This is a genomic window from Pseudomonas sp. CJQ_9, assembly GCF_043106615.1.
Lineage (GTDB): Bacteria > Pseudomonadota > Gammaproteobacteria > Pseudomonadales > Pseudomonadaceae > Aquipseudomonas > Aquipseudomonas juntendi.
The window spans coordinates 56,587-112,290 of record NZ_JBICMS010000092.1 but is presented as its reverse complement, the minus strand read 5'-3'; the positions used below and the strand labels follow the sequence as shown (position 1 = coordinate 112,290).

57 protein-coding genes (2 of these 57 cut by a window edge) are annotated in these 55,704 nt (G+C 64.2%); 31 read left to right on the top strand and 26 right to left on the bottom strand.

Annotation, left to right across the window (positions count from 1 at the left end):
* A protein-coding gene (locus tag ACF8SD_RS19715) for a sensor histidine kinase (RefSeq protein WP_392484231.1) crosses the window boundary here: on the bottom strand, positions 1-202 show its start. The gene continues 1,787 nt to the left of window position 1, outside the view; 202 of the gene's 1,989 nt are visible here — the first part of the coding sequence; the start codon lies at positions 200-202; the stop codon falls past the left edge of the window.
* 265 nt (positions 203-467) lie between these two features.
* Here ACF8SD_RS19715 and ACF8SD_RS19710 point away from each other — a divergent pair, with 265 nt between their 5' ends.
* The 8 genes from ACF8SD_RS19710 (at position 468) to lnt (ending at position 7,935) form a co-directional block, all read left to right on the top strand.
* Positions 468-1,265 carry a hydroxymethylpyrimidine/phosphomethylpyrimidine kinase gene (locus tag ACF8SD_RS19710; RefSeq protein ID WP_029884760.1) on the top strand — a complete coding sequence of 266 codons (798 nt, stop codon included), beginning with the start codon at positions 468-470 and terminating at the stop codon, positions 1,263-1,265.
* A gap of 13 nt (positions 1,266-1,278) precedes the next feature.
* Positions 1,279-1,902, top strand: a complete 624-nt coding sequence (thiE, locus tag ACF8SD_RS19705) for a thiamine phosphate synthase (RefSeq protein WP_173891196.1) — start codon at positions 1,279-1,281, stop codon at positions 1,900-1,902.
* 14 nt (positions 1,903-1,916) lie between these two features.
* Positions 1,917-3,200, top strand: a complete 1,284-nt coding sequence (hemL, locus tag ACF8SD_RS19700) for a glutamate-1-semialdehyde 2,1-aminomutase (RefSeq protein ID WP_009685400.1) — start codon at positions 1,917-1,919, stop codon at positions 3,198-3,200.
* 196 nt (positions 3,201-3,396) lie between these two features.
* A complete protein-coding gene (locus ACF8SD_RS19695) occupies positions 3,397-3,942 on the top strand; it encodes a tetratricopeptide repeat protein (protein ID WP_173891197.1) in 546 nt (181 codons plus the stop codon).
* A gap of 137 nt (positions 3,943-4,079) precedes the next feature.
* Positions 4,080-5,078: a PhoH family protein gene (locus ACF8SD_RS19690; protein WP_009685398.1), complete on the top strand. Its 999-nt coding sequence runs from the start codon at positions 4,080-4,082 to the stop codon at positions 5,076-5,078.
* Positions 5,071-5,544, top strand: a complete 474-nt coding sequence (gene ybeY, locus ACF8SD_RS19685) for an rRNA maturation RNase YbeY (RefSeq protein WP_392484232.1) — start codon at positions 5,071-5,073, stop codon at positions 5,542-5,544. Before ACF8SD_RS19690 ends, ybeY begins: the two co-directional genes overlap by 8 nt.
* A gap of 25 nt (positions 5,545-5,569) precedes the next feature.
* The gene (locus ACF8SD_RS19680; protein WP_009685396.1) at positions 5,570-6,409 is read left to right on the top strand and encodes an HlyC/CorC family transporter; all 840 of its coding nucleotides are present in this window, start codon (positions 5,570-5,572) and stop codon (positions 6,407-6,409) included.
* Positions 6,410-6,417: 8 nt separating this feature from the next.
* Entirely contained in the window at positions 6,418-7,935 is a 1,518-nt protein-coding gene (gene lnt / locus ACF8SD_RS19675) for an apolipoprotein N-acyltransferase (protein WP_392484233.1), read from the top strand.
* Between the two features lie 152 nt (positions 7,936-8,087).
* Here lnt and ACF8SD_RS19670 read toward each other — a convergent pair whose 3' ends face one another.
* Together ACF8SD_RS19670 and ACF8SD_RS19665 are read right to left on the bottom strand one after the other, a co-directional pair.
* Entirely contained in the window at positions 8,088-8,849 is a 762-nt protein-coding gene (locus tag ACF8SD_RS19670; protein ID WP_173891200.1) for a YdcF family protein, read from the bottom strand.
* 135 nt (positions 8,850-8,984) lie between these two features.
* The gene (locus ACF8SD_RS19665) at positions 8,985-9,299 is read right to left on the bottom strand and encodes a hypothetical protein (RefSeq protein WP_173891201.1); all 315 of its coding nucleotides are present in this window, start codon (positions 9,297-9,299) and stop codon (positions 8,985-8,987) included.
* Positions 9,300-9,526: 227 nt separating this feature from the next.
* Here ACF8SD_RS19665 and leuS point away from each other — a divergent pair, with 227 nt between their 5' ends.
* The 5 genes from leuS to ACF8SD_RS19640 all read left to right on the top strand — a co-directional run bounded on the left by leuS (position 9,527) and on the right by ACF8SD_RS19640 (position 15,590).
* Positions 9,527-12,133 (top strand): leucine--tRNA ligase, encoded by a 2,607-nt coding sequence (gene leuS, locus ACF8SD_RS19660; protein ID WP_392484234.1) that lies wholly within the window; start codon positions 9,527-9,529, stop codon positions 12,131-12,133.
* A 61-nt stretch (positions 12,134-12,194) separates the two neighbouring features.
* Complete coding sequence (gene lptE / locus ACF8SD_RS19655; RefSeq protein ID WP_009685391.1) at positions 12,195-12,800, top strand: LPS assembly lipoprotein LptE; 606 nt, start codon at positions 12,195-12,197, stop codon at positions 12,798-12,800.
* 39 nt (positions 12,801-12,839) lie between these two features.
* Positions 12,840-13,877 carry a DNA polymerase III subunit delta gene (holA, locus tag ACF8SD_RS19650; RefSeq protein WP_392484235.1) on the top strand — a complete coding sequence of 346 codons (1,038 nt, stop codon included), beginning with the start codon at positions 12,840-12,842 and terminating at the stop codon, positions 13,875-13,877.
* Between the two features lie 171 nt (positions 13,878-14,048).
* The gene (arfA, locus tag ACF8SD_RS19645) at positions 14,049-14,213 is read left to right on the top strand and encodes an alternative ribosome rescue factor ArfA (protein WP_009685838.1); all 165 of its coding nucleotides are present in this window, start codon (positions 14,049-14,051) and stop codon (positions 14,211-14,213) included.
* Between the two features lie 60 nt (positions 14,214-14,273).
* Positions 14,274-15,590, top strand: coding sequence for a lytic murein transglycosylase (locus tag ACF8SD_RS19640; RefSeq protein WP_173891204.1), 1,317 nt, complete (start codon positions 14,274-14,276; stop codon positions 15,588-15,590).
* Between the two features lie 91 nt (positions 15,591-15,681).
* On the opposite strand, the gene ACF8SD_RS19635 is transcribed toward ACF8SD_RS19640, so the two are convergent.
* The 13 genes from ACF8SD_RS19635 to ACF8SD_RS19575 form a co-directional block, all read right to left on the bottom strand.
* Entirely contained in the window at positions 15,682-16,620 is a 939-nt protein-coding gene (locus tag ACF8SD_RS19635) for an LD-carboxypeptidase (RefSeq protein ID WP_392484236.1), read from the bottom strand.
* A gap of 108 nt (positions 16,621-16,728) precedes the next feature.
* The gene (gene lipA / locus ACF8SD_RS19630) at positions 16,729-17,745 is read right to left on the bottom strand and encodes a lipoyl synthase (protein ID WP_009685834.1); all 1,017 of its coding nucleotides are present in this window, start codon (positions 17,743-17,745) and stop codon (positions 16,729-16,731) included.
* Positions 17,746-17,747: 2 nt separating this feature from the next.
* Positions 17,748-18,395, bottom strand: a complete 648-nt coding sequence (gene lipB / locus ACF8SD_RS19625; RefSeq protein WP_173891205.1) for a lipoyl(octanoyl) transferase LipB — start codon at positions 18,393-18,395, stop codon at positions 17,748-17,750.
* On the bottom strand, positions 18,395-18,670 hold the full coding sequence (locus ACF8SD_RS19620) for a DUF493 domain-containing protein (protein ID WP_009685832.1): 276 nt from the start codon (positions 18,668-18,670) through the stop codon (positions 18,395-18,397). The genes lipB and ACF8SD_RS19620 overlap by 1 nt, the downstream gene beginning before the upstream one ends.
* A 70-nt stretch (positions 18,671-18,740) precedes the next feature.
* Entirely contained in the window at positions 18,741-19,901 is a 1,161-nt protein-coding gene (locus ACF8SD_RS19615; RefSeq protein ID WP_009685831.1) for a D-alanyl-D-alanine carboxypeptidase family protein, read from the bottom strand.
* Between the two features lie 271 nt (positions 19,902-20,172).
* The gene (locus ACF8SD_RS19610) at positions 20,173-21,174 is read right to left on the bottom strand and encodes a septal ring lytic transglycosylase RlpA family protein (RefSeq protein ID WP_054906037.1); all 1,002 of its coding nucleotides are present in this window, start codon (positions 21,172-21,174) and stop codon (positions 20,173-20,175) included.
* Positions 21,174-22,184 carry a lytic murein transglycosylase B gene (mltB, locus tag ACF8SD_RS19605; protein WP_392484237.1) on the bottom strand — a complete coding sequence of 337 codons (1,011 nt, stop codon included), beginning with the start codon at positions 22,182-22,184 and terminating at the stop codon, positions 21,174-21,176. Before mltB ends, ACF8SD_RS19610 begins: the two co-directional genes overlap by 1 nt.
* A gap of 17 nt (positions 22,185-22,201) precedes the next feature.
* Complete coding sequence (rodA, locus tag ACF8SD_RS19600; protein WP_173891749.1) at positions 22,202-23,305, bottom strand: rod shape-determining protein RodA; 1,104 nt, start codon at positions 23,303-23,305, stop codon at positions 22,202-22,204.
* Between the two features lie 38 nt (positions 23,306-23,343).
* The gene (gene mrdA, locus ACF8SD_RS19595; RefSeq protein WP_173891206.1) at positions 23,344-25,233 is read right to left on the bottom strand and encodes a penicillin-binding protein 2; all 1,890 of its coding nucleotides are present in this window, start codon (positions 25,231-25,233) and stop codon (positions 23,344-23,346) included.
* A 16-nt stretch (positions 25,234-25,249) separates the two neighbouring features.
* Positions 25,250-25,717, bottom strand: coding sequence for a 23S rRNA (pseudouridine(1915)-N(3))-methyltransferase RlmH (rlmH, locus tag ACF8SD_RS19590; RefSeq protein ID WP_173891207.1), 468 nt, complete (start codon positions 25,715-25,717; stop codon positions 25,250-25,252).
* Positions 25,718-25,727: 10 nt separating this feature from the next.
* Positions 25,728-26,147, bottom strand: a complete 420-nt coding sequence (rsfS, locus tag ACF8SD_RS19585; protein WP_009685825.1) for a ribosome silencing factor — start codon at positions 26,145-26,147, stop codon at positions 25,728-25,730.
* Between the two features lie 43 nt (positions 26,148-26,190).
* Positions 26,191-26,883: a nicotinate-nucleotide adenylyltransferase gene (gene nadD / locus ACF8SD_RS19580; RefSeq protein ID WP_173891208.1), complete on the bottom strand. Its 693-nt coding sequence runs from the start codon at positions 26,881-26,883 to the stop codon at positions 26,191-26,193.
* A complete protein-coding gene (locus tag ACF8SD_RS19575) occupies positions 26,852-28,123 on the bottom strand; it encodes a glutamate-5-semialdehyde dehydrogenase (RefSeq protein ID WP_392484238.1) in 1,272 nt (423 codons plus the stop codon). Before ACF8SD_RS19575 ends, nadD begins: the two co-directional genes overlap by 32 nt.
* A gap of 328 nt (positions 28,124-28,451) precedes the next feature.
* Between ACF8SD_RS19575 and ACF8SD_RS19570 the strand changes: the two genes are divergently transcribed.
* Both ACF8SD_RS19570 and ACF8SD_RS19565 read left to right on the top strand, forming a co-directional pair.
* On the top strand, positions 28,452-29,120 hold the full coding sequence (locus tag ACF8SD_RS19570) for a DNA-3-methyladenine glycosylase (RefSeq protein WP_392484239.1): 669 nt from the start codon (positions 28,452-28,454) through the stop codon (positions 29,118-29,120).
* A 2-nt stretch (positions 29,121-29,122) separates the two neighbouring features.
* Complete coding sequence (locus ACF8SD_RS19565; RefSeq protein ID WP_173891211.1) at positions 29,123-30,439, top strand: bifunctional DedA family/phosphatase PAP2 family protein; 1,317 nt, start codon at positions 29,123-29,125, stop codon at positions 30,437-30,439.
* Positions 30,440-30,517: 78 nt separating this feature from the next.
* On the opposite strand, the gene ACF8SD_RS19560 is transcribed toward ACF8SD_RS19565, so the two are convergent.
* From ACF8SD_RS19560 to ACF8SD_RS19550, 3 genes are read right to left on the bottom strand one after another with little or no spacing between them, the layout of a single operon-like run.
* Positions 30,518-31,108 carry an LON peptidase substrate-binding domain-containing protein gene (locus tag ACF8SD_RS19560; protein ID WP_392484240.1) on the bottom strand — a complete coding sequence of 197 codons (591 nt, stop codon included), beginning with the start codon at positions 31,106-31,108 and terminating at the stop codon, positions 30,518-30,520.
* Between the two features lie 9 nt (positions 31,109-31,117).
* Positions 31,118-31,834 (bottom strand): LrgB family protein, encoded by a 717-nt coding sequence (locus ACF8SD_RS19555; protein WP_173891213.1) that lies wholly within the window; start codon positions 31,832-31,834, stop codon positions 31,118-31,120.
* Entirely contained in the window at positions 31,831-32,193 is a 363-nt protein-coding gene (locus tag ACF8SD_RS19550) for a CidA/LrgA family protein (RefSeq protein ID WP_029885805.1), read from the bottom strand. Before ACF8SD_RS19550 ends, ACF8SD_RS19555 begins: the two co-directional genes overlap by 4 nt.
* Before the next feature lie 142 nt (positions 32,194-32,335).
* On the opposite strand from ACF8SD_RS19550, the gene ACF8SD_RS19545 reads away from it, so the two are divergent.
* From ACF8SD_RS19545 to ACF8SD_RS19505, 9 genes are all read left to right on the top strand, one after another.
* Entirely contained in the window at positions 32,336-32,791 is a 456-nt protein-coding gene (locus tag ACF8SD_RS19545) for a MaoC family dehydratase (protein WP_392484241.1), read from the top strand.
* A 327-nt stretch (positions 32,792-33,118) separates the two neighbouring features.
* The gene (gene prmA, locus ACF8SD_RS19540) at positions 33,119-33,997 is read left to right on the top strand and encodes a 50S ribosomal protein L11 methyltransferase (RefSeq protein WP_392484242.1); all 879 of its coding nucleotides are present in this window, start codon (positions 33,119-33,121) and stop codon (positions 33,995-33,997) included.
* A 42-nt stretch (positions 33,998-34,039) separates the two neighbouring features.
* Positions 34,040-35,410, top strand: a complete 1,371-nt coding sequence (locus tag ACF8SD_RS19535; protein ID WP_392484243.1) for a DUF3426 domain-containing protein — start codon at positions 34,040-34,042, stop codon at positions 35,408-35,410.
* A gap of 300 nt (positions 35,411-35,710) precedes the next feature.
* Complete coding sequence (dusB, locus tag ACF8SD_RS19530) at positions 35,711-36,724, top strand: tRNA dihydrouridine synthase DusB (protein ID WP_173891216.1); 1,014 nt, start codon at positions 35,711-35,713, stop codon at positions 36,722-36,724.
* The gene (gene fis, locus ACF8SD_RS19525; protein WP_003249693.1) at positions 36,721-37,041 is read left to right on the top strand and encodes a DNA-binding transcriptional regulator Fis; all 321 of its coding nucleotides are present in this window, start codon (positions 36,721-36,723) and stop codon (positions 37,039-37,041) included. Before dusB ends, fis begins: the two co-directional genes overlap by 4 nt.
* Positions 37,042-37,122: 81 nt before the next feature.
* Positions 37,123-38,730, top strand: a complete 1,608-nt coding sequence (gene purH, locus ACF8SD_RS19520) for a bifunctional phosphoribosylaminoimidazolecarboxamide formyltransferase/IMP cyclohydrolase (RefSeq protein ID WP_392484244.1) — start codon at positions 37,123-37,125, stop codon at positions 38,728-38,730.
* Positions 38,731-38,874: 144 nt separating this feature from the next.
* Positions 38,875-40,170: a phosphoribosylamine--glycine ligase gene (purD, locus tag ACF8SD_RS19515; RefSeq protein ID WP_392484245.1), complete on the top strand. Its 1,296-nt coding sequence runs from the start codon at positions 38,875-38,877 to the stop codon at positions 40,168-40,170.
* A 135-nt stretch (positions 40,171-40,305) separates the two neighbouring features.
* Entirely contained in the window at positions 40,306-43,077 is a 2,772-nt protein-coding gene (locus ACF8SD_RS19510) for a response regulator (protein WP_392484246.1), read from the top strand.
* A 65-nt stretch (positions 43,078-43,142) separates the two neighbouring features.
* The gene (locus ACF8SD_RS19505; RefSeq protein ID WP_009683262.1) at positions 43,143-43,739 is read left to right on the top strand and encodes a MarC family protein; all 597 of its coding nucleotides are present in this window, start codon (positions 43,143-43,145) and stop codon (positions 43,737-43,739) included.
* Here ACF8SD_RS19505 and ACF8SD_RS19500 read toward each other — a convergent pair.
* The 7 genes from ACF8SD_RS19500 to cobG form a co-directional block, all read right to left on the bottom strand.
* A complete protein-coding gene (locus tag ACF8SD_RS19500; protein ID WP_173891219.1) occupies positions 43,736-44,359 on the bottom strand; it encodes a hypothetical protein in 624 nt (207 codons plus the stop codon). The genes ACF8SD_RS19505 and ACF8SD_RS19500 overlap by 4 nt on opposite strands.
* Complete coding sequence (locus tag ACF8SD_RS19495; RefSeq protein WP_173891220.1) at positions 44,356-45,045, bottom strand: hypothetical protein; 690 nt, start codon at positions 45,043-45,045, stop codon at positions 44,356-44,358. Before ACF8SD_RS19495 ends, ACF8SD_RS19500 begins: the two co-directional genes overlap by 4 nt.
* 61 nt (positions 45,046-45,106) lie before the next feature.
* Positions 45,107-45,784: a hypothetical protein gene (locus tag ACF8SD_RS19490; RefSeq protein WP_173891221.1), complete on the bottom strand. Its 678-nt coding sequence runs from the start codon at positions 45,782-45,784 to the stop codon at positions 45,107-45,109.
* A 92-nt stretch (positions 45,785-45,876) separates the two neighbouring features.
* Positions 45,877-47,574: a precorrin-3B C(17)-methyltransferase gene (cobJ, locus tag ACF8SD_RS19485; protein WP_392484247.1), complete on the bottom strand. Its 1,698-nt coding sequence runs from the start codon at positions 47,572-47,574 to the stop codon at positions 45,877-45,879.
* Positions 47,562-48,296 (bottom strand): precorrin-2 C(20)-methyltransferase, encoded by a 735-nt coding sequence (locus tag ACF8SD_RS19480; RefSeq protein WP_392484248.1) that lies wholly within the window; start codon positions 48,294-48,296, stop codon positions 47,562-47,564. Before ACF8SD_RS19480 ends, cobJ begins: the two co-directional genes overlap by 13 nt.
* Positions 48,293-48,919: a precorrin-8X methylmutase gene (locus ACF8SD_RS19475; RefSeq protein WP_009683269.1), complete on the bottom strand. Its 627-nt coding sequence runs from the start codon at positions 48,917-48,919 to the stop codon at positions 48,293-48,295. Before ACF8SD_RS19475 ends, ACF8SD_RS19480 begins: the two co-directional genes overlap by 4 nt.
* Positions 48,912-50,243, bottom strand: coding sequence for a precorrin-3B synthase (cobG, locus tag ACF8SD_RS19470; protein WP_392484249.1), 1,332 nt, complete (start codon positions 50,241-50,243; stop codon positions 48,912-48,914). Before cobG ends, ACF8SD_RS19475 begins: the two co-directional genes overlap by 8 nt.
* Before the next feature lie 143 nt (positions 50,244-50,386).
* Here cobG and cbiE point away from each other — a divergent pair, with 143 nt between their 5' ends.
* The 7 genes from cbiE to ACF8SD_RS19435 all read left to right on the top strand — a co-directional run.
* Complete coding sequence (gene cbiE / locus ACF8SD_RS19465; protein ID WP_392484250.1) at positions 50,387-51,598, top strand: precorrin-6y C5,15-methyltransferase (decarboxylating) subunit CbiE; 1,212 nt, start codon at positions 50,387-50,389, stop codon at positions 51,596-51,598.
* Positions 51,591-52,685 carry a cobalt-precorrin-5B (C(1))-methyltransferase gene (locus tag ACF8SD_RS19460; protein WP_392484251.1) on the top strand — a complete coding sequence of 365 codons (1,095 nt, stop codon included), beginning with the start codon at positions 51,591-51,593 and terminating at the stop codon, positions 52,683-52,685. Before cbiE ends, ACF8SD_RS19460 begins: the two co-directional genes overlap by 8 nt.
* Positions 52,682-53,404 (top strand): cobalt-precorrin-6A reductase, encoded by a 723-nt coding sequence (locus ACF8SD_RS19455; protein WP_392484252.1) that lies wholly within the window; start codon positions 52,682-52,684, stop codon positions 53,402-53,404. Before ACF8SD_RS19460 ends, ACF8SD_RS19455 begins: the two co-directional genes overlap by 4 nt.
* A 94-nt stretch (positions 53,405-53,498) precedes the next feature.
* Positions 53,499-53,936: an NfeD family protein gene (locus ACF8SD_RS19450; protein WP_173891228.1), complete on the top strand. Its 438-nt coding sequence runs from the start codon at positions 53,499-53,501 to the stop codon at positions 53,934-53,936.
* 26 nt (positions 53,937-53,962) lie between these two features.
* Positions 53,963-54,817 (top strand): SPFH domain-containing protein, encoded by an 855-nt coding sequence (locus tag ACF8SD_RS19445; protein ID WP_009683275.1) that lies wholly within the window; start codon positions 53,963-53,965, stop codon positions 54,815-54,817.
* 93 nt (positions 54,818-54,910) lie between these two features.
* Positions 54,911-55,300 carry a DUF2946 domain-containing protein gene (locus ACF8SD_RS19440; protein WP_054904938.1) on the top strand — a complete coding sequence of 130 codons (390 nt, stop codon included), beginning with the start codon at positions 54,911-54,913 and terminating at the stop codon, positions 55,298-55,300.
* Positions 55,301-55,346: 46 nt separating this feature from the next.
* Positions 55,347-55,704, top strand: the 5' portion of a protein-coding gene (locus tag ACF8SD_RS19435; RefSeq protein ID WP_392484253.1) for a copper chaperone PCu(A)C. The gene runs 128 nt beyond the window's last position; 358 of the gene's 486 nt are visible here — the first part of the coding sequence; its start codon is at positions 55,347-55,349; the stop codon falls past the right edge of the window.

Genomic DNA, 55,704 nt, shown 5'->3' with positions numbered 1-55,704 from the left:
CGTTCAGCACCTCGTCTGGGTGTGGCCGGAAGTATCTGGCAAAGTCAGGGGCGCTGACTTGGGCGATGCTGCTACTGCCATCAGGGTCTTCATAAACCTGCATGACCTTGCCCAGCGGTAGGTGCCGGGTAGCCCCGTCGAAATCGACTGCGCCGGCCAGCACGGGCAGCACCCCCAGAAGCACAATCAGCAAATAGCGCATACAGCCCCAGCCTGGTCTGTGCAGTCGCGTCGGGGTTGCCTCCCATCCGTTTGAGACGACGTGATCCAGCAGAGTCCGTTTATCGAGTTATCCAAGCACTCTAGCATAGCTGTAAGCGCTGGCAATCGGCCATACCAAAACGCGAACAAAGGCCTCTAAATCAATAGTTTGAGGGGATATCCAAGCCATAAGCTGACCATTCGATCAGTAAATCTGGTTTGTCGGACGATTCTCCCAAACAGGTTTGGTGGTAAGCTCGCCGACCATGAATACCTACAGCTCCCGCCCCGTTGTCCTCTGTCTCTCCGGCCACGACCCAAGTGGCGGCGCCGGCCTGCAGGCAGATATCGAAGCCCTGCTCGCCCAAGGCTGTCACGCTGCACCCGCCGTGACTGCCCTGACCGTGCAGGATACCGTCAATGTTTCCGACTTCCGGGTACTCGACCGCGAGTGGGTGCTGGCCCAGGCTAACGCCGTACTGGCCGACTCCACGGTTGCCGCGGTCAAGCTCGGCATGCTTGGCTCGATCGACATGGTCGACACCGTCGCCGAGCTGCTGGCCGCACACCCGCACCTGCCGCTGGTCTGCGACCCGGTGCTGCGCGCCGGCGGCGGCGGCCGCCTGGGCAAGGATGAAGTAGGCTATGCCCTGCGCGAACGCCTGCTGCCGCTGGCGACCATCGCCACGCCGAACCTGCCTGAGGCGCGCATTCTCGCCGAACTGCCCGAGGGCAGCGCCGATGCGTGTGCCGAGAAACTCTTGCCGTTCTGCAAGCACCTGCTGATTACCGGCGGGCACGGCGACGAAGACGAAATCCACAACCGCCTGTACACCCAGAACGGCCAGCAATACACGTGGACCTGCCAGCGCCTGCCAGGCAGCTACCACGGCTCTGGGTGCACCCTGGCCAGCGCCCTGGCCGGCCGCCTGGCCCTGGGCGAGCAGCTGGAAAGCGCCGTACGCAGCGCCCTTGACTACACCTGGCGCACCCTGCGTGACGCCGAGCAGCTGGGCAAAGGCCAGTACGTGCCGCGCCGCCTGCCCCTGGACTTCTGCGCTTGAAGCGAGGCTTTCAATGAAGCTACGTGGTCTGTATGCCATTACCGACAGTCAACTGCTTGCCGGCCGTTTCCTGTCTTATGTCGAAGCGGCGCTGGAAGGCGGCGTGTGCCTGCTGCAGTACCGCGACAAAAGCGACGACGCAGCGCGCCGGCTGCGTGAAGCCGAAGCGCTGATGAAGCTGTGCGAGCGCTATGGCACCCAGCTGCTGATCAACGACGACGCCGAACTGGCCGCGCGCCTGGGCGTCGGCGTGCACCTTGGCCAGACCGACGGCCCGCTGACCCCGGCCCGGGCCCTGCTCGGCCGCCAGGCGATCATCGGTTCCACCTGCCACGCCAGCCTCGCGCTGGCCGCCCAGGCCGCCAAGGAAGGTGCCAGCTACGTGGCCTTCGGCCGCTTCTTCAACTCCGTGACCAAGCCCGGCGCGCCTGCCGCCAGTACCGAGCTGCTGGAGCAGGCTCGCGCCCAGGTAAAGCTGCCGATCGCGGTGATCGGCGGCATTACCCTCGACAACGCCGCCCCGCTGGTCGCCCATGGCGCCGACCTGCTGGCGGTGATCCACGGCCTGTTCGGTGCCGACAGCGCGCAGGAAGTTACCCGCCGCGCCCGCGCCTTCAACGCCTTGTTCGCATCCTGATTCGAGAGATTCCCATGTCCCGTTCCGAAGCCCTGTTCGCCCAAGCCCAGAAGCACATCCCCGGCGGCGTCAACTCGCCGGTCCGCGCTTTCAAGAGCGTTGGCGGTACGCCGCTGTTCTTCAAGCATGCCGAGGGCGCCTACGTCGTTGACGAGGACGACAAGCGCTATGTCGATTATGTCGGCTCCTGGGGCCCGATGATCCTCGGCCATGGCCACCCCGAGGTGCTGGAGTCGGTGCGCAGGCAGCTGCAGCACGGGCTGTCCTACGGTGCGCCAACGGCCATGGAAACCGAAATGGCCGACCTGGTCTGCTCGATCGTGCCGTCGATGGAAATGGTGCGCATGGTCAGCTCGGGCACCGAAGCCACCATGAGCGCCATCCGCCTGGCCCGTGGCTACACCGGCCGCGATGCCATCATCAAGTTCGAAGGCTGCTACCACGGCCACTCGGACAGCCTGCTGGTAAAAGCCGGCTCCGGCCTGCTGACCCAGGGCGTACCCAGCTCGGCCGGCGTGCCAGCCGACTTCGCCAAGCACACCCTGACCCTGCCGTTCAACGACATCGCTGCCGTCGAGAAGACCCTGGCCGAAGTTGGCCAGACCGTGGCCTGCATCATTGTCGAGCCAGTGGCCGGCAACATGAACTGCGTGCCACCGGCCCCGGGCTTCCTCGAAGGGCTGCGCGAGCAGTGCGACAAGCATGGCGTGGTACTGATCTTCGACGAAGTGATGACTGGCTTCCGCGTTTCCCTGGGTGGCGCCCAGGGCCACTACGGCATCACCCCGGACCTGTCCACCTTCGGCAAGATCGTCGGCGGCGGCATGCCGGTCGGCTGCTTCGGCGGCAAGCGTGAAATCATGGGCTGCATCGCCCCGCTAGGCCCGGTCTACCAGGCCGGCACCCTGTCGGGTAACCCGCTGGCCATGGCCGCCGGCCTGACCACCCTGAAGCTGATCAGCCGCCCCGGCTTCCACGCCGAGCTGACCGACTACACCAGCCGCATGCTCGACGGCCTGCAACAGCGCGCCGATGCCGCCGGGGTGCCGTTCGTCACCACCCAGGCCGGTGCCATGTTCGGCCTGTACTTCAGCGGTGCCGACGATATCGTCACCTTCGATGACGTGATGGCCAGCGACGCCGAGCGCTTCAAGCGCTTCTTCCACCTGATGCTCGACGGTGGCGTGTACCTGGCACCGAGCGCGTTCGAGGCGGGCTTCACCTCCATCGCCCATGGCGACAAGGAGTTGCAGATCACCCTGGATGCGGCTGAGAAGGCTTTTGCTGCCCTGAAGTGACGCTTTGCCTGTACCGGCCTCTTGGCAGGTTTACCCCGCGAAGAGGCCGGTCCAGGCAACAATCATTCATGCACAATCAGCTGACTTCACCCACCAAGCAGAAATTCGAGTAAAACTTTGTAAGGTTGGCGCTGCTTATCCCATAATGTGCCACCAGAGACATTGGCCGCAGCTTTGCAGAGGTAAGTCGATCCCCATGAACCGCACCGGCCGCGCCCTGACCCTGGGCTGCCTGTTGCTTCTTCAGCCCCTGCTGGCCCTGGCGGAGGGCGGTAACTCGTTGCTCATTCCGGCAGCGGGGCGCTGCACCTTGAACGTTCAGCCTGAAGACCTGGCAAACGCCCTCAAGGCCTGCGAGCAGACGGCGAGCGCGGGGGACGCCCAGGCGCAGTTCGAACTGGGCGAGTACTACTACACGCAAACCCCCAAGAACCTCAACAAAGCCCTGGACTGGTTCCAGAAAGCCTCGCTGCAAGGCCAGGCCGATGCCCAGTATCGCCTGGGGGCCATGTTCTTCCATGGCGAAGGGGTCAAGGCCAACAATGTGCAAGCCTATATCCTGCTGAAAATGGCCGCGGTCAACGGTGCCGAAGACGCGCTGGACATGGCCGACGAAGTGACCGAGCAAATGCCTCGCGACGACCTGGAGCATGCCACCCAGGTGCTCGGCCAGATTTTCCGCAAATACCTGCTGGAACTGCAGAACGCCGAAGGGCGCACGCCGTTCTCGCCATTGCCCTGACCGCCAGTACGCCAGCATGGGTACACGCGCCCGGTGCAGGGCGAACATACCCTTGATCGTTTCAGTGCTTTCGCCACTGCCATTCAAGGGTTATTCTTGAGTTCAACTCCATTGCCGTCGAGCGGCTAAAAACGACCTTGAACGCACCCATAGAACCCCATCGTTTCATCCTCGAACCTTTCGAGGCCAACCGTTTCGCCAACTTGTGCGGCCAGTTCGACGAGCACCTGCGCCTGATCGAACAGCGCCTGGCCATCGAAATCCGCAACCGTGGCAATCAGTTCGAACTGATCGGCGAACCCAAGACAACCTCTGCTGCTGAACAGCTGCTGCGCCGTCTCTACCGTGAGACCAAGGCCACTGACCTGTCGCCGGAAACCGTGCACCTGTACCTGCAGGAGTCGGCCGTCGAGCACATCGACAACCCGGCCGTCAACGAAGTCAGCGTGTCGCTGCGCACCCGCAAGGGCAATATCCGCCCGCGTGGTCTGAACCAACAGCGCTACGTCAAGGAAATCCTCGCCAACGACATCAACTTCGGCATCGGCCCGGCCGGTACCGGCAAGACGTACCTGGCAGTGGCCTGCGCGGTGGATGCACTAGAGCGCGAGCAGGTGCGCCGCATCCTGCTGGTACGCCCGGCGGTCGAGGCAGGCGAAAAGCTCGGCTTCCTGCCTGGCGACCTGGCGCAGAAGATCGACCCGTACCTGCGCCCGCTGTATGACGCTTTGTACGAAATGCTCGGCTTCGAGCACGTGGCCAAGCTGATCGAGCGCCAGGTCATCGAGATCGCCCCGCTGGCGTACATGCGCGGCCGCACCCTGAACAACAGCTTCATCATCCTCGACGAAAGCCAGAACACCACGCTCGAGCAGATGAAGATGTTCCTGACCCGTATTGGCTTCGGCTCTACCGCGGTGATCACCGGCGACATCACCCAGGTCGACCTGCCCCGTGGCACCAAGTCGGGCCTGGCACACGTCATCGAAGTATTGCGGGACGTGCCGGGTATCAGTTTCACCCACTTCCAGCCCAAAGACGTGGTTCGTCATCCACTGGTGCAGCGTATCGTCGAGGCCTATGACCGCTTCGATGCCCGCCAGGCCAAGCCTGAGGCACCCGGCAAAGATGCTTGAACTCGACATTCAACGGGCCACCGATGCCGCTGCCCCGGGCGACGATGACTTCCGCCGTTGGTGTGAGCTGGCCTTGCGCCAGCGCAGCGCCGACTCGGAAATGACCATTCGCCTGGTCGACGAAGCCGAAGGCCGTGAGCTGAACCACACCTACCGGCACAAGGACTACGCGACCAACGTGCTGTCGTTCCCTGCCGATGTACCCGATGACCTGCTCGATATCCCGCTACTGGGCGACCTGGTCATCTGCGTGGCGGTGGTCGAGCGCGAAGCAAGCGAGCAAGGCAAGTCGCTAGACGCGCATTGGGCCCACCTGGTCATTCACGGTTGCCTGCATCTGCTTGGCTACGACCACATCGAAGATGAGGAAGCCGAGGAAATGGAAGGCCTGGAACGAGAATTGCTGGCAGAACTGGGTCACCCCGACCCGTATGCCGATGATGAAACCGACACCCTCACACACTGATACACGAAGGATCACGAGAACCGCCATGAGCGAAGATCGATCGAGCAACGGGCAGAAGTCCTGGCTGGGTAAACTGACCCAGGCTTTTGCCCATGAGCCGAAAAACCGCCAGGAGCTGCTGGAGCTGCTGCGCGAAGCCCATCAGAACAAACTGCTGGACAGCGAGGCGCTGACCATTGTCGAAGGCGCCATCCAGGTCGCCGACCTGCAGGTGCGCGACATCATGGTCCCGCGCTCGCAGATGATCAGCATCAAGGCCAGCCAGTCGCCGCGCGAATTCCTGCCGGCGGTGATCGACGCCGCGCACTCGCGCTACCCGGTGATCGGCGAAAGCCACGACGATGTGCTCGGGATCCTGCTCGCCAAGGACCTGCTGCCGCTCATCCTCAAAGAGAACGGCGACAGCTTCAATATCAAGGACCTGCTGCGCCCGGCCACCTTCGTGCCCGAGTCCAAGCGCCTCAACGTGCTGTTGCGCGAGTTCCGTGCCAACCACAACCACATGGCCGTGGTCATCGACGAATACGGCGGCGTGGCCGGCCTGGTCACCATCGAGGATGTGCTGGAGCAGATCGTTGGCGATATCGAGGACGAGCACGATGTCGAGGAAGACAGCTACATCAAGCCGCTGCCCAGCGGTGACTTCCTGGTCAAGGCGCTGACCCCGATCGAGAACTTCAACGAGTTCTTCGACAGCGAGTTCTCCGATGACGAGTTCGACACCGTCGGCGGCCTGGTGATGAGTGCCTTTGGCCACCTGCCCAAGCGTAACGAAACCACCGAGATCGGTGCCTACAAGTTCCGTATTCTCAACGCCGACAGCCGGCGGATACACTTGCTGCGCCTGACCCCGATCAACCGTTAAGGACAAACATGCGTTGGATCACCCGCCCCGGCTGGCCCGGTAACCTGCTGGCCCTGGCGGCCGGCGCATCCACCCTCCTGGCCCTGGCACCGTTCGATATCTGGCCGCTGGCTTTGCTATCGATCGCCCTGCTCTACCTGGGCCTGCGCGAGCTCAGCCCGCGCCAGGCCATGTGGCGTGGCTGGTGGTTCGGGTTTGGCCTGTACGGCGCGGGCACCTGGTGGATCTACGTCAGCATGACCACCTACGGCGGCGCTTCGCCATTGCTGGCGATCGTGCTGTTGTTGGCATTTTTTGCCGCCCTGGCGTGGTTCTTCGCCCTGCCCACCTGGTTGTGGGCACGCTGGTTGCGGCGCAACGAAGCGCCGCTGGCCGACGCCTTGTGTTTCGCCGCCCTGTGGCTGCTGCAGGAAGCTTTCCGCGGCTGGTTCCTGACCGGTTTTCCCTGGCTCTACGCCGGTTACAGCCAGCTCGACGGGCCGTTGGCAGGCCTTGCCCCGCTGGGTGGTGTATGGCTGGTTTCCTTCGCCCTGGCCCTCACTGCCGCCCTGCTGTGCAACCTGCACCGCCTGCGCGCGCGCCCTGCGTTCCTGGCCATTGCCGCGGTGCTGTTGCTGGCGCCCTGGGCCCTGGGCCTGGCACTCAAAGGCCATGCCTGGACGAAGCCGGCTGGCGACCCGCTGAAAGTGGCGGCCATTCAGGGCAACGTCGAACAGGAGCTGAAATGGGACCCGGCGCACATCGATGCACAACTGGCGCTGTACCGTGACCTGAGCTTCAGTTCCAAGCCAGTGGACCTGCTGGTGTGGCCCGAAACCGCGGTACCGGTGCTCAAGGACCAGGCCCAGGGCTACATTGATGTGATGGGCCGCTTTGCCGCCGAGCGGCATTCGGCGCTGATCACCGGGGTACCGGTACGCGAAGAGGTGCACCACCAGCGCCGCTACTACAACGGTATCACGGTGGCCGGCGAAGGCGATGGCACCTACCTCAAGCAGAAACTGGTGCCGTTTGGCGAGTATGTGCCGCTGCAGGACATGCTGCGTGGCGCCATCGAGTTCTTCAACCTGCCCATGTCGGACTTTGCCCGCGGCCCGGAAGACCAGCCACTGCTGCAGGCCAAGGGTTACCAGATTGCCCCGTACATCTGCTACGAAGTGGTCTACCCGGAATTCGCTGCGGGGCTGGCGGCGCGTAGCGACCTGCTGCTGACCATCAGCAACGACACCTGGTTCGGCACCTCGATCGGCCCGCTACAGCACTTGCAGATGGCACAGATGCGTGCGTTGGAAGCCGGCCGCTGGATGATCCGCGCCACCAACAATGGTGTGACCGCGCTGATCGATCCGTTCGGCCGTATCACCACGCAGGTACCACAATTCCAGCAGGCGGTAATGTATGGCGAAGTGGTGCCGATGCAGCAGCTCACGCCTTACCTGCAATGGCGTTCGTGGCCGCTGGCGATTGTCTGCGTGCTGCTGCTGGGCTGGGCATTGCTGGCCGGGCGCATAGCCAAGACCGTCTAACTGGCATTACGCGGTCCCTGTAGGAGCGGCCTTGCGTCGCGATGGGCTGCAAAGCAGCCCCGGCAATCTTGAGATAGAGCTGAGATCCGGGGCTGCTGCGCAGCCCATCGCGACACAAGGCCGCTCCTACAAGGAACCGCGCAAACCTGAATTCAATAGAACACCCGGTACCCCACCAGCCCCACCACCTCATTGAGCAACTGCCCGCTCTGCCACATCGCTCGGCTTTCCGGCAGCAACCCGCCGAACGGCCGCGCATGCTCGCGCCCTAGGAACCCCACCGGCGCCGGCACCACCTCGAACCCCGCCTGTTCGAAGCTCCAGCGCGAACGCTGCATGTGCCAGGCTTGGGTGACCACCACCACACGGCGAATCCCCAGCGGCTGTAGGACCTTGGCCGACAACTGGGCGTTCTCCCAGGTCGTGCGGCTGGCCTCTTCGCGCCACCTCACCTCGACCGCGAAATCCTCACGCAGGCGATCGGCCATCAACTGCGCCTCGCTTGGCGGCGTGCCGTAGTGCAGCCCGCCACTGGTCAGCAGCGGCAAACCCGAAGCCTTGGCCAGCCGCGCGGCAAAGCGCATGCGCTCCAGCGCCGTGGCGGTAGGCTGGTCACCACCGCCCCACGCGGGGTCACCCCGTTCGCGCCCCGCGCCCAGCACCACAATGGCATCTGCCCGGCTGGCCAGCCTGGCCCAGTCGCTGACGGCCAGAGGCGGCTCGGTCTCCAGCACCCGGGCCGTTTCCTGCACCACCAGCGGCAAGCTCAGCAACCACAAGCCACCCAGCCCCACGCCAAAACACAGCGCCGCCAGCCGTGGCCGGCGCGCACGCCACCACCATGCGGCAAGCAGCAACAGGAACAAGATGCCCGGCGGCATCAGCCATTGTTTGATGAAAAATCGAATCGGCATCGGCCACACCTCCTTGGCAGGCGTGCAGCCTAAAAGGATCGGCACCGGTCAACAAGGTAGGGCCGGTGCCGATCGCAAGCTGTGTGAATGATGAATGACCGTGGCGCGCTGGCCTGCGCGGGGCGCCTTGAACGACTAGCGCTGGCGCAGCGTTCTGGGTCTGGCCGCAGTAGCAGCGCGCTTCTGGTCCTTGAGCCAGATAATCTTGGCTGATGCCGGCTCCGCTTGTGGGTAACTGCCGACAGCAGCATTACGGCGCTCCGGAAGAGCTTCCAGGTAGGCCTTGATCACTTCGAACTCTGCGTGGCTAAGGCCACGCAACTCCAGCTCGGCTGGCATCTCGTCGCGCAATCGTACAGAGGTCCTGGCGCTTTCGAGGGCCAGGCCAAGCCGGTCGATCAGGCGCTCGTAAAGCTCCGGTCTGATTGCGGGTAGCTGCGTGTCTCCCATCCGTTCACCTCATTGAAGATAAGAATATCTCCCCCCACACCAGAGCTTAGCGTCGTTGCAAAAAGCAGCCGGGTGCAGCGACCAGCGGCCATTCGCAACGAAGGTTTCCCACGATACGCAGCGCTGCTGTATGCTACGGCGTTCACTCTAAATGACACCGGAGTGCCGGACGCAGCGAGGTTCCGCTGCCTGGAACAAGGTCTCTTCCCTCTCAGCAAAAAGTAGCCATGCACGAACAATACACGCCCCGTGATATCGAAGCCGCCGCCCAGAACTTCTGGGACGAGCAACAATCGTTCGCTGTTACCGAACAGCCAGGCAAGGACACCTACTACTGCCTGTCGATGTTCCCGTACCCGAGCGGCAAGCTACACATGGGCCACGTGCGCAACTACACCATCGGTGACGTGATTGCCCGCTACCAGCGCATGCTGGGCAAGAACGTGCTGCAGCCGATGGGCTGGGACGCTTTCGGCATGCCCGCGGAAAACGCGGCGATGAAGAACAACGTCGCCCCGGCCAAGTGGACGTACGAAAACATCGAGTACATGAAGACCCAGCTCAAGAGCCTGGGCCTGGCCATCGACTGGGCACGTGAAGTGACCACCTGCAAGCCTGACTACTACCGTTGGGAGCAGTGGCTGTTCACCCGCCTGTTCGAGAAAGGCATCATCTACCGCAAGAACGGGACCGTGAACTGGGACCCGGCAGACCAGACCGTACTGGCCAACGAGCAGGTCATCGACGGCCGCGGCTGGCGTTCCGGCGCGCTGATCGAAAAGCGCGAAATCCCGATGTACTACTTCCGCATCACCGACTACGCCGACGATCTCCTGGAAAGCCTCGACGAACTGCCGGGCTGGCCTGAGCAGGTCAAGACCATGCAGCGCAACTGGATCGGCAAGTCGCGCGGCATGGAAGTCCAGTTCCCCTACGACCAGGCCAGCATCGGCCACGCCGGCACGCTCAAGGTCTTCACCACCCGCCCCGACACGCTGATGGGTGCCACCTACGTCGCCGTCGCCGCCGAGCACCCGCTGGCCACCCAGGCTGCCCAGGGCAACCCGGCGCTGCAGGCGTTCATCGAAGAATGCAAGGCCGGCAGCGTTGCCGAAGCCGACATGGCCACCCAGGAGAAGAAGGGCATGGCCACTTCCCTGCTGGTGGAGCACCCGCTGACCGGCGAGAAGCTGCCGGTCTGGGTCGCCAACTACGTGCTCATGCACTACGGCGATGGCGCGGTAATGGCTGTGCCCGCCCACGACGAGCGCGACTTCGAGTTCGCCCACAAGTACAACCTGCCGGTCAAGGCCGTAGTACGCACCAGTGCGGGCGATGAAGTCGGCAACGAGTGGCAGGACGCCTATGGCGAGCACGGCCAACTGATCAACTCCGCCGAGTTCGACGGCCTGGACTTTGCCGGCGCCTTCGACGCCATCGAAGCAGCCCTGATCCGTAAAGACCTGGGCAAATCGCGCACCCAGTTCCGCCTGCGCGACTGGGGTATCAGCCGCCAGCGCTACTGGGGCTGCCCGATCCCGATCATCCACTGCCCGTCCTGCGGCGACGTGCCCGTGCCAGAAGACCAGTTGCCGGTGACCCTGCCGGAGAACGTGGTGCCCGATGGTGCCGGCTCGCCACTGGCGCGCATGCCAGAATTCTACGAATGCAGCTGCCCGAAATGCGGTGCTGCGGCCAAGCGCGAAACCGACACCATGGACACCTTCGTCGAGTCGTCCTGGTACTTCGCCCGCTACGCCTCGCCGAACTACGAAGGTGGCATGGTCGACCCGAAAGCGGCCAACCACTGGCTGCCGGTCGACCAGTACATCGGCGGTATCGAACACGCCATCCTGCACCTGCTGTATGCGCGCTTCTTCCACAAGCTGATGCGTGACGAAGGGCTGGTCACCTCGAACGAGCCGTTCAAGAACCTGCTGACCCAGGGCATGGTCGTGGCCGAAACCTACTACCGCGTTGCCAGCAACGGCGGCAAGGACTGGTTCAACCCGGCCGATGTCGAAATCGAACGCGATGCCAAGGCCAAGATCATTGGCGCACGCCTGAAGACCGACGGCCTGCCGGTGGAAATCGGCGGCACCGAGAAGATGTCCAAGTCGAAGAACAACGGCGTCGACCCCCAGTCGATGATCGACCAGTACGGCGCCGATACCTGCCGCCTGTTCATGATGTTCGCCTCGCCACCTGACGCGAGCCTGGAATGGTCCGACTCCGGCGTCGAAGGCGCCAGCCGCTTCCTTCGCCGTGTCTGGCGCCTGGCCCAGGCACACGTCGCCCAAGGCCTGCCGGGCAAGCTGGATGTCGCCGCCCTGGACGACGCACAGAAGGTCATTCGCCGTGCCATTCACGCCGCTATCAAGCAGGCCAGTACCGACGTCGGCCAGTTCCACAAATTCAACACCGCCATCGCCCAGGTGATGACCGTGATGAACGTGCTGGAAAAAGCCCCGCAAGCCACGGCGCAAGACCGTGCCCTGCTGCACGAAGGCCTGGAAGCCGTGACCCTGCTGCTGGCGCCGATCACCCCGCACATCTCCCACGAGTTGTGGAAGCAGCTGGGCCATGATCAGGCCGTGATCGACGCTGGCTGGCCAGCGGTCGACGAAGCCGCACTGGTGCAGGACACCGTCACCCTGGTGGTGCAGGTCAACGGCAAACTGCGCGGGCAGGTCGAAATGCCGGCCGCCGCCAGCCGCGAAGAAATCGAAGCCGCCGCGCGCAGCAACGAGAACGTCCTGCGCTTCATCGACGGCCTGGCCATTCGCAAGGTCATCGTGGTACCGGGCAAGCTGGTCAACATCGTCGCCAACTGATGGCAACGCCCGCCCGCAGCCACTGCGGGCGGGCGGAACAGGCCCACAAGGGAGCAACAACATGATCAAACGCAATTTGCTGGTAATTGGCCTGGCGGTCATGCTCAGCGCCTGCGGTTTCCAGCTGCGCGGTACTGGCACCAACGAGCTGAGCATCAAGGAAATGGACGTCAGTGCGCGTGACGCGTACGGGCCTACCGTGACCGAACTGCGCCAGGTGCTCAAGAACAGTGGCGTGAATGTGCACACCGGTGCGCCGTACCGCCTGGTATTGACCAACGAACAGCAGCGCGAGCGCTCGGCCAGCTACAACAGCGGTAACCGCACTGCCGAGTACGAGCTGACCACCCAGCTCAACTACAGCATCCAGGGCTTGAACAACCTTGAACTGCTGAGTGACAAGCTGGAAGTGCGCAAGGTGTATGTGCGCGATGCCTCGAACATCACCGGTTCCGAGCAGGAAGCGGCCCGTTCCCGCCTGGAAATGCGCCGTGACCTGGTCAACGCCATGGTCGTGCGCCTGCAGCAACTGACCCCGGCCCAGCTGGACGAGCTGCAGCAAAAAGCCGATCAGCGTGCCCAGGCTGAAGCGGCCGCCCTTGAGGCCGCACGCCGCCAGCAGGCGGAAACGCCGCAGCAGTCGCCCCTGGAAGTACCGGGCAACTAAGCCCGTGCGGGGTACCTTCGGGTGCCCCGCCTACTGCCCATGAAGCTCGCCCCCGCCCAACTCAACAAGCACCTGCAAGGCGCCTTGGCCCCGGTCTACGTGGTCAGCGGTGACGACCCGCTGCTGTGCCAGGAAGCCGCCGACGCCATCCGCCAAGCTGCGCGCCAGCAAGGTTTCGACGAGCGCCAGGTTTTCAGTGCCGACGCCAACTTCGACTGGGGCACCCTGCTCCAGGCCGGTGCCAGCCTGTCCCTGTTCGCCCAGCGGCGCCTGCTGGAACTTCGCCTGCCCTCGGGCAAGCCGGGTGACAAGGGCGCTGCAGCGCTGATGGAATACTGCGCCAATCCCGCCGAAGACACCCTGCTGCTGGTCAGCCTGCCCAAGCTCGACGGCAGCGCGCAGAAGACCAAGTGGGGCAAGGCCTTGATCGAAGGTGCCCATTGCCAGTTCATCCAGATCTGGCCGGTGGATTCGCACCAGCTGCCGCAGTGGATCAACCAGCGTCTGCAGCAGGCCGGCCTGTCGGCGCAGCGTGACGCTGTCGACCTGATTGCCGCACGCGTGGAAGGCAACCTGCTGGCTGCCGCGCAGGAAATCGAAAAGCTCAAGCTGTTGGCCGAAGGCAACCAGATCACCGTCGAAACCGTGCAGTCGGCTGTCGCTGACAGCGCCCGGTTCGACGTTTTCGGGCTGGTCGACGCCATTCTCAACGGTGAAGCTGCACATGCCCTGCGCATGCTCGAAGGCTTGCGCGGTGAGGGGGTCGAGCCCCCGGTGATTCTCTGGGCCCTGGCGCGCGAGCTGCGCCAGCTCGCCGGGCTGGCCCAGCAATTCAGCCAGGGCGTACCGCTGGACAAGGCGTTCAGCCAGGCGCGCCCACCGGTCTGGGATAAGCGCCGGCCGTTGGTCAGCAAGGCCCTGCAGCGCCTCTCGGCGCAGCGCTGGGCGCAACTGCTGCAGGATGCCCAGCGTATCGATGCGCAAATCAAGGGCCAGGCCGAGGGCTCGCCGTGGCCGGGCCTGGCGCGGTTGTCATTGTTGATGGCGGGTCAGCGCCTGGCGCTACCCCCTCTATAACGGTCACAGGCCCTATCGCTGGCAAGCCAGCTCCCACATGGAGGCCACAGGCCTTGAAGGTTGTGCTGAACCTGTGGGTGCTCCTGTGAACCATATACACAATCAATTGGCCCACATCTCCTCAGGGCCCTAAAGTGCGCCCCGAAACCCACCCACCACGGGAACCCCGCCATGAGCAAAAAGCCGAAAAAGCACGGCCCCAACAAGGCCAAGTCGATCATTGCCCAACCGCTGTTCCGCTGCCGCCAGGAACAACCGGAAAAAGGCAAAGGCAGCTACCGCCGCGAAGCCTTCCAATCGAGAGATTGGGAGGCTTCCTACTTTTTGGCGGCATGAAAGCATCGCGGGCGCAGGCATGATATGGTCAGCACCTGACCTGCAATTCTGGATCTGTGCATGCTCTTCCGTCTTTCTCCCCGTTGGGAAACCCGCCAGCTGATCGCGGCCTCCAGCTTCATCCTGCTGGTTGCCTGCGCGGAAAAACCTACCGCGGCCGACGCGCTGCCGCTGGCCCCTGCGCAACCTGCGCCCGTGGTAACCGTACCCGGTGCAACGCCAGACGCCAGCACTGAAATCCAGCCTTTGCAAACCTTCGCCCAGTGGCAAGCGGGTTTCCGCGAACAAGCCCTGCAAGCGGGTATTTCGCCCAGCATCTTCGACCGCGCCTTCCTCGGGGTTACCCCCGACATGGACGTGATCAAGGCCGACCGCAGCCAGCCTGAGTTCAGCCGCCCGGTGTGGGAATACCTCGAAGGCGCGCTGTCCCCTTTGCGCGTGCGCAATGGCAAGCGGCTGCTGGAGCAGCACGCCGAACTGCTGACCCGCATCGAGCAACGCTATGGCGTTGACCGCCAGGTGCTGGTGGCGGTGTGGGGCATGGAGAGCAATTTCGGCCAGTTCCAGGGCAACAAGTCGGTAATTCGCTCGCTGGCGACCCTGGCTTATGAAGGCCGTCGCCCGCAGTTCGCCCAGGACCAGCTGATCGCCGCCCTGCAGATCATCCAGCATGGTGACATTCAGCCTGAGGCCATGCGTGGCTCGTGGGCTGGCGCCATGGGCCAGACCCAGTTCATCCCGACCACCTACAACACCCATGCCGTGGACTTCGACGGCGACGGCCGCCGCGACATCTGGAACAGCACCCCCGATGCCCTGGCCTCGACCGCGCACTACCTGCAAAGCTCGGGCTGGAAGCGTGGCCAACCGTGGGGCTTCGAGGTGCAGGTACCACCAGGTTTCGATTTCTGGCAGGCCGATGGCGCGTTGCGCAGGCCGGTGAGCGAGTGGCTGGCAATGGGTGTGAAGTTGCCAACCGGTACTCAATTGCCAGCGGGCAGCAACCAGCTGTCTGCCGCGTTGCTGCTGCCAGCAGGCGCGCGTGGCCCGGCGTTCCTGGTACTGGATAACTTCCGCGCCATCCTCAAGTACAACAACTCATCGTCCTATGCACTGGCGGTGAGCCTGCTGGCCGACCGCTTCAGCGGCTGGGGCTTCATTGCCGGCAGCTGGCCGAAGGAAGACTTGCCGCTGAGCCGCAGCGAACGCGTGGAGTTGCAGAACCTGCTTAACGGCCGTGGGTATGACGCAGGCAATGCCGATGGCATTATCGGCGCCAACACCCGCAAGGCCATACGCAACGCCCAGCAAGGGCTGGGGTGGCCGGCGGATGGTTACCCGACCCATAAGCTGCTTGAGAGCCTGCGTAGCCAGTGAGATAGCTGGGGGTTGCGGTACGTTGGTGTAACGCGATCCCTGTAGGAGCGGCCTTGTGTCGCGAAAGGGCTGCAAAGCAGCCCCGGCTATCTCAAGCCTTGAACACATCCTGCTCCAACACCAAGCTCTGCTGAACACTGTCCAGCCGTACCCGAGCCCCCAGCGGCAAGCACACATTCGGGTCGCAATGCCCACTGCGCCACCCCGCCAGCACCGGCACGCCCAAGGGCCCGAAAGTTTCCTCCAGCAATGGCGTCAACGCCGCCGTGGTAATCCCTGCAAAATCCCCTACCAGCACGCCTTTCACGCCCGCCAGCTTGCCCGCCAGGCGCAACTGCGTCAGCAGCCGGTCCACCCGGTACAGCGGCTCATTGACGTCTTCGATAAACAGGATGCAGCCCGCGGTATCCAGCTCTGCCACAGTGCCAAGCGTCGCGCCCAGCATAGACAGGTTGCCACCCAGCAAATGCCCGCTTGCGGCCCCTGGAATGACCGTGCTCATGGCATAGCCCGCTGGGTGGGCAATCTGCTCCCCTGCGCGCACATGCCCACCCAGCTGGGCCAGCAACGACGACTCGGTCGGCGCCAGCTTGCCGCCGAGCAAGTCGGCATTGAGCATCGCGCCATGGAACGTGATCAGCCCGGCGTGCCGATAAAGGGCCGTGTGCAGCGCTGTGATATCGCTGTAGCCAATCAGCGGCTTGGGGTTGCCCCGAATCAGCTGGAAATCCAGCTGGTCGAGCAGGCGCATGCTGCCGTAACCGCCGCGCATGCACAGGATGGCGTCGATGCCCGGGTCGGCAAAGGCATCGTGCAGGTCCTGCAGCCGCTGCTGGTCCGGGCCTGCCAGGTAACCCTGAGCCTGCAGGGCACCTGGGTAAATGCGGCAACGGTAGCCACGATCAGCGAACCACTGGTTGACCTTGTGCGTATCCAGCCGCGCCGAGCCCGCCGGCGCGATGATAGCGAAGCAGGTGTCCTGCAAGATCGCCTTGGGCAAATGTACGGGAAGGGTATCGACACAATTCATCATGCAGCTCCAGGCATCTTGTCGCTTGTAGCTTATGGCTTGTCGCCGGCAAAAAAAATGCCGATGCTGCCCTTTCGGCAAGCATCGGCATTTGTGTTTCAGCCAGGCTCAGAGCTTGATCTTGGCTTCGTGCGCCTGCTGGTCGGCATGGTACGAAGAGCGCACCAGGGGGCCAGAAGCCACGTTCTTGAAGCCCATCTTGTAGCCTTCCTCGGCGAACCAGGCAAAGGTGTCGGGGTGCACGAAACGCTGCACCGGCAGGTGGCTGCGCGACGGTTGCAGGTACTGACCGAGGGTAAGCATGTCGATGTCATGCTCACGCATGCGGTGCATCACTTCGATCACTTCTTCGTCGGTTTCACCCAGGCCCAGCATCAGGCCCGACTTGGTGGGTACATGCGGCACCAACTGCTTGAACTTCTGCAACAGGTCCAGCGACCAGTCGTAGTCAGAGCCCGGGCGCGCGGCCTTGTACAGGCGCGGCACGGTTTCGAGGTTGTGGTTGAACACATCCGGCGGCTCTTGCGCAGTGATTTCCAGTGCCACGTCCATACGCCCGCGGTAGTCCGGCACCAGGGTTTCCAGTTGCACGCCTGGCGACAACGCGCGGATTTCGCGGATGCAGTCGGCAAAGTGCTGGGCACCACCGTCACGCAGGTCGTCGCGGTCTACCGAGGTGATCACCACGTACTTCAGGCGCAGGTCAGCGATGGCGACCGCCAGGTTTTTCGGCTCGTCCAGGTCCAGCGGCTTCGGTCGGCCGTGGCCCACGTCGCAGAACGGGCAACGCCGGGTGCAGATGTCACCCATGATCATGAAGGTGGCGGTGCCGCCCGAGAAGCACTCGCCCAGGTTAGGGCAGGAAGCTTCCTCGCACACGCTGTGCAGCTTGTGCTTGCGCAGCAGTTGCTTGATGCGGTCGACCTCTGGCGAGACTGGGATACGCACGCGAATCCAGTCGGGCTTTTTCGGCAACTCGTCGGTCGGGATGATTTTCACCGGGATGCGCGCCACCTTCTCGGCGCCACGCAGCTTGACCCCGGCTTCCACCTTTTTCGGCGCTGGGCGCGGGGTGGCATCCTGGGTAGGTATGAGGTTGGGCACGGCTTCTTGCACAGTTGTCATATTCAGTCGATTCCGCCCGTGAGGGTCGTCTGCTCAGCGTAGTCGAGGTGCTTGACCAGCTGTCCGCGCAGCCTTGTCCTGACCTCGTCGAGTTCGATCGGGCCTGCCAGGTCACGTAGCTGGGTCATCGCCAGCCCCGCATAACCGCAGGGGTTGATTCGGCGGAATGGCGCAAGGTCCATGTCCACGTTCAGGGCAAGGCCGTGAAACGAACGGCCGTTGCGAATTCGCAGGCCGAGGGAGGCGATCTTCGCTCCATCGACATAGACGCCCGGCGCATCGGGCTTGGCTGAAGCCTTCACACCATAGCTGGCCAGCAGGTCGATGAGGGTCTGCTCGATACGGCTGACCAGCTCACGCACACCAAAACCCAGCCGGCGTACATCCAGCAGCAGGTAGGCCACCAACTGCCCGGGGCCATGGTAGGTCACCTGGCCGCCGCGGTCGGTCTGCACCACCGGGATGTCACCCGGCACCAGCAGGTGCTCGGCCTTGCCGGCCTGGCCCTGGGTAAAGACTGCAGGGTGCTCGACCAGCCAAATTTCATCCTGGCTGGCCGGGCTGCGCTGCTCGGTGAAGCGCCGCATGGCCTCCAGCACCGGTTGGTAGGGCTGCAGGCCAAGCTCGCGAAAACCGAGGCAGGCGGGCATCAGAGCACCATTTTCACGATACCGGTAGCGCGCAGGGCGCTGTTGATATCGTGCAGCTGGTTCTCGCTTTCGGCAACGATGTGCAGTTGCACGGTGGTGTACTTGCCTTCCTTGCTCTGGCGTTCGGCCAGGGTGGAAAGGTCGACTTTGGCGTGCTTGCTGAGAATCTCGATGACCGTGTCCTTGAAGCCGACAACGGTGTCACCGATGACTTTGATCGGGTAATCGGCGCAAGGGAATTCGATCTTGTGCGACTTGACGTCTGGTTCGCTCATGGCGGAAACGGCCTCGTAAGCCGTGGCAACACCACCCCCGCGTGATGCGCGGGGGTGTGCAGGTCACGTATCAGTTGAACAACCCGTAGAAGAATAGACGGATGCTATCCCACATACGGCGGAAGAAACCACCTTCCTCGACGCCATCGAGGGCGATCAGGTCGGCGCTGTGAACCACTTTCTCGTCCAGTTTGACTTCCACTTTGCCGATCACGTCACCTTTGGCGATGGGCGCGGTGAGCTGCGGGTTCATGGTCATCGTGGCGACCAGGCGCTTGAGCTGGCCTTTAGGCATGGTCATGGTCAGGTCGTCGGCCAGGCCGGCCTTGACTTGGCCAGTGGCGCCCTTCCACACCGGCGCCTGGGTCAGCTCGGTGCCCTTCTGGTAGAAGGTCTGGGTTTCGAAGAAGCGGAAGCCGTAGGTCAGCAGCTTCTGGGTTTCGGCAGCACGCGCTTGTTCGCTGTTGGTGCCGAACACCACCGCGATCAGGCGCTGGCCATCGCGTACCGCCGAAGCCACCATGCAGTAGCCTGCTTCTTCGGTGTGGCCGGTTTTCAGGCCGTCGACGGTCTTGTCACGCCACAGCAGCAGGTTGCGGTTAGGCTGCTTGATGTTGTTCCAGAAGAACTCTTTCTGCGAATAGATGGCGTAGTGCGCCGGGTCGACGTTGATGATCGCCCGGGCCAGTACCGCCATGTCATGGGCCGACGAGTAGTGGTCTGGGTTCGGCAGGCCAGTCGGGTTCATGAAGTGGCTGTTGGTCATGCCCAGGTCGGCCGCGGTCTTGTTCATCATGTCGGCGAATGCATCTTCGCTGCCGGCGATGTGCTCGGACAGGGCGACCGAGGCATCGTTGCCGGACTGGATGATGATGCCGTGCAGCAAGTCGCTGACGGTGACCTGGCTGCCAACCTTGATGAACATGCGCGAACCGCCGGTACGCCAGGCGTTTTCACTGACGGTAACCGGGTCGTTCTCGCCGATCTGGCCGCGGCGGATGTCCAGGGTGGCGATGTAGGCGGTCATCAGCTTGGTCAAGCTGGCTGGCGGCAGGCGCTCGTCACCGTTGTTTTCGACCAGCACGTTGCCGCTGGACGCGTCCATGAGTACGTAGGACTTGGCTGCCAGTTGCGGTGGTGCCGGTGTCATCTGCTCGGCCGCGAAGGCGGCAGGCGTGATCAGCAGCAGTACAGGCAGGCAAAGTCGTTTGGCAAGGTTGGTGATGTTCATCCGTCTCTCGAAAATCGCTAATGGTCTGATGTTCCCTGGGCAACATCATGCGCCCAGCGCCAGTCAGTCTAGTTTTATGGCCAGAGGCCTGGCCCGCTACAGTGCGGCTTTATGCCGCTGCGGGCAAAAGCCGACATTGTACATGGCCGAGCCCGGCAGTTCATGACAAAACCGACAGCAAGAGTTTCAAGCTGCAAGCCGAAAGACAAAGCGGGTGGGCGCAGGGTCTTCTTGCAGCTTGCAGCTTGCAGCCGGTTGCTTATAGCTGAGCTCAGTCTGTGACCAGCTTGGCCTGCCCCAAGTTCGCCAGGCGGATGCTGTCCTGGGCTTGCTGGATCTCGCCCTGGCTGCCGATCGGCCCCAGCCGCACGCGGTGCAGGGTCTGCTGGTTACGCACGATCGAGCTGATGAACACCGGCGCGCTGACCATGGTGCTGAGCTTGGAGCGCAGCAATTCGGCGGCATCCGGGTTGGCGAAGGCACCCACCTGCAGAAAGCTGCCGCCATTGCCACCCGGGACGTTGTTGCCCCCTACCTGTACCGGCACCACCGGCGCCGCGTGCTGCTGCGGCGGCGGCGTCCATTGCTCGACCCGCCCGGTCGTGGCCGGCACCGCCTGGGTCTGGGCCACCTGGGGCTCCTTCAGCACCATCGGTGGTGTCTGGCCACGCTGGGCCCACCATTGTTGCGGGTCGATGCCCTCGACACGCACGTGTGCGGTGCCGATTTCGGCATAGCCGAGCTTTTTCGCTGCGGCATAGGACAGGTCGATGATGCGGTCGGAATAGAACGGCCCACGGTCATTGACCCGCAGAATCACACTACGGCCGTTGGCCAGGTTGGTCACGCGTACATAGGCCGGCAGCGGCAAGGTCTTGTGCGCGGCACTCATGCCGTACAGGTCGTACAGCTCACCATTGGCGGTGTTCTGCCCGTGAAACTTGGTGCCGTACCAGGACGCGGTACCCTCGGCGCGGTAGTTGCGCGAGTCCTGCATGGGGTAGTAGGTCTTGCCCAGCACCGTGTAGGGGTTGGCCTTGTAGTTACCGGTGTGCACGGTCGGCGTGGCGTCGGGGATCTTGTTCACATCCACGTCCCACCACGGCGCGCCATCCTTGTGTGCCCGGTTGATATCCAGGCCCGGCTGGCTGCGTACCACGTTGCCGCTGCTTTTTTGCGGGGCCGGGCGGTTGGAAGAGCAACTGGCCAGCACCAGGCCAACGGCCAGGCAGGTGAGCAGCTTGAAAGAGTGTGCAGAGATGATTGCGCGCATTACTTGACGCCCCGTACTTGTACCAGCTGTTCCGCTAGCTGATGCACCGCCATGGCATACATCACGCTGCGGTTGTAGCGAGTGATCGCGTAGAAGTTCTTCAGCCCCATCCAATACTCGGGGCCATTGTCGCCTTCGAGCCGGAAGGCCGTAACCGGCAGATCATCGCGCAGCGAATCATGAACCGACCAGCCAAGCGCGCGCAACTCCCTCGCGGTCTTGACCGGCTCGATACCGGTAGTCAGGCCTTCATCGGCGCGCGCACCTTCTACCCAGGCGCGGCTGACCACGCCTTCGCCGGCTACCCAGCCGTGGCGCTTGAAGTAGTTGGCCACGCTGCCAATGGCATCGTCCGGGTTGTTCCAGATGTTGATGTGGCCGTCACCGTCGAAGTCCACCGCGTAGTTGCGAAAACTGCTCGGCATGAACTGTGGAAGCCCCATGGCACCGGCGTAGGAGCCTTTGAGGGTCAACGGGTCCAGCTGCTCATCGCGCGCCAACAGCAGGAACTCACGCAGCTCCTTGCGGAAGAACTCGGCGCGCGGCGGGTAGTCGAAGCCCAGCGTCGACAGGGCATCGATCACCCGGTAGTTGCCGGTGTTGCGGCCGAAGAAGGTTTCGACCCCGATGATCGCGACGATATATTGCGCCGGCACCCCGTATTCCTGCTCCGCGCGGGCCAGCACCGCCTCGTGCTGGCGCCAGAAGTCCACCCCGCGGGCAATGCGCGCATCGGTGATGAACATCGGCCGGTAGTCCTTCCACGGCTTGACCCGCTCGGCAGGGCGCGAGATGGCATCCAGAATCGACTGCTTGCGCTGCACCTCACGGAACACCCCCATCAGCTGCTCCGGGGCAAAACCGTAGTCACGGCTCATTTCGCCCACCAGCTCGGCCACCTGTGGCGAACCCTCATAGTCGCCGGCATGGGCCAGCTGTACAGCGCCGAACAGGCCCACCGCGCCGACCCACGGCGCACAACGGGCAGCCCAGTTACGCACTGCTTGCATCAAATTGTTCACCTTTTTCAAACCTGTGCGATCCATTTTCGGTGCGTATGGATCGACATGAGAACGCCAAACGCTGACAGCAGCGTTACCAAGGATGTTCCGCCATAGCTGATAAAGGGCAGCGGCACGCCCACTACGGGCAGCAGGCCGCTGACCATGCCGATATTGACGAATACGTAGACAAAGAAGGTCATGGTCAGGCTACCCGCCAGCAGCTTGCCGAACAGGGTCTGGGCCTGGGCGGTAATCATCAGGCCACGGCCGATCAGCAGCAGGTAGACGATCAGCAGCAGGCAGATACCGACCAGGCCGAACTCCTCGCCGAGCACGGCGATGATGAAGTCGGTATGGCTTTCCGGAAGGAAGTCCAGGTGCGACTGCGTGCCGAGCAGCCAGCCTTTGCCGAACACCCCGCCCGAACCGATTGCCGCCTTGGACTGGATGATGTTCCAGCCGGTGCCCAGCGGGTCGCTTTCCGGGTCGAGGAAGGTCAGTACCCGCTGCTTCTGGTAGTCGTGCATGACAAAGAACCACATCGCCACCGCCACCGGCACCGCCGCTGCCACTACGCTGAGGATCCAGCGCCAGCGCAGCCCACCCATGAACAGCACGAAGGCGCCCGATGCCAGGATCAGCAGTGCGGTGCCCAAGTCGGGCTGGCGCACGATCAGAATGAATGGCACGCCGATCAGCACCAGGCTGATGGCCACGTGCTTCAGGTGCGGCGGCAAGGTGCGCTTGGACAGGTACCAGGCAATGGTCGCCGGCATGATGATCTTCATGAATTCCGAGGGCTGGAAGCGGATCACCCCCGGGATATTGATCCAGCGCGTGGCGCCCATGGCGTTATGGCCCATCACGTCCACCACCACCAGCAGCAGAACCCCGGTGAGGTAGGCCAGCGGCACCCAGCGGGCCATGAAGCGCGGCTCCAGCTGGGCGATGACGAACATCGACACCAGACCGATGCCGAACGAGGTCGCCTGCTTGAGCAGCAGGTCCCAGTTCTTGCCGCTGGCCGAATACAGCACGAACAGGCTGCCGGCGGCGAGGGTCAGCAGAATGATCAGCAAGGGGCCGTCGACATGAATGCGCTGCAGGAAGCTGGCGCGCCGACGCATCACATCCTCACTGGAGAGCATGCGATCGAAATTGTTCATCACAGGGCTGATTCCTGGGTAGCGGTAGCAGGCGCGAACTCGGGCTTGAGACGGCCATTTTCGTCGAGCAGCCAGGCGTCCATGATCTGGCGGACCACCGGTGCCGCAACACCCGAACCGGACTCGCCGTTCTCGACCATCACCGATACCACGATTTTCGGGGCTTCGGCCGGAGCGAAGGCAACGAACAGGGCGTGGTCACGGTGGCGCTCCTGAAGTTTGTTACGGTCGTACTTTTCACCCTGCTTGATCGCCACCACCTGGGCGGTACCGCTCTTGCCGGCGATGCGGTACTGGGCACCGAGGGCGGCTTTGCGTGCGGTACCGCGGGCGTTGTGCATCACCTGCTCCATGCCATGGGTGACCTTGGCCCAGTCTGACTTGTCCCGCAGCACGATGTTCGCCATAGGGTTTTCGTCCACCGGCGGCTGGCCTTCGATGGTCTTGGCCAGGTGCGGGCGGTTCCATACGCCTTTGTTGGCGATCAGCGCAGTGGCCTGGGCCAGCTGCAGCGGCGTCGCCTGCATGTAGCCCTGGCCAATGCCCAGGATCAGGGTTTCACCCGGGAACCAGGCCTGGCGGCGGGTGGCACGCTTCCATTCACGCGATGGCATCAGCCCGGCAGATTCCTCGAACATGTCCAGGGATACCCGCTGGCCGATGCCGAACTTGTTCATGTAACTGGACAGCCGGTCGATGCCCATCTTGTGGGCAAGGTCGTAGAAGTAGGTGTCGTTGGAGCGCATGATCGCGGTGTCCAGGTCGACCCAGCCATCACCCGAGCGGTTCCAGTTACGGTATTTGTGGTCGTAGTTGGGCAGTTGGTAGTAGCCAGGGTCGAATACCCGGCTACTGGCGTTGACCACACCGCTGTCCAGGCCGGCAATCGCCACCGCCGGCTTGATGGTGGAGCCCGGCGGGTACAAGCCGCGCAACACGCGGTTGAACAGCGGCCGGTCGATCGAATCACGCAACTCGGCATACGCCTTGAAGCTGATGCCGGTGACGAACAGGTTGGGATCGAAGCTTGGCTGGCTGACCATGGCCAGAACCTCGCCAGTGCGCGGGTCCAGCGCCACCACGGCACCACGGCGGCCACCCAGGGCGGCTTCGGCGGCTTCCTGCAGCTTGATGTCCAGGCTCAGCACGATGTCCTTGCCCGGCTTTGGGTCGGTGCGCTTGAGCACCCGCAGCACGCGGCCGCGGGCGTTGGTCTCGACTTCCTCGTAACCGACCTGGCCGTGCAGCGCATCCTCGTAGAAGCGCTCGATGCCGGTCTTGCCGATATGGTGGGTACCGCTGTAGTTCACCGGGTCGAGGGTTTTCAGCTCTTTCTCGTTGATCCGCCCCACGTAACCCACCGAATGGGCGAAGTGCGCCCCCTGGGGGTAATGCCGCACCAGTTGCGCGACCACCTCGACACCCGGCAGGCGGAACTGGTTTACCGCCACCCGGGCAATCTGTTCTTCGTTGAGCTCGAACAGGATCGGCACCGGCTCGAACGGCCGGCGGCCCTGGCGCATGCGCTTCTCGAACAGGGCGCGGTCGTCTTCGGTCAATTCCAGCACTTCGACGATGGTGTCCAGTACTTGCTGCCAGTTCCCCGCGCGTTCGCGGGTCATCGACAGGCTGAAACTGGGCCGGTTGTCGGCCACGATCACGCCGTTGCGGTCGAAGATCAACCCGCGGGTCGGCGGGATCGGCTGCACATGCACCCGGTTGTTTTCCGACAGCGTGGAGTGGTAGTCGTACTGAATGATCTGCAGGTAGTACAGCCGCGCGATCAGCACGCACACCAGCAGCACCACCGCGATTGCGCCGACCACAACGCGGTTACGCACCAGGCGGGCGTCTTTCTCGTGGTCCTTGAGACGGATCGGCTGCGACATCGGACGGCTTACAGGCTCATTTGTGGTAAGGGTGCCCGGACAACACGGTCCAGGCGCGGTAGATCTGCTCGCCGATGAGTATCCTTACCAACGGGTGTGGCAGGGTCAGCGGCGACAGCGACCAGCGTTGCTCGGCGCGCGCGCAAACCTCAGGCGCCAGGCCCTCCGGGCCGCCCACCATCATATTGACCGTGCGCGCGTCCAGCCGCCAGCGATCCAGCTCGCCCGCCAGTTGCTCGGTACTCCAGGGCTTGCCATGGACCTCCAGGGTAACGATGCGTTCCCCGGGCTGCACCTTGCTCAGCATGGCCTCGCCCTCCTGACGGATCAGACGGGCGACGTCGGCATTCTTGCCACGGGTGTTCAGCGGAATTTCCACCAGCTCCAGCGACAGCTCGGTGGGCAGGCGCTTGGCATATTCATGCCAGCCTTCCTCGACCCACTTCGGCATGCGCGAGCCGACCGCAATCAGGCGCAAACGCACGGCGCGGCCCTTATTCGCGGTCTTTGAGCTTGTCGGAGTACTCGTGGGCATGGTCCGGGCTGTGGTGCTTGCCGTCGGCAGCACGGCTTTGCTCGGCGCCTTGCCACAGGCGCTCCAGGTCGTAGAACTGGCGCGCAGCGGCGGTCATCATGTGCACGATGACGTCGTTCAGGTCCAGCAGCACCCAATCGCTGTCGCCCTTGCCTTCTTCGCCCAGAGGCTGTGCGCCCTTGGCCTTGACGGCTTCACGGACCTTTTCGGCCATGGCGTTGATCTGGCGGTTGGAGGTACCGGTGGCAATGATCATGTAATCGGTCAGGCTGTGCTTCTCGCGCACGTCGATGACCTGGATGTCCTGGGCCTTTACGTCTTCCAGCGCGGCCTTGGTCACTGCGACCAGTTCTTCGCCGTAAATTTTCTGCTTGGTCATATAAAACTCGTTCAACTCGTTGGATGAGGCGCCAGGGGCGCCGTCAGTTGGGCGCACGATACAGTTCGTGCGCCTCGATATAGGCCAGTACGGCGTCCGGCACCAGGAACCTCACCGATTTGCCGCTGGCCAGCAGCTGTCGGATCTGTGTAGCCGACACCGCAAGCGGTGTCTGCCAGACGAACGAAATATTTCCCGCCGGGCCGGACATGGCGGTGGGATCGCTCTCCGAGCGCGCAGCCAGCAGGTTGCGCAGCTCGTCAGGGGGTTCTACGTCGGCATCCGGGCGTTGCAGCACCAGAATGTGACAGTGTTGCAGCAATTCTTCCCAGCGGTGCCAGTTGGGCAAGCCACAGAAGGCATCCCAGCCCAGCACCAGGAACAACTGGTCGTTACCGGCCAGTTCGGCACGGACCGACTCCAGTGTGTCGATGGTGTACGACGGCTTGTCACGCTCGAGCTCGCGGGCATCGACGCTCAGGCAGGCCACCCCCTGTACTGCTTCGCGCACCATGGCCAGGCGGTCTTGCGCGGCCACCTGCGGGGTATCGCGGTGCGGCGGCCGGGCATTGGGCAGCAGGCGCAGTTCGTCCAGCCCCATGAACTCGGCCACTTCCAGCGCGCTGCGCAGGTGGCCGATGTGCACCGGATCGAAGGTTCCGCCGAGAATGCCGATGCGCCGGACTGTCTGGGCCCTGCTCAACTCAGCAGGACCCCTGACCGCGCAACTGGCCATCACCGATGACGACGTATTTTTCGCAGGTCAGGCCCTCCAGGCCGACGGGGCCGCGGGCATGCAGCTTGTCGGTGGAAATGCCGATTTCAGCGCCCAGCCCGTACTCGAAGCCATCGGCGAAACAGGTTGGGGTGTTGAGCATGACCGATGCCGAATCGACCTCAGCCATGAACTGGCGGGCTTCGCCCTGGTGTTCGCTGATGATCGAGTCGGTATGGTGCGAGCCATAGTGATTGATGTGCTCGATAGCCTGGTCCAGGCCGTCGACCACACGAATTGCCAGGATCGCGTCCAGGTACTCGGTGTGCCAGTCGTCTTCGGTAGCCGGTTTGGCGTCGATGATTGCCTGGGTGCGCTCGCAACCCCGCAGTTCCACGCCTTTGTCCCGGAAGCGGCGGGCCATTTCCGGCAGGAAGCGCTCGGCCACCTGCTGGTCGACCAGCAGCGTTTCCATCGCCCCGCAAATGCCGTAGCGGTATGTCTTGGCGTTGAATGCCACATTCCAGGCCTTGTCCAGGTCGGCATGCTGGCTGACATAGATGTGGCAGATACCGTCCAGGTGCTTGATCACCGGCACGCGGGCATCGCGGCTGATACGCTCGATCAGACCACGGCCACCCCGTGGGACGATGACATCGACGAACGCAGGCATGCTGATCAGCGCGCCCACGGCCTCGCGGTCGGTGGTTTCGACCACCTGGACCACCGCGGCCGGCAGGTCGGCGGCAGCCAGGCCACGCTGGATGCAGGTGGCGATGGCGCGGTTGGAATGAATGGCTTCGGAGCCCCCACGCAGGATGGTGGCGTTACCCGACTTCAGGCACAGGCTGGCGGCATCGATGGTCACGTTGGGGCGCGACTCGTAGATGATCCCGATCACCCCCAGTGGCGTACGCATCTTGCCTACCTGGATGCCCGATGGGCGGTAGCTCATGTCCCGGATGGCGCCCACCGGGTCCGGCAGGCTGGCCACCTGGCGCAGGCCGGTGATCATGCCGTCGATACGGGCCGGGGTCAGCGCCAGGCGGTCCAGCAGCGCAGGCTCCAGGCCATTGGCACGGCCGGCGGCCAGGTCCAGTTCGTTGGCAGCGGTGAGCTCGGCGCGGGCAGCATCCAGCGCATCGGCAGCGGCCAACAGGGCGCGGTTCTTTTGCGCAGTGCTGGCACGGCCGATGACCCGAGACGCCTCGCGGGCAGCGCGACCCAGGCGGGTCATATAGTCAAGAACGGACTCAGTCATGGGTTCGGTGTCTTGGCGAAGGGGAAATCGGCTGATTATAACTGCCGCGCAGGTATACGCCCAGCGGTGGGTGGCGGATGGTCGAAAATGGCCTGGGCAATATGCAGGAAAGATGTAACCGCTCTTATCGAAATTTCACTCTCCTGCTGTGGCCCTTTCGCGGGCGCGCCCGCTCCCACAGGGATTTCACAAGGCCTTGGGCCATGCAGTACCTGTGGGAGCGGGCATGCCCGCGAAAGGGCCGGCCCCGCCAACACCACACTCGATTCAGCCTCGATTAAGCCATTCATTGCTATTATCCGGCGTCCCCAAATCGCGAACAGCCCGCATGCCAGCCCTGCCCGACAGCTTTTTCGACCGCGACGCCCAGACCCTGGCCAAAGCCCTGCTGGGCAAGGTCATCCGCCATCGCCAGGGCGACCTGTGGCTGGCGGCGCGCATCATCGAAACCGAGGCCTATTACCTCACCGACAAAGGCAGCCATGCTTCACTCGGCTATACCGAGAAGCGCAAGGCGCTGTTCCTCGATGGCGGGCATATCTACATGTATTACGCGCGCGGCGGCGACTCTCTGAACTTCAGCGCCCACGGCCCTGGCAACGCAGTGCTCATCAAGTCCGCCTATCCTTGGCAGGACGCCCGCTCGGGCCCCAACAGCCTGGCCCAGATGCAACTGAACAACCCCGACGCCAGTGGCAAGCTGCGCCCACCGGAACGCCTGTGCGCCGGGCAAACGCTGCTGTGCCGCGCCTTGGGTTTGAAAGTGCCACAGTGGGATGCCCAGCGCTTCGACGCCGAGCGCCTGTACGTGGAAGATTGTGGCAGCCACGTGCCGAAGGTGATCCAGGCCACCCGCCTGGGTATCCCGCACGGGCGTGACGAGCACCTGCCGTACCGCTTCGTCGATGCCGAGTACGCGCGTTTCTGCACGCGGAACCCCTTGCGCCGCGGCCAAGTCGAAGGTCGCGATTTCTTCATTCTCGAACAAGGAAGCTGAACATGGGCCAATGGCTCGACAGCCTGACCGGCTGGCTCAGCGCCAACCCCCAGTGGCTTGGCGTGGCGATTTTCCTGGTGGCCTGCGTCGAATGCCTGGCCATCGCCGGCATCATCGTGCCAGGCACCGTGCTGTTGTTCGCCGTGGCGGTACTGGCCGGTAGCGGCACCTTCAGCCTGGGCGAGACCTTGCTGCTGGGTTTTCTCGGCGGGCTGCTGGGCGACGCGCTGTCGTACACGGTGGGCAAGTACTTCCACCAGAACATCCGCCGGCTGCCATTGCTGCGCCATCACCCGGAATGGATCGGCAGTGCCGAAACCTACTTCCAGCGCTACGGCATCGCCAGCCTGCTGGTCGGCCGCTTCATCGGCCCGCTGCGCCCCATGCTGCCGATGGTCGCCGGCATGTTCGACATGCCGCTGCCACGCTTCATCGCCGTCAGCCTGGTGGCCGGCGCAGGTTGGTCGGTGGCCTACCTGCTGCCTGGCTGGGCCACCGGGGCTGCCATGCGCCTGCCCTTGCCAGAGGGCTTCTGGCTGGACGCCGGCATCCTCGCCGGTGGCTTGGCTGTGGTGATCGGCCTGAGCCTGAACAGCAGCATTCGCGATCAACGCCACGGCACCCGACTGGTTGCCGGCTTGAGCCTGCTCGCCCTGGCCGGCATTTTTCTGGGCTGGCCGTACCTGCATGAATTCGACCAAGGCGTGATGACCCTGGTGCAGGAGCACCGCAGCCAGGCCATTGATGGCACCGTGGTCCTGGTCACCCGCCTGGGCGACTTCAGAACCCAGCTGTTCCTGGGCGGCTTGCTGACCGGCCTGTTGCTGCTGGCCCGGCAATGGCGTCACGCCGTGTTCGCCGGCGGCGCGCTGATGGGCACGGCAATCGCCAATGGTACCCTCAAATGGCTGTTTGCCCGTGCCCGGCCCGAGGTACTGAGCGACCCGCTGACCAGCTACAGCATGCCCAGCGGGCACAGCTCGGCATCGTTTGCCTTCTTCCTGGTGATGGCGGTGCTGGCCGGGCGCGGTCAGCCGCCGCGGATGCGCCTGACCTGGGTGATGCTGGGCTGCATTCCGGCGCTGGCGATTGCCCTGTCGCGGGTCTACCTGGGTGCTCACTGGCCCACCGATATCCTCGCCGGGGCCCTGCTGGCCTGCTGCGTGTGCGCCCTCAGCCTGACCCTGGTGCAGCACCGCCAGCCGCTACCGGCCTTGCCGCAGCGGGTGTGGTGGCTGGTGTTGCCGGCCTGCGTGGCGCTGCTGGCCTTTTTCGCCATGCATGCACTGCCGCAGGCGTTGGCCAGGTATCACTATTGATGTTGCCGGCCTGTTGGCGGGGCAAGCCGCTACTGGACAGGCTCACCCACCAACAGGCCGGCATAGGCAACACTCACCTCAGGCAAACAGCTCGCCCTGAATCCGCTCCAGCAATTTCTGGATCTCGCCCAGCCGCTGCTGCGGCGAGTCGAGGCTCAGCAGGTCCAGCTTGTCTTCTTCCATGAACGGCAGCAGGTAAGCCAACTGGTTGGCCAGCGCCTGGCGCCCGTCCAGCGGGCGCGGCATGTCCAGCGCCTCGACCATCGGATGTTCACCCAAGGCCACCAGCAGCGCCACCAGGTCATCGTCCGCTTCGAGCAACGGGCAGTCGGCCTGCTCGGCCAGCCACTGCACCTGCCCTACCAGCAACTGGTCCTTTTGCACCTCGGTGCTGTCCAGGTTGAAGCGCCGCGCGCCTTCGACGCGAATGCCCAGCAAGCCGTTGTCCTGCTGTACGAAATCGCGGATCAGCGCCTCGCAGCCGATCGAGGCGACCGTCGGCGGCGCCTTGCCCACCTGCTCGCCCTCCAGGATGCACACCACGCCAAACCCTTCGCCCTGCTTCATGCAGCGCCCGATCATGTCGAGGTAGCGCGCCTCGAAAATCTGCAAGTCGAGAAAGCAGCCAGGAAACAGCACGGTATTGAGCGGAAACAGCGGTAGCGTCATCACCAGTCCTCAGGCCACCAGGCTCACCGCCAACGGCAGGAACACCGCCGTGGCTACGCCCATCAGGCTCATTGCAAGCGCGGCAAAGGCGCCGCATTCGTCACTTTCCTGCAGGGCCACCGAAGTGCCCACCGCGTGCGCCGTCACCCCCAGCGACATGCCGCGGGCTTCCGGGCTGTGCACGCCAACACGGCTGAGCAGCGCCGGGCCGAAGATGGCGCCGATTACCCCGGTAATCAGCACGAACACCGCTGCCAGGGCAGCGACCCCGCCAATCTGTTCGGCCACCAGCATGGCAATCGGCGAGGTGACCGACTTGGGCGCCATGGTCATCAGGATCATGTGCTCGGCACCGAACCACCAGCCGAGCAGCAAGCAACACAGGGTGGCAAACAGCCCCCCGACTACCAGCGTAGTAAAGATGGGCCAGAACAACTGCCGGATGCGCCGCAGGTTGAGGTACAAAGGCACCGCCAGGGCCACGGTGGCCGGGCCCAGCAAGGTATTCATGATTTGCGTGCTGTTGCGGTATTCGCTGTAGTCGATGCCGCACGCCAGCAGCACGCCGATCACCAGCAGCATCGACACCAGCACCGGCTGCAGGAAGATCCAGCGCGTCTTGTCGTAGCCAGCGAGCACCAGTTGGTAGGCCGCCAGGGTGATACCGATGCCGAACAAAGGATGGTGCACGACCGCATCCAGGGCGCCTTGCCAGTCAAGCATCATGGCTGCTCCTCGCGCTTGCTCTGGCGCTGGATCAACTTCTGCATCAGCACCCCGACGAAAACCAGGGTCAGCAGGCAGGAAATCAGCAGGGCGCCGACAATCGCCCAGAAGTCGGCAGCGATATCCCGGGCATAGACCATCACCCCCACTGCCGGCGGCACCAGCAACAGCGGCAGGTAGCGCAGCAGGCTGCTGGCCGCTTCATTCAGTGGTTTGCCAACCTCGCCGCGGGCCATGAGGAAGCCCAACAGCAGCAACAGGCCGATGATCGGGCCCGGCAAAACCGGCAGCAACAGGTGGTTGATCGCCGTTCCCAACAGCTGGAACAGCACCAGCCAGGTCAAACCACGCAACAGCATAAGCATCTCCCTTGAGCATGGCGTCATTATAAGCACGCTGCGCTATAGATCGATATTCGCCGAAAAGCGGACAACTTGACTGCAATGGCCGAGCGTGCTGATCTTGCACTTTCGTACCAACTGACAACCTGGAGAGTCCGCGATGCCCTATGTACCGGTTACAGAGCTTTCGCAATACGTTGGTAAGGAACTGGGCCGCTCGGCCTGGCTGAAGATCGACCAGCAGCGCATCAACCTGTTTGCCGAAGCCACCGGCGATTTCCAGTTCATCCATGTCGACCCGGAAAAGGCAGCGCAAACCCCGTTTGGCAGCACGATTGCCCATGGCTTTCTGACCCTTTCGCTGATCCCCAAGCTGATCGAAGACATCCTGGTACTGCCGCAAGGCATGAAGATGGTGGTGAACTATGGGCTGGACAGCGTGCGTTTCATCCAGCCGGTCAAGGTGAACAGCCAGGTGCGGCTGAAAGTGGACCTGGCCGAGGTGAGCGAAAAAAGACCGGGGCAGTGGCTGCTCAAGGCGATTGCCACGCTGGAAATCGAGGGTGAAGAGAAGCCTGCTTATATTGCTGAGTCGCTTTCGCTCTGCTTTGTCTGATGCTCCACGCCCGCTGTGGGAGCGGCCTTGTGCCGCGATTGGGCCGCAGCGCGGCCCCGGCAATATTTGCATGACGCTGAGATCCTGGGGCTGCTGCGCAGCCCTATCGCGACACAAGGCCGCTCCTACCTCGGCCGCATCAGCCTCGAGCCTTGCAGTACCTGTAGGAGCTGGCTTGCCGGCGATGAGGCCCGCCCAGGCAATACAAGACAGTTGCCCCCACAAGGCCGGTGCCAGGCCTTCTCTACAAACCCTGCGCACTCGCGTAAACTGCCAGCCTTCGCGCAGCCTAGGGCTGCCCCTGTCGATTTACCAAAGGTGCCCGCCATGCCCTGGCTGCAAGTACGCCTGGCCATCAGCCCGGAACAAGCCGAAACCTACGAAGACGCCCTGCTTGAAGTAGGCGCCGTTTCTGTCACGTTCATGGATGCCGAAGACCAGCCGATCTTCGAACCCGACCTCAATACCACCCCGCTGTGGTCGCACACCCATATGCTGGCCTTGTTCGAAGCCGATACCGACGCTGAGCAGGTGTTCGCCCACCTGCGCCTGCTGACCGGCGCCGAACTGCCCGAGCACCAGGCCGAAGTGATCGAGGACCAGGACTGGGAACGCAGCTGGATGGACAACTTCCAGCCCATGCGCTTTGGCCGCCGCCTGTGGATCGTGCCCAGCTGGCATGACGCCCCCGAGAAAGACGCGGTCAACCTGCTGCTCGACCCGGGCCTGGCCTTCGGCACCGGCACCCACCCCACCACCGCCCTGTGCCTGGAATGGCTCGATGGCCAGCAGCTCGAAGGCACCCAGGTGCTGGACTTCGGTTGTGGCTCGGGCATTCTGGCCATCGCCGCCCTGCTGCTCGGCGCCCGTGAGGCGGTGGGTACCGACATCGATGTGCAAGCCATCGAGGCTTCCCGCGACAACGCCCAGCGCAATGGCATCGCCGACGAGAAACTGGCCCTCTACCTGCCAGAGCACATGCCGGCGATGCAGGCCGACGTGCTGGTCGCCAACATCCTTGCCGGCCCGCTGGTGTCGCTGGCCCCGCAGCTGTCCGGGCTGGTTCGCCCAGGTGGCCTGCTGGCACTGTCGGGCATCCTTGCCGAGCAGGGCGAGGAAGTGGCCGCAGCCTATGCCGCCGACTTCGACCTGGACCCGATCGTCGTGCGCGACGGCTGGGTGCGCATCAGTGGTCGGCGCCGCTAAGCGGGCCTAGAATACTTTTCTGCACAGCTCCCGGATTGCCGCATGACCGACAGTTTCGTCACCCAGTGCCCGCATTGCCAGACCAGCTTTCGCGTCACCCACCACCAGCTAAGCGTAGCGCGCGGCGTGGTGCGGTGCGGCCATTGCCTGCAGGTGTTCAACGCCGCCAAGCAGTTGCTGGAGCAGAACCGCGCTGCCAGCGCCCCGCCAGCGCCGGCGGCCGCGCCTGCTGCCCCGGCGGCGCCAGCGCTGCCCGACGCCGAGGCGGCAACGCCTGCCCCGCCCGAGGCGGTCAGCAGTGCGCCCCGCCCTGCGCCGGGGGAGGACTGGGCCGTCACCGCCGAGGCGCTCGATGCCCTTGACCTCGACAAAGAGCTGGAGCGCCTTGAGCGGCGTGGGGGGCCGGCCCAGGCGCGCGCCGCCCGGCAGAATGACGGGTTGCAAGCGCGGCGCGATGAGGGGCATGCCGACGAGCCTGTGGACGACCTGTTCGGCACGGCAACCGATGACCCCCTCGAGCCGCCACTGCAGGCACAGCCTGCGCCAGTGCTGCTGACGCCGGAGCCACAGGCGCCAGACCTGCAGCCTGCCCCTGGCGAGCGCACCGAACCGGTACTGGGCAGCACTTTCGACCTGGACTTCGACGACCAGCCGCCGGTGCAGCGCACTGGCGAAACCGGTGAGCCTGAAACACTCGGCGAACCGCTGCACACTGACGATGACGACATCCCGGAAAAAGGCCTTAGCGCCCACGACGATGAACCGCTGCCACTGCAGCTGTCGGCGCGGGACGACGAGCTTGGCGCACCGCTGCCCGGTGAGCGCCTGGAACCCGGCCTTGCCGGCAAGCCCGAGCGCGCATCGCGCAAGGAGCCGCTGGTCGACGTGGTCGACGACCCCCTGCAACTGGGCTGGGAAAAGCCTGCGCCCAACTGGGGCAAGCGGATCCTGTGGGGCGTGCTGTCTTTGCTGGCCGCCGGCCTGCTGGCCTTCCAGTACGTATGGTTCCACTTCGACGAAATGGCCCGCCAGGACCAGTATCGGCCCATGTTCCTGCAGCTGTGCCCGCTGGTCGGCTGCCAAGTGCCCACCCGTGTCGACATTGGCCGGATCAAGAGCAGCAACCTGGTGGTGCGCAGCCACCCGGATTTCAAAGGCGCGCTCATCGTTGATGCGATCATCTACAACCGTGCGCCATTTGCCCAGCCATTCCCGTTGCTCGAACTGCGCTTCGCCGACCTCAATGGCCAGCTGATCGCCAGCCGCCGCTTCAAGCCCAGCGAATACCTGTCCGGTGAGTTGGCGGGGCGTGGCGAAATGCCCAGCCAGACGCCGATCCATATTGCCCTGGACATCCTCGACCCCGGCCCGAAGGCGGTCAATTACAGCCTGAGCTTCCGCTCGCCGGAATAAGCGACAAGCTTCAAGCTTCAAGCTTCAAGCTTCAAGCTTCAAGCTTCAAGCTTCAAGCTTCAAGCTTCAAGCTTCAAGCTTCAAGCTTCAAGCTTCAAGCTTCAAGCTTCAAGCTACAAGCTACAAGACGAAGCAGGCCGGCTGTCGGCTTGCTTGTCTTGTGGCTTGCAACTTGTCGCTTGTCGCCAGCCCCGGTTGTTCAGATTTTATCCAGTTCCATCTTTATCCGGTCACCGAGAGCGGGTATCATGCCAACCCTTTTTCGAACTCCAAGATTCGGCCCCACAACAGGGATCACCTATGTCGGCGGTACGCATCGGCCAATACACGCTACGCAACAACCTGATCCTCGCGCCCATGGCCGGGGTCACGGACCAGCCTTTCCGTACACTTTGCCAGCGCTTGGGCGCAGGCATGGTCGTGTCGGAAATGGTCAGCAGCGACATGAACCTGTGGAACAGCCGCAAGTCGAGCCTGCGCCGCATCCATGAGGGTGATCCCGAGCCGCGCTCGGTGCAGATCGCCGGCGGTGATGCGCAGATGATGGCAGCGGCAGCACGGGCCAATGTCGAGGCAGGCGCCCAGATCATCGATATCAACATGGGCTGCCCGGCAAAAAAAGTCTGCAACAAAGCTGCAGGCTCTGCTTTATTGAAGGATGAAGCCTTGGTCAACGAGATTCTCCACGCCGTGGTCGGCGCCGTGGACGTTCCGGTGACCCTGAAGATCCGCACCGGTTGGGACCGGGCGAACAAGAACGGCCTGAACGTGGCGAAAATCGCCGAGCAGGCCGGTATCCAGGCGCTGGCGGTACATGGCCGCACACGCGCCGACCTGTACACCGGCGAAGCCGAATACGACACCATCGCTGCCATCAAGCAGGCGGTGTCGATCCCGGTTTTTGCCAACGGCGACATCACGTCGCCAGAAAAGGCCCGAGCGGTGCTGGACGCCACCGGGGTCGATGGCCTGCTGATTGGCCGGGCTGCCCAGGGGCGGCCATGGATCTTTCGCGAGATCGAGCATTACCTGCGCACCGGCGAACACCTGCCGGCGCCGCAGTTGGACGAAGTGGAACACATTCTGCTGCAACACCTGGCCGCGCTGCATGCCTTCTATGGCGATGTGTTGGGCGTACGTATCGCCCGCAAGCACGTTGGCTGGTACCTGGCAACACGACCCGGCGGCAAGGAGTTTCGCTCCCGGTTCAACGCTTTGGAAGACACACAAGCGCAGTGCGCCAACGTTCGCGCGTTTTTCAGCGAGCGTCGACAGAGCCTTGAGACAGAGGACGGACAAGGGGTGGCCGCATGACGATGATGACCGAGAATTTTGTGAGTGGAACAACGCCCGTGAGCGACAACGCCAACCTGAAACAGCACCTGAACACGCCGAGCGAAGAGGGCCAGACCCTTCGCGACAGCGTCGAGAAGGCGCTGCACAATTACTTCGCCCATCTGGAAGGCGCGACCGTCACGGACGTCTACAACCTGGTGCTCTCCGAAGTGGAGGCCCCCCTGCTCGAAAGCGTCATGAACTACGTGAAGGGCAACCAGACCAAGGCCAGCGAGATGCTCGGGCTGAACCGAGGCACGCTGCGCAAGAAGCTCAAGCAGTACGACTTGCTGTAACCCAGAATCCCAACCAGAAAAGGCGGCTCCCTGAACAGAGGCGCCTTTTTTGCTGACTCCACCGCGTTATTGGAACCCGAAATGACCGACCAGACTACCCGCCTGCCAGTCCGCCGCGCCCTGATCAGCGTCTCCGACAAGACCGGTATCCTCGAATTCGCCCGTGAGCTGCAACAGCTCGGTGTCGAGATCCTGTCCACCGGCGGCACCTACAAGCTGCTCAAGGACAACGGCGTTGACGCGGTGGAAGTGGCTGACTACACCGGCTTTGCCGAAATGATGGACGGCCGGGTCAAGACCCTGCACCCGAAAATCCACGGCGGCATCCTCGGTCGTCGCGGTACCGACGACGCCATCATGAGCGAGCACGGCATCAAGCCGATCGATCTGGTTGCAGTCAACCTGTACCCGTTCGAAGCCACCATTTCCAAGCCTGGCTGTGACCTGCCGACCGCCATCGAGAACATCGACATCGGCGGCCCGACCATGGTCCGTTCGGCAGCCAAGAACCACAAGGACGTGGCCATCGTGGTCAACGCCAGCGACTACGCCGGCATCGTCGAAGGCCTCAAGGCCGGTGGCCTGACCTACGCCCAGCGCTTCGACCTCATGCTCAAGGCGTTCGAGCACACCGCCGCCTACGATGGCATGATCGCCAACTACATGGGCACCATCGACCAGGCTCAGCAGACCCTTTCCACGGCTGCACGCAGCGAATTCCCGCGCACCTTCAACAGCCAGTTCGTCAAGGCCCAGGAAATGCGCTATGGCGAGAACCCGCACCAGAGCGCGGCGTTCTACGTAGAAGCCAAGAAGGGCGAAGCCAGCATCTCCACCGCCGTGCAGCTGCAAGGCAAAGAGCTGTCGTTCAACAACGTGGCCGACACCGACGCCGCGCTGGAGTGCGTGAAGAGCTTCGTCAAGCCAGCCTGCGTCATCGTCAAGCACGCCAACCCGTGTGGCGTGGCCGTGGTGCCGGAAGACGAAGGCGGCATCCGCAAGGCCTACGACCTGGCCTATGCCACCGACACCGAGTCGGCGTTCGGCGGCATCATCGCCTTCAACCGTGAACTGGACGGCGAAACCGCCAAGGCCATCGTCGAGCGCCAGTTCGTCGAAGTGATCATTGCCCCGAAAATTTCCCAGGCTGCGCGCGACGTAGTGGCTGCCAAGCAGAACGTGCGCCTGCTGGAATGCGGCGAGTGGCCAGCCGAGCGCGCTGCCGGCTGGGACTTCAAGCGTGTCAACGGCGGCCTGCTGGTGCAAAGCCGGGATATCGGCATGATCACTGCCGATGACCTGAAGATCGTTACCAAACGTGCGCCAACCGAGCAAGAAATAAACGACCTGGTATTCGCCTGGAAAGTGGCCAAGTTCGTCAAGTCCAACGCCATTGTCTACGCCAAGCAGCGCCAGACCATCGGCGTGGGCGCCGGCCAGATGAGCCGCGTGAACTCTGCCCGCATCGCCGCCATCAAGGCCGAGCATGCCGGCCTGCAGGTACAGGGCGCGGTCATGGCCTCGGATGCGTTCTTCCCGTTCCGTGACGGCATCGACAATGCCGCCAAAGTGGGTATCAGCGCCGTGATCCAGCCAGGTGGTTCGATGCGTGATGCAGAAGTCATCGCCGCGGCTGACGAAGCTGGCATCGCGATGGTATTCACCGGTATGCGTCACTTCCGCCACTAATTACGCGGCCCCGGGCAAGCGGCGACCCTGTGGGAGCGGGCGCGCCCGCGAATACGATGGTGAATTCACCGCCGCATTCGCGGGCACGCCCGCTCCCACAGCGTTCCCCACCCGCCTCGGGGTCACCTGAATCGAGGTTTTGACATGAAAGTTTTGATCATCGGCAGCGGCGGCCGTGAGCACGCCCTGGCCTGGAAAGTCGCCCAGGACCCACGCGTAGAAAAAGTCTTCGTTGCCCCAGGCAACGCCGGCACCGCCATCGAAGCCAAATGCGAAAACGTCGCCATCGATGTGTGCGCCTTGGAGCAACTGGCCGACTTCGCCGAGAAGAACGTCGACCTGACCATCGTCGGCCCGGAAGCGCCGCTGGTCATCGGCGTGGTCGACCTGTTCCGCAGCCGCGGCCTGGACTGCTTCGGCCCAACCAAGGGCGCGGCCCAGCTGGAAGGCTCCAAGGCCTTCACCAAGGACTTCCTGGCACGGCACAAGATCCCGACCGCCGACTACCAGAACTTCACCGAGATCGAGCCGGCGCTGGCCTACCTGCAGGAAAAAGGCGCGCCGATCGTGATCAAGGCCGACGGCCTGGCCGCGGGCAAAGGCGTGATCGTGGCCATGACCCTGGAAGAGGCCGAAGCCGCCGTGCGTGACATGCTGGCTGGCAACGCCTTCGGTGACGCCGGTTCGCGTGTGGTGATCGAGGAGTTCCTCGACGGCGAAGAAGCCAGCTTCATTGTCATGGTCGATGGCCACAACGTACTGCCGATGGCAACCAGCCAGGATCACAAACGCGTCGGTGACCAGGACACGGGCCCCAACACCGGCGGCATGGGTGCCTACTCCCCTGCCCCGGTGGTTACCGCCGACGTGCATCAGCGCGTGATGGACCAGGTGATCTGGCCCACCGTGCGCGGCATGGCAGAGGAAGGCAACGTCTACACCGGCTTCCTGTATGCCGGCCTGATGATCGACAAGGCGGGCAACCCCAAGGTCATCGAATTCAACTGCCGCTTCGGTGACCCGGAAACCCAGCCAGTCATGCTGCGCCTGGAATCGAGCCTGGTGCTGCTGGTAGAAGCGGCCTTCGCCAAGGCGCTGGACAAGGTCGAAGCCCAGTGGGATCCACGCCCGAGCCTGGGCGTGGTACTGGCCGCTGGCGGTTACCCGGGCGACTACACCAAGGGCGACGTGATCAACGGCCTGGACGCTGCAGCGCAGATCGAAGGCAAGGTGTTCCATGCCGGTACGTCGCTCAAGGATGGCCAGGTGCTCACCAACGGCGGCCGCGTGCTGTGTGCCACCGCCATGGGCAGCACCGTTGCCGACGCGCAGCAGCAGGCTTATCGCCTGGCCAAGGAAGTCAGCTGGAACGGCAGCTTCTACCGTACCGACATCGGCTACCGGGCCATTGCCCGTGAGCGCGGTGAACACCAGCAGTAACCACTACCGGCACGCCGCGGTGGCCTGTGCACCCGGCGCCCGGCTCGTCGACAAGGCCCGCCATGGGCCTTGCCTTCGGCTTGGTGCGCCGCGCATAGTTGATACCCGGCACATCGGCCAAGAAGGGATTTCGTAGTGCGTCGGCTTCGGATTGCCTCAGCTCTTATCGTCAGCTTGCTGACCTTGCTCTGCATGTTCCCGGCTGCGGCCGATCATGGCGGAGGCTGGTCGGTGCTGCTCGATGAACAGGCCAACCTGCAACTGAGCGACGTGCGTTCCGAGCGCTACCGTAACCAGTTCAGCCCGCTGATCCTTGCCGAACTGGATGCCGCACCGGCAGAACAAGCCCTGTGGCTGCATTACCGCCTGGAGCCGGGCGACCAGGAACAGTTGCTGCGGGTTTTCGCCCCGGACCTGTCTGGCCTGGACCTCTACGCCCTCGAAGGCGACCAACTTCTGCGTCAGTTGCACCACGGGCGTCAGGCCGGCAATGCCAGCCCCACCCTGCGCGGCAGCGACCATGTACTCCCCCTGCCCAACAGCAAGCAACCGGTGGACATCTACCTGCGCCTGGTGTCCGAACACCAGTTGCGCCCGGCCATCAGCCTGGAGCCCGCCGCCCAGGCCGCCGCCGACCAGCGCCAGCCGCTGCTGTTCGGCATGCTGTTCGGCGGTCTGGTGATGCTGATCCTGCATAACCTGATCCGCTTCTTCTACAGTCGCTCCAGCACTTCCCTGGTGCTGGCGCTGTATCACGGCCTGATGCTGCTCAGTGGCCTTATCTTGCTGAACCTCAGCGGCCCGTGGTGGCATGTCTGGCACAGCGCACAAACGCCCGCGGCCTACCTGACCCTGGTACTGGCGGGGCTGGCCGGGTTGTATTTCACCCAGCACTTCTTCTCGCCGTGCAACTCGCCCCGGCTTAACCGCTTGCTGCAAGGTGAAATGCTGCTGGTAGGGCTCAGCGGCCTGGTGCTGCTGTTCGTCGATACCCTGCCCCTCAACCTGATGACCTATGCCCTGATGGCGCTGGGCACCGTGAGCATGCTGCTGGTCAGCAGCTACCAGTGGTACAAGGGCTATGCCCCCGCCCGGCTGTTCTGCCTGGCGATGGTGCTGTTCAACCTGGGTGGCCTGGTGCTGTTGCCGGCCCTGCTGGGCTTTACCCGCACTTCCACGCCATGGCTACTGAGCATTTTGCTGGGCCTGGCCGTGGCCAGCGGCCTGCTGCTCAACCTGGCGGTCAGCGAGCGCCTGCGGCGCATGAGTGAAGAGCGCTTCAGCGTCAGCCGGGCACTGGCTGCCAGCGATGCCGAAATCAACGCCAAGGCCGAGTTCCTGGCCAAGATCAGCCACGAAATCCGCACCCCGATGAACGGGGTGCTGGGCATGACCGAGCTGTTGCTTGGCACGCCGTTGTCGGTCAAGCAGCGGGACTACGTGCAGACCATCCACAGCGCGGGCAACGAACTGCTGACCCTGATCAACGAGATACTCGACATTTCCAAGCTCGAGTCCCGGCAGATCGAGCTGGATGATGTGCAGTTCGACCTCAACGCGCTGATCGAGGACTGCCTGAACATATTCCGCGCCAAGGCCGAACAGCAGAACATCGAGCTGATCAGCTTTACCCAGCCGCAGGTGCCGCGGGTCATCAGCGGTGACCCCACGCGGCTGCGCCAGGCGTTGTCCAGCCTGCTGGAAAACGCACTGAAAAACACCGACCAAGGCGAGATCCTGCTGGTGGTGGCCCTGGATCAGCGGGGTGAGGTGCCACGCCTGCGCATTGCCGTGCAGGACAGTGGCGAGCCGCTGCCGGCCGCAGACCGCGAGGCCCTGCTGCAGGCCGAATTGCACAGCCACCATTTCCTTTCCAGCAGCAAGCTGGGCGGCCACCTGGGGCTGGTCATCGCCAAGCAGCTGATCGGCCTGATGCAAGGTGAATTCGGCATCAAGAGCAGCACCGGCATGGGCAATACCCTCTGGCTGACCCTGCCGCTGGACCCTTCGCGCCTGGAACAGCCCCTGGCCGACCTCGAAGGCCCGCTGCGCGATGCGCGGGTGCTGGTAGTGGACGACAACGATACCTGCCGCAAAGTGCTGGTGCAGCAATGCAGTGCCTGGGGCATGAATGTCAGCGCGGTGCCGTCAGGCAAGGAGGCCCTGGCCCTGTTGCGCACCAAGGCGCACCTGCGCGACTACTTCGACGCCGTGCTGCTGGACCAGAACATGCCCGGCATGACCGGCATGCAGCTGGCCGCCAAGATCAAGGAAGACCCCAGCCTGAACCACGACATTCTGGTGGTCATGCTCACCGGTATCAGCAACGCGCCCAGCAAAGTCATCGCGCGCAACGCCGGGGTCAAACGGATACTCGCCAAGCCGGTCGCCGGTTATACCCTGAAAACCACCCTCGCCGAGGAGCTGGCCCAGCGCGGCCGCGAGCAGGCGCTACCCGCCAGCCCACCTGGGGTCCCGCAGGCATTTGACTTGCCGGCAGATTTCCGCGTACTGGTGGCCGAGGACAACAGCATTTCGACCAAGGTGATACGCGGCATGCTCGGCAAGCTGAACCTGCAACCCGACACCGCCAGCAATGGTGAGGAAGCCCTGCAGGCCATGAAAGAAAGGCATTACGACCTGGTCTTGATGGACTGTGAAATGCCTGTGCTGGATGGTTTCTCGGCCACCCGGCAGCTGCGCGCCTGGGAAGCCGCCAACAACCGCCAGCGCACCCCGGTGGTGGCGCTGACGGCGCATATTCTTGCCGAGCACAAGGAGCGCGCGCGGCTGGCCGGCATGGACGGGCACATGGCCAAGCCGGTGGAGTTGTCGCAACTGCGCGAACTGATTCAGTACTGGGCCAGCCAGCGCGAAGCCGCGACAGACCCGGCGCACATTTCCTGACCTGCCGGCGCAGGCCCACCACAGCCCCAGCCCACTCCAACCGACTTTGCCAAGGACCCGCGCTCATGCTCCATGAGTTGTTCAGCGTCTACCTGAAAATGCTCGTGCTCTACAGCCCGTTCTTCGTGCTGTCGTGCTTCATCAGCCTGACCCGTGGCCACTCCAGCAAAGAACGCAAGCAACTGGCCTGGAAGGTGGCTTTTGCCGCGCTCATCGCCAGCGTGCTGCTGTACCTGTTCGGCCGGGCGATCTTCGGCATTTTCGGCATCACCGCCGATGCCTTCCGGATCGGCGCGGGCAGTGTGCTGTTCATTTCTGCGCTGGGCATGGCCCAAGGCAAGTCCGCGGTGCAGGCCGACAACGTGCAACAGGACGTCACCATCGTGCCGCTGACCATCCCGTTGACCGTCGGGCCTGGCACCATCGGCGCCCTGCTGGTAATGGGCGTCAGCCAACCGCACTGGGGCGACAAATTGCTGGCAATTATCGGCATTGCCTTGGCCAGCTTCACCGTGGGTGTGGTGCTGTACCTATCGCACCGCATCGAGCGCCTGCTCGGTGACCAGGGCTTGCAGATCGTCAGCCGGCTGATGGGCCTGTTCGTCTGCGCCTTGGCTGCACAGATCATCTTCACCGGCATCAAAGGCTACCTGGCACCTTAAAGGCCGTATTCCAGAATACGGTTCAATGAGGCTTGCACCACCCGCTCCTGCACTTTGCCCAGGAAGCTGTTCTCGAACGCCAGCACATTGAACCGCACCAGTTCCGCCCGCACCACCTTGTGGCTGCGCTTGTGGCTGAGGAAGCCGGCCTTGAATGCCGCGTGGCTGTCGACCTCATGGTAAAGCACCATGTCGACCCGGCCAGCACCGGCGGGCGCACAGGGCAGTAACTGGAAATGCTCGCGCTCGTATGCGCACCGTTCCAGCTCACGCAGCACCGAGGGCTGCCTCAGCAGTTTCCGGATGGAGAGCCCGGTTGTCGTTGCAAAGCGCTCCCCCGCCTTGGCAGCGATGGTTTCCAGAACCTGATCGGTCTGTTTGGCACGGCGCGGGTCGGGCCAATGCGCCTGCTCGGCAGAAACCGAGTCCCAACCCATGTACTTGAGCTGGTTGCGGTAGTAGTCGAACCAGTTCTCGATCAAGCCCTCACTGTGGGCTGTTTGCGTGGCCCGCTCGGCCATCGCCAGGGCCAGCTTCACCTTGCTCGCCTGGGCTGCGTCCATTCCTGGCAAGAACGACACGATACCGGCACCAATTACCGCAGGAGCAACATCCGTCATGGTATTGCCTCCACTACTGGCGCATAAGGGTCGAAGCGGTATTCACCTTGGGCATTCCTGTCCTCCATCAGCGCCTGCAGTGCAGTGCGCTGGTGCTCAAAGCGCCCGTTATCCAGTGCCAGGGAAATACCATCGAACTCGGCTTCGCCCCTGAGTACCTGCTCGCTCAGCAGCACATTCACGGGCACGGCAGAAATACGCTCGTCGACCTGCAGCGTGATGCTGCAAAGATCGAGGGTTGGCCCGGCCTTCAGCAGCCCCACCTCCACTACCAGGCTGGAGCGCTGGCCCTGCTCCTGGGCGCTGAACTTCAGCAAATGGCCTACAGCCTGGGCAGAGCGGCGCAGGCCTGCCTTTACCGTGGTCAGCAGGGCTTCGGGGCTGATCGCGCGCATTTTCAACCAGGCTTCCAGCGGCTGGGGCTGGGCGCACCGAACGGGTTGCCCCAGCTGTTTGAGGTCGTGGGTGCTGGCCAGCTTGATCCAGCCCAATTGGCGAAATGCCTCGCGGTTGGCCGCGTACCAGGCGTCATACTGCTCGAAACGCGACCCGGCGTGCTTGTTGGCCACCAACTGGGCGTACAGTATCGAGTCGAAAGCGGCCTGGCGCAGTATTTCGCCCGCCCTCTGCGGGTAAACCAACGCCGTGCCACCGATCAGCATCAGTTGCTCGGATGCTTTATCCATGTGTGTTGCCTCATTTCAAGGAGAGTCGAAAAGGCGGCATCGGCGAAATGCCGCCAGGCAATCAGATGTCGTACTGCAGAACGTTCTCGACGCTGCGCACGCCCAGTTTGTTTTCCACGGTTTCGCGCACTTTGTCGTAGACGAAGTTGTTGAGGGTGAGCACCGCCGTACCGGCGTAGTAGCGGCTCTTGTTCAGCTTCCACTGGATGCCCAGCACGTCGTCGTCCAGCTGCGGGGCAGACGCCTGGATACAGCTGATCACCATGACCACATCACCTTGTTCCGTCTCGATGCACGCAGCCAGGCCGACCATGCCCCGGGTCTTGTTCTTGCGTTTGTGGTCGAGCACTTTGGCGTCGCTCTCGACGGTGGCCATCTTGTCGAAGGCCTTTTTGGCCAGACTGCCCAGTTGGGTGCCGCCCAACATTGCGTTGCCGGCAACGGCAATCGCGCGCACAGCAATGGCGCCGACGGTGACCGACAGCTCAGCCGATGTTTCCTGCTCGAAGCTGCGCTTGGGGATGGTGAAGCCCAGGTTACGCATCACATCGATGAGCTTGTCATACCACTCCCTGCTTTGCTTTTCGGCATCGAAGGCTTTGTCCGCCACCAAGGTGGCAAAGTGGTATGCATTCTTGCAGTCATGGCGGCTTTGCACGGACATACCCGCGCCACAGGCAAGCAGGTTGCCTTCGACCAGGACGGCGGCGTCGCGGGTAGTGGCTTGTGTTTCAGACATTGGGAAACTCCTTGGTGGTTACCCCTGAATCAGGGGCAGCCACCTTAGCCAGCGCGCTCGCAAGACAGCGCGCTGAAGGGTTTCCGCGGCAGCTAGCTGGCCGAAGGGTACCAACGTGGCGTGTAGGCCCACACCCCGCCCGTGAGGCGAGGAAACACGCAGGTTGTGGAGGAGCCCACCAGCACCATGGTGCGCATGTCGACCATTTCTGGCAGCAGCTCGGCCAATGTGACTACCTTGAGCGTCTGCCCCGGCCTACCGATATCACGCCCCAGGACTACAGGCGTGTTGCCAGCACGGTGCCGCCGAACCACTTCGAGCGCCACGCCGAGCTGATGCGGCCTCGAGCGGGAAATCGGGTTGTAGAATGCCAATACCAGGTCAGCCTGGGCGGCCAGGTCCAGGCGCTTCTCGATGATCGACCAGGGTTTGAGGTTGTCCGACAGCGACATCACGCAGAAGTCATGGCCCAGCGGTGCACCTGCCTGGGCTGCGGTCGCCAGCGAGGCGGAGACCCCCGGCAGGATCTCCAGGTCGACCCGGTGCCACGCCGGGTCGGTCGACGCGTGCAGCGCTTCGAGCACTGCCGCCGCCATGGCGAACACCCCCGGGTCGCCCGACGACACCACCACCACCGAACGGCCTTGGGCCGCCAGCTCGAAGGCATGCCTGGCGCGTTGCATCTCTTCGCGGTTGTCGGTGCAGTGCAGCACCTGGTCGCTACGGAACGGCCCGGCCATGCGCACATAGGTTTCATAGCCAAGCACGTCCTGCGCCCGGGCCAATTCCGCCTTGACCGCTGGCACCATCAGCTCGGCAGCGCCCGGCCCCAGGCCGATAACGGCCAGACGGCCGCGACGGCGGCCCAGCCGCTCCACCTCGACCGGGGCGGGTGCCACTGCGATGACCACCTCGCCCTGCCCGATCAGTTGGGCATCGGGCAATGCCGCCGCCAGCATGCTGGGAACATCGCCTGGCTGGGCCGCGAAGCGCAGGGCAATACCCAAAGCCTGCGCCGCTTCGTGCAAGGTGGTGTCGGCCATGGCGTGCTCGCCCGCCAACACACAGGCCACAGCTGGCTCGGCGATGCCGGCCTGCTGCAAGGCAGCACGGATAGTGTGCAGCGCGCCGCCTGCAACCCCCACGACCACCGAGCGCGGGTGGATCAGCAACTCGTCGCGGCTGGCCGGGCGCGCCAGGTGCCCCACATGAATGGTGCGCCGGGCCACCTCGCTGGCGGGCAATTGCGCCTGCTGCAGCCAGGGCGCATGCCCCTCGACCCGCACCGACTCGCCAGCCAGCAGGTCGGAAACAAAGCGCTTGCCTTGCTCGACATCGGCCAGGGCATAGCCTTGCGGCGGGTTCAGCAGGCAGGTGCCGAAACGCAGTTCGCCGCTGGTCGTGATGGCGGCGGCAACACCCAGCGCCGCGCCGATTTCCCGCGCCATCACGTTCACCCCGCCCAGGCCACCGAGCAATGGCACCACCGCACTGCCATCTTCGGCCACAGCCAGCACCGGCGGTTCGCTGCCCTTCTCGCTGAGCAGGGGCGCCAGGCTGCGAATGACGATACCGGCTGCACACAGCGCAATGATCGGGGTGGCTTGCTGGTACAGCGCCCGCAGGGTGTCGCCAAAGGCACTGTAGTAGCAGTCGGCGCCCTCCACGCGGCCCTCCAGGCCATGGATCAAGGCCTGTGGATAACACTGCTGGATGCGCTGTGCCGTCAACAGGCTGCCCGGCCCGAGAATGACGATGGCCGGTGCCGGGTTCATGGTCAGCCCTGCCATTTTTCCCCCGGCACGATAATCAGCGAAAAGTACGGCGACGACAGCGGGTCGACCTGGTCCAGCGGCACGATTTTCTGGTTGGCCATGGTCGCCCGCTCCACGTACAGCGCGCGCCCGTCCAGGCCAAGCTCGGCCAGCACGTCGCGGACCTTGGGGAAGTTGCGGCCAAGCTTCATGATCACCGCCGCATCGGCGTCGCCCAGGCGGCGCTTGAGCTCTTCGGCCGGCAACACCCCGGACAGCACGGACAAACTCTGGTTGCGGTACACCAAGGGCGCGCCCAGCACCGACGCGCCCCCCAGCATGGAGCACACCCCAGGAACCACCTCGGCCTCATAACGCTGCGCCAGGCGGTCGTGCAGGTACATGTACGAGCCGTAGAAAAACGGGTCGCCTTCGCAGATCACTGCCACGTCCCGGCCGGCATCCAGGTGCGCGGCCACTTGCACGCTGGCTTCGTCGTAGAAGTCGCTGATGACCTGTTCATAGGACAAAGGCGCCGGCAGGGCTTCGGTGGTCACCGGGTAGACCAGCGGCAGCAGGGTCTGGGCAGGCTGCAGGTGCGCCTCGATGATGCCGAAGGCATTGCCACGCTTGCCCTTGGCCACGAAGTAGCCGACCACCGGGGCCTCGCGCAGCAGGCGCAGGGCCTTGACGGTGATCAGCTCGGGGTCGCCGGGGCCTACGCCCAGGCCCAGCAGTCGTCCACGCGGCGCCATCATTCCACCTCCGTGGCCAGGGCGTTGACCGCGGCAGCGGCCATTGCGCTGCCGCCCAGGCGGCCTTGCATGATCACGAACGGCACGCCGCGGCTGTCGGCAGCGAGCATCGCCTTGGACTCGGCAGCACCGACGAAGCCGACCGGGAAGCCGAGGATCAGCGCCGGCTTGGGCGCGCCGGCGTCGAGCATTTCCAGCAGGTAGAACAGGGCGGTGGGGGCATTACCGATGACCACCACGCTGCCCTCCAAGTGCGGGCGCCACAATTCCAGGGCCACGGCCGAGCGGGTGTTGCCGGCCTCTTTGGCCAGGCCAGGCACGCTGGGGTCACGCAGGGTGCAGATGACCTGGTTGTCGGCTGGCAGGCGGGCCCGGGTGATGCCCTCGGCGACCATGTGCGCATCGCACAGGATCGGTGCGCCGTTGCGCAGCGCTTCGCGCCCGGCATGGCCAGCGCCTGCAGAGAACTGCAGGCCATCGATGGCTTCGACCATGCCACAGGCGTGGATCACCCGCACGGCGAGCTTTTCGAGGTCTGCGGGGATCCGCTCGAGCCGGGCTTCCTCGCGGATGATCCGGAAGGAATTGCGATAGATCTCCTGACCATCGCGGATGTAGTCAATCATCAAGGTGCTCCGTCGGCAGGTCGAGCATGGCGCCTGCTTCATTCAAGGTAAGGTCGGTGCCGCGCAGGGCGCCAAAGCCTGGCTGGCACGCGTCACGCAGGTACAGGTCATAACGGCCCGGTGAACGGGCCAACAAGGTGGCCGGGGCAACGTGGGCCACGGCGCAGGAACGGGGGCAGCCAGACAGGTGCACGCTGCCCGGGGCGCCAGGGCCGAGCAGCGCGGCCAGGGCCACGGCATCGCCCTTGGTCTCGCCCAGGCCCTTGGCGCAGCCGCTGCTGCCGGTGCAGGCGCTGATACGCGCCAGCGGCTCATCGACGTGGCAAAGCAGGCCCAGAGCAGACAACCCGGCCTGGGCCTGCTCGATGTGCTGCGCCGGCAGGTTGGTCAGCACCAGGCTTTGCCATGGGCTCAGGCGCAGGCTGCCGTCGCCCAGCTCACGGCAGACCTGGGCGACGCCGCGCAGCATGGCCGGGGTCAGGCGGCCCTGCGCCGGGGCAACGCCAAGGGCCAGGCCGCGGGCCTGGGGCAGCGTGCCCAGCCACACGGGAGCAGGCTGGCGCCGGCGCCAGCCGAGCACGGCAGCGTCGCGGCGGATATCCAGAGGCAGGCCTTCGACAAACTCGCCGGCCGGGCAGGCTTCCAGCAGCTGGCGCATGCGCGAATGCGCGGGGCTGGCCAGGTCGAGGAAACGGTCGAGCACGGCACGCACCAGGGCCAGGCCATCGGCCAGCGGCACTGCACCGAGCACCTGGCCATCTGCCGGGCAACCCGCCAGGCCGAACGCCAGCCAGGTTTGCTGGCCCAGGCGCAACGCCGACAGCCACAGGTCGTGAGGGTGTTCGAGCATGGCCAGGGCTTCGCCGGCATCGAGCTGCACGGCGAACTTGGCCGACAACTGGTGGAAGCGCGGGGTGCTTTCGAGCAGGTCGAGAATCTGCCTGGCCAGGGGCCGGGCGTCCAGCAGCATGGCCGGATCATGCCCGGCCAGCGGGCTGAGCATCAGGTTGCGCACATCGTCGCCTGCCGCATCGCGCGGGCCCAGGCCTGCCGCGAGCAAGGTCTCGACCAAGGCGTGGTGTGCATTGCCGATACCGCGGATTTGCAGGTTGCCGCGGTTGGTGGCCTCGATCACGCCGCCGGCGAAACGCTCGGCAGCGGCGGCTACCGCATCGGCCTGGTCGGCCAGCAGCAGGCCGCCCGGTAGCTTGATCCGGCAGATACCGCCATCGCGGGCACTGACGATGCGCCACAACCCCGGGCAAGCCGAGGGACGTGGGGTAACAGCGGGGGCATCGGCCTGGGTCAATGGAGTATCCGGCAATCTGTGAAAGTGCGCTTGAGTGTAGAAGGCGCGGTATTATGCCTGCTTTGGTCGGCGGCATGAAAAGCCGGTGGTCGAGCATCATTCGGGTTTGAGCAGAAATTTTGGGGCGCTGTGCGCCCCAGAATCTTTAAGAGGTATGAATGACACCCTGGCTGACAGTAGTAGGCATCGGCGAAGACGGCTTCCCTGGCTTGGGCAAACAAGCCCGGCGCGCCCTGCTGGGCGCCACGAAGATCGTCGGCAGCCCCCGCCAGCTGGCCCTGCTGCCGCACTGCACGCGCGCTGAACAACTGCCCTGGCCCAGCCCATTCTCGCTGAACCCGGTACTGGCCCTGCGTGGCGAGCCGGTGTGCGTGCTGGCCAGCGGCGACCCCATGTTCTACGGCGTCGGGGCCAGCCTGGCGCGCCTGGTGCCCGCGGCCGAAATGCGCGTGCTGTCGATGCCCTCTTCCTGCGCCCTGGCAGCGGCCCGCCTGGGCTGGCCAGTGCAAGACCTGCACGTGGTGTCACTGGTGGCGCGGCCGCTGGCTGCCCTCAACGCCCACCTGCACAGCGGCCTGCGCCTGCTGGTGCTGAGCAACGATGGCGACAGCCCGGCGGCCATCGCTGCGCTGCTCTGCGAACGTGGCTTCGGGCCCAGCCGCCTGCAGGTGTTCGAGCACCTCGGTGGCGAAGCCGAACGCACGCTGGCCGGCACTGCCCAGGACTGGCCGCACACCGATATCGCTGCGCTCAACCTGGTGGCCATCGACTGCCAGGCCACGCCCGACGCCCCCCGTCACCATCGCCTGGCCGGGCTGCCCGACAGCGCCTTTCGCCACGACGGCCAGCTGACCAAGCGCGATGTCCGCGCGATGACCCTGGCGCGCCTGGCGCCGCAGCCTGGCGAGCTGCTGTGGGACGTGGGTGCTGGCTGCGGCTCGATCGGTATCGAATGGATGCGCGCCCACCCGGCCTGCCGCGCCCTGGCCATCGAGGCCGACGAAGGCCGCCAGGGTTTCATCGAACATAACCGCGATGCGCTGGGTGTTCCCGGCCTGCAGCTGGTTCGCGGCAAGGCGCCGGCAGCGTTGCATGGGCTTGAGCCGCCCGATGCCATTTTCATCGGCGGCGGCGTCACCCGCGAAGGGGTGCTCGACCTGTGCTGGGCCAGCCTGCGCCCTGGCGGGCGCCTGGTGGCCAATGCGGTGACCCTGCAAAGCGAACTGGCCTTGGCGCATTTTCGCCAACAGCACGGTGGCGAACTGACCCGCGTGCATGTCGCCCATGCCCAACCGCTGGGCGCGTTCGACACCTGGCGCCAGGCGCTACCGATCACCCTGCTGGAAGTGCAGAAACCCGTCGATGCGTGAAGAAACCCGCGAACAGCCCGCCCCACTGCGCAGCGGCCTGACCACCGGCAGTTGCGCCACCGCCACCAGCCTGGCGGCAGCCAAGCTATTGCTCACCGGGCAGCGTGACGACGCCGTGGCTATCACCCTGCCCAAAGGCAAGGTGGTGCAGATGCGCCTGGAATTCTGTCGCCTGGTGGGCGAATGCGCCGAAGCCGGGACCGTCAAGGATGCCGGCGATGATCCCGACGTGACCCATGGTGCGCTGCTGTACAGTCAGGTGCGCCTGCTGGGTGAACCGGGCGTGCGCTTCATCGCTGGCAGCGGCGTCGGCACCGTGACCCGGCCGGGGCTGGTGCTGGCGGTCGGTGAACCTGCCATCAACCCGGTGCCCCGGCGCATGATCAGCGAGCACCTGCAACGCCTGGCCGATGAGTGTGGCCACCCTGGCGGCTTCGAGGTCACGGTCAACGTGCAGGGGGGTGAACAGTTGGCGCTCAAGACCATGAATCCGCGCCTGGGCATCCTCGGCGGCCTGTCGATCCTCGGCACCAGCGGTATCGTGCGGCCCTTCTCCTGCGCCGCCTATATCGCGTCGATCCACCAGGGCATCGACGTGGCCCACACCAACGGCTACACCCACATCGCCGCCTGCACCGGCAACGCCAGTGAGGACACCATGCGCCGTGTCTACGGCCTGCCGGAAATCGCCCTGATCGAAATGGGCGACTTCGTCGGCGCGGTGCTCAAGCACCTGCGCAAGGTGCCGGTGCCGCGCCTGACCTTGTGCGGCGGCTTTGGCAAGATCAGCAAGCTGGCTGCCGGGCACATGGACCTGCACAGCCGCCATTCCAGCATCGACCTGCCGCAGCTGGCCGGCTGGGCAGCCGCGATCGGTGCTGACACGGCCCTGCAAGCCGCGATCATCGACGCCAATACCAGCCAGCAGGCTCTCGCAGTGGCGCATGCGGCCGGTATCGCGCTGGGTGATGCGGTGTGCGCCCATGCCCTGGCCTTTGCCCGCAGCGTGGTGCCGGCGGCAGTGCAGGTTGAAGTGTTCGCCATCGACCGCCAGGGCGGCATTGTCGGCAAGGCTGGCGTGGCATGACCGCCCGTATCCTGCTGCTGGGTGGCATCACCGAGGCCCTGGCCATCGCCCGCCGCCTCGGCCCGCAACATGTCTACAGCCTGGCCGGTATCGGCCGTGTGCCGCAGGACCTGCAATGCCAGGTGCGGGTCGGTGGCTTCGGTGGCGCTGAAGGCCTGGCGCGCTACCTGCGCGAGTCGGGCATTACCCTGCTGATCGACGCCACCCACCCCTATGCAGCACAGATCAGCGGCAATGCCGCCCAGGCCGCACGCAACGCCGGCATCCCCTGTTGGGCCCTGCGCCGCCCGGCCTGGCAGGCGCAAAAGGGGGATGACTGGCGCGAAGTGGCAGACTGGGCGCACTTGATCGCAGCACTGCAGCCGTTTCGCCGGCCGCTGTTCACGCTGGGGCGTGAGCCGCTGCAGCACCTGGACGAAATTCCGCCACAGCAGTTCTGGACCTTGCGGGCACTGGAGGCCTGCCCCGGCAATGAGCGCTGTGAAGTGATCGGTGCGCGCGGGCCGTTTGTTCTCGAGGATGAACGGGCATTGTTCCAGCGGCGCAACATAGACGTGTTGATCAGCAAGAACAGCGGCAGCGTGGCGACCGAACCCAAACTGGAAGTGGCACGTGAGCTGGGGGTGCCAGTGCTGGTCCTGAAACGCCCGGCGTTGCCAGCGGTGGATCGTGCATTCGACACGCCGTTGGCGCTGCTGGCTGCGCTGGGCCTGCACTGACAGCTTTTTCGGATTTTTCCGTACGCCCTGCAAGTGGCCCAGTAGCGCCCTGCTGCCTTACACTCAGCACCTCCCCCTGGAAGGCGCAACCCATATGGAAATGCAATGGTGGATCTGGCTGGTGTTCGGCATCGGGCTGATCCTGCTGGAACTGGTCCTGCCGACATTCTTCATCCTCTGGTTCGGCATCGGTGCCGTGCTGGTCGCGCTGGTTGCCCTGGCCGCGCCCACCCTGGCCCTGGACATGCAGGTACTGCTGTGGGTAGTGCTGTCATCGGCCACCACCGCGCTGTGGTTCAAGCTGTTCCGGCGCAAGCAGCCGGATGTGCGCTGGACCGCCGACAGCGTGATCGGCGAAGTGGGCCTGCTGACCGCCGCGGTGTCGGAGTTCCACAAGGGCCGCGTGCGCTTCCAGAAGCCGATCCTGGGCAATGAAGAATGGACCTGTATCGCCGACAGCGAAATCGCCGCCGGCGAGCGGGTGCGCCTGACCGCCATCGAGGGCAATACCGCCCGCGTCATCCGGGCCTGAAACCGCACAAAAAGGAATTTTGCATCATGACCAGCCTCATCGTCGTTGGCGCCATCGCGCTGTTCGTTCTGATCACCGTGTTCAAGGGGGTTCGCATCGTGCCCCAGGGCGAGGAATGGATCGTCGAGCGCCTGGGCCGCTACCACAGCACCCTCAAGCCCGGCCTGAACATCGTCATCCCGTACATGGACGTGGTCGCCTACCGCCTGCCCACCAAGGACATCATCCTCGATGTGCAGGAGCAGGAAATCATCACCAAGGACAACGCGGTGATCGTCGCCAATGCCCTGTGCTTCGCCAAGGTGGTCGACCCGCAGAAAGCCTCGTATGGCGTACAGAACTTCTCTTTCGCCGTCACCAGCCTGACCATGACCTCGCTGCGCGCGATCGTCGGTGCCATGGACCTGGACGAAGCGCTGTCCAGCCGCGAGCAGATCAAGGCTCGCCTGCGCGAGGCGATGTCCGAGCAGACCGAAGACTGGGGCGTGACCGTGCGTTCGGTGGAAATCCAGGACATCAAGCCCTCGGAAAACATGCAACTGGCCATGGAGCGCCAGGCTGCCGCCGAACGGGAGCGCAAGGCCGATGTGACCCGTGCCGAAGGCGCCAAGCAGGCGGCCATCCTGGAAGCCGAAGCGCGCCTGCAAGCCGCCAGGCTGGACGCCGAGGCGCAAATCAGCCTGGCCGAGGCTTCGGCCCGGGCTATTTCGTTGGTCAAGGAAGCCGTGGGCAACGAAACCGTGCCGGCCATGTACCTGCTGGGTGAGCGCTATGTCGGGGCGATGGAAAACCTGGCCGGGAGCAACAACGCCAAGGTGGTGGTGTTGCCGGCGGACCTGCAGGAAACCGTGCGTGGGCTGATGGGGCGTGGCAAGGCTTGATAGCACCACGCGCTGCGTCACTTCACCGCACCCCGCGTATTTACCTATACTCGGCCTTACAATACCCACCACGATTCCTGACCGGATCTCTCCATGCCCCCACGTCGGCACATCGCCTGGATAGCCTGCCTTGCAGTGCTGTTCAACCTGCTGGCCATGCCGCTGTCCTCTGCCGCGCCCAAGGGCCCGGCCGAGCAGCTGCTGTGGGGGGCCTTCTGTTCCAGCATGGCCAACAAGGCCAAGGTCGATGTCCAGGCACTGGCCAAGATCGACCTGGGCCCGCAAAGCGACGACAGCGCCGCCTTGATGAACTGCTGGTGCTGCTCTGGCGCCGCGCCGCTGCTGGCCCTGCCCGCGTACCCGCCGCAATTGCACAACCCGCCGACACTGTTCGCCGGGCTGTTGCCGCCACCGGCTGACTACCAACCCACGCCGCGCCAGCTCTGGCCTGCGTTAAACCCCCGTGCCTCTCCACTGGCCTGAGTTCCGTCGTTGTCTGCCTGAACCTGAAACAGAACGGAGATTCACCATGCTCAAGCACGCCCTCGTCCTGGCCGCCCTGATGCTGCCAGGCGCTTTCGCCAATGCCCACGAATACAGCGTGGGTGACCTGCACATTGCCCACCCCTGGTCGCTGCAGCTGCCACCCAATGCGCCCAACGTGGCGGCGTATTTCGTGGTGCACAACAACGGCCAGGCCGACGACCGCCTGCTCAGCGTCGACAGCCCGATCAGCGATGATGCGCAACTGCACGAACATGCCATGAGCGCCAACGGGGCCATGAAAATGCAACAGGTACCCAGTGTGGTGGTGCCCGCCGGCAAGGACCTGACCTTCGCCCCCAGTGCCTACCACGTGATGCTGATGCAGCCCAAGGATCGCAGCC

Coding starts and splice junctions, on each gene's coding strand:
- leuS (WP_392484234.1), top strand. CDS start 9,527: ATGCACGAACAATACACGCCCCGTGATATCGAAGCCGCCGCCCAGAAC.
- ACF8SD_RS19620 (WP_009685832.1), bottom strand. CDS start 18,670: ATGAGCGAACCAGACGTCAAGTCGCACAAGATCGAATTCCCTTGCGCC.
- lipA (WP_009685834.1), bottom strand. CDS start 17,745: ATGACAACTGTGCAAGAAGCCGTGCCCAACCTCATACCTACCCAGGAT.
- ACF8SD_RS19635 (WP_392484236.1), bottom strand. CDS start 16,620: ATGAATTGTGTCGATACCCTTCCCGTACATTTGCCCAAGGCGATCTTG.
- rodA (WP_173891749.1), bottom strand. CDS start 23,305: ATGCGTCGGCGCGCCAGCTTCCTGCAGCGCATTCATGTCGACGGCCCC.
- ACF8SD_RS19640 (WP_173891204.1), top strand. CDS start 14,274: ATGCTCTTCCGTCTTTCTCCCCGTTGGGAAACCCGCCAGCTGATCGCG.
- hemL (WP_009685400.1), top strand. CDS start 1,917: ATGTCCCGTTCCGAAGCCCTGTTCGCCCAAGCCCAGAAGCACATCCCC.
- ACF8SD_RS19455 (WP_392484252.1), top strand. CDS start 52,682: ATGACCGCCCGTATCCTGCTGCTGGGTGGCATCACCGAGGCCCTGGCC.
- ACF8SD_RS19480 (WP_392484248.1), bottom strand. CDS start 48,296: ATGATGGCGCCGCGTGGACGACTGCTGGGCCTGGGCGTAGGCCCCGGC.
- ACF8SD_RS19575 (WP_392484238.1), bottom strand. CDS start 28,123: ATGACTGAGTCCGTTCTTGACTATATGACCCGCCTGGGTCGCGCTGCC.
- ACF8SD_RS19565 (WP_173891211.1), top strand. CDS start 29,123: ATGGGCCAATGGCTCGACAGCCTGACCGGCTGGCTCAGCGCCAACCCC.
- ACF8SD_RS19490 (WP_173891221.1), bottom strand. CDS start 45,784: ATGTCTGAAACACAAGCCACTACCCGCGACGCCGCCGTCCTGGTCGAA.
- mltB (WP_392484237.1), bottom strand. CDS start 22,184: ATGCAAGCAGTGCGTAACTGGGCTGCCCGTTGTGCGCCGTGGGTCGGC.
- purH (WP_392484244.1), top strand. CDS start 37,123: ATGACCGACCAGACTACCCGCCTGCCAGTCCGCCGCGCCCTGATCAGC.
- thiE (WP_173891196.1), top strand. CDS start 1,279: ATGAAGCTACGTGGTCTGTATGCCATTACCGACAGTCAACTGCTTGCC.
- prmA (WP_392484242.1), top strand. CDS start 33,119: ATGCCCTGGCTGCAAGTACGCCTGGCCATCAGCCCGGAACAAGCCGAA.
- arfA (WP_009685838.1), top strand. CDS start 14,049: ATGAGCAAAAAGCCGAAAAAGCACGGCCCCAACAAGGCCAAGTCGATC.
- ACF8SD_RS19505 (WP_009683262.1), top strand. CDS start 43,143: ATGCTCCATGAGTTGTTCAGCGTCTACCTGAAAATGCTCGTGCTCTAC.
- ACF8SD_RS19440 (WP_054904938.1), top strand. CDS start 54,911: ATGCCCCCACGTCGGCACATCGCCTGGATAGCCTGCCTTGCAGTGCTG.
- mrdA (WP_173891206.1), bottom strand. CDS start 25,233: ATGTCGCAGCCGATCCGTCTCAAGGACCACGAGAAAGACGCCCGCCTG.
- rsfS (WP_009685825.1), bottom strand. CDS start 26,147: ATGACCAAGCAGAAAATTTACGGCGAAGAACTGGTCGCAGTGACCAAG.
- ACF8SD_RS19710 (WP_029884760.1), top strand. CDS start 468: ATGAATACCTACAGCTCCCGCCCCGTTGTCCTCTGTCTCTCCGGCCAC.
- ACF8SD_RS19670 (WP_173891200.1), bottom strand. CDS start 8,849: ATGCCGATTCGATTTTTCATCAAACAATGGCTGATGCCGCCGGGCATC.
- cbiE (WP_392484250.1), top strand. CDS start 50,387: ATGACACCCTGGCTGACAGTAGTAGGCATCGGCGAAGACGGCTTCCCT.
- ACF8SD_RS19445 (WP_009683275.1), top strand. CDS start 53,963: ATGACCAGCCTCATCGTCGTTGGCGCCATCGCGCTGTTCGTTCTGATC.
- ACF8SD_RS19495 (WP_173891220.1), bottom strand. CDS start 45,045: ATGGATAAAGCATCCGAGCAACTGATGCTGATCGGTGGCACGGCGTTG.
- dusB (WP_173891216.1), top strand. CDS start 35,711: ATGTCGGCGGTACGCATCGGCCAATACACGCTACGCAACAACCTGATC.
- lipB (WP_173891205.1), bottom strand. CDS start 18,395: ATGCCCGCCTGCCTCGGTTTTCGCGAGCTTGGCCTGCAGCCCTACCAA.
- ybeY (WP_392484232.1), top strand. CDS start 5,071: ATGCTTGAACTCGACATTCAACGGGCCACCGATGCCGCTGCCCCGGGC.
- ACF8SD_RS19615 (WP_009685831.1), bottom strand. CDS start 19,901: ATGAACATCACCAACCTTGCCAAACGACTTTGCCTGCCTGTACTGCTG.
- ACF8SD_RS19680 (WP_009685396.1), top strand. CDS start 5,570: ATGAGCGAAGATCGATCGAGCAACGGGCAGAAGTCCTGGCTGGGTAAA.
- ACF8SD_RS19665 (WP_173891201.1), bottom strand. CDS start 9,299: ATGGGAGACACGCAGCTACCCGCAATCAGACCGGAGCTTTACGAGCGC.
- nadD (WP_173891208.1), bottom strand. CDS start 26,883: ATGGCCAGTTGCGCGGTCAGGGGTCCTGCTGAGTTGAGCAGGGCCCAG.
- lnt (WP_392484233.1), top strand. CDS start 6,418: ATGCGTTGGATCACCCGCCCCGGCTGGCCCGGTAACCTGCTGGCCCTG.
- lptE (WP_009685391.1), top strand. CDS start 12,195: ATGATCAAACGCAATTTGCTGGTAATTGGCCTGGCGGTCATGCTCAGC.
- ACF8SD_RS19450 (WP_173891228.1), top strand. CDS start 53,499: ATGGAAATGCAATGGTGGATCTGGCTGGTGTTCGGCATCGGGCTGATC.
- ACF8SD_RS19545 (WP_392484241.1), top strand. CDS start 32,336: ATGCCCTATGTACCGGTTACAGAGCTTTCGCAATACGTTGGTAAGGAA.
- holA (WP_392484235.1), top strand. CDS start 12,840: ATGAAGCTCGCCCCCGCCCAACTCAACAAGCACCTGCAAGGCGCCTTG.
- ACF8SD_RS19560 (WP_392484240.1), bottom strand. CDS start 31,108: ATGACGCTACCGCTGTTTCCGCTCAATACCGTGCTGTTTCCTGGCTGC.
- ACF8SD_RS19475 (WP_009683269.1), bottom strand. CDS start 48,919: ATGATTGACTACATCCGCGATGGTCAGGAGATCTATCGCAATTCCTTC.
- ACF8SD_RS19610 (WP_054906037.1), bottom strand. CDS start 21,174: ATGCGCGCAATCATCTCTGCACACTCTTTCAAGCTGCTCACCTGCCTG.
- purD (WP_392484245.1), top strand. CDS start 38,875: ATGAAAGTTTTGATCATCGGCAGCGGCGGCCGTGAGCACGCCCTGGCC.
- ACF8SD_RS19695 (WP_173891197.1), top strand. CDS start 3,397: ATGAACCGCACCGGCCGCGCCCTGACCCTGGGCTGCCTGTTGCTTCTT.
- ACF8SD_RS19570 (WP_392484239.1), top strand. CDS start 28,452: ATGCCAGCCCTGCCCGACAGCTTTTTCGACCGCGACGCCCAGACCCTG.
- ACF8SD_RS19555 (WP_173891213.1), bottom strand. CDS start 31,834: ATGATGCTTGACTGGCAAGGCGCCCTGGATGCGGTCGTGCACCATCCT.
- ACF8SD_RS19460 (WP_392484251.1), top strand. CDS start 51,591: ATGCGTGAAGAAACCCGCGAACAGCCCGCCCCACTGCGCAGCGGCCTG.
- ACF8SD_RS19535 (WP_392484243.1), top strand. CDS start 34,040: ATGACCGACAGTTTCGTCACCCAGTGCCCGCATTGCCAGACCAGCTTT.
- ACF8SD_RS19550 (WP_029885805.1), bottom strand. CDS start 32,193: ATGCTGTTGCGTGGTTTGACCTGGCTGGTGCTGTTCCAGCTGTTGGGA.
- fis (WP_003249693.1), top strand. CDS start 36,721: ATGACGATGATGACCGAGAATTTTGTGAGTGGAACAACGCCCGTGAGC.
- ACF8SD_RS19500 (WP_173891219.1), bottom strand. CDS start 44,359: ATGACGGATGTTGCTCCTGCGGTAATTGGTGCCGGTATCGTGTCGTTC.
- cobJ (WP_392484247.1), bottom strand. CDS start 47,574: ATGGCAGGGCTGACCATGAACCCGGCACCGGCCATCGTCATTCTCGGG.